This window comes from Allobosea sp. 05T439 (assembly GCF_056396005.1).
The window spans coordinates 57,139-107,614 of the sequence record NZ_JBFTKP010000021.1; the positions used below are offsets into that span (position 1 = coordinate 57,139).

Annotated in this window: 35 protein-coding genes, 1 tRNA gene, 1 pseudogene and 3 riboswitches (1 of these 40 cut by a window edge); of the genes and pseudogenes, 12 read left to right on the plus strand and 25 right to left on the minus strand. The window is 64.5% G+C overall.

All coding sequences use genetic code 11. The annotated features are described in order from the left end of the window. From AC1DIO_RS22345 to AC1DIO_RS22360, 4 genes are all read right to left on the minus strand, one after another. A protein-coding gene (locus AC1DIO_RS22345; RefSeq protein WP_441507812.1) for a FecCD family ABC transporter permease crosses the window boundary here: on the minus strand, positions 1–863 show its 5' portion. Its footprint begins 163 nt before the window's first position; only the first 863 of its 1,026 coding nucleotides appear in the window; its start codon is at positions 861–863; its stop codon lies off the left edge, out of view. An 8-nt stretch (positions 864–871) separates the two neighbouring features. Continuing rightward, the gene (locus AC1DIO_RS22350; protein ID WP_476776538.1) at positions 872–1,900 is read right to left on the minus strand and encodes an ABC transporter substrate-binding protein; all 1,029 of its coding nucleotides are present in this window, start codon (positions 1,898–1,900) and stop codon (positions 872–874) included. Positions 1,901–2,176: 276 nt separating this feature from the next. Next, positions 2,177–2,386: riboswitch (cobalamin riboswitch) on the minus strand. A gap of 90 nt (positions 2,387–2,476) precedes the next feature. Further along, positions 2,477–3,604 (minus strand): ribonucleotide-diphosphate reductase subunit beta, encoded by a 1,128-nt coding sequence (locus tag AC1DIO_RS22355; protein WP_441491619.1) that lies wholly within the window; start codon positions 3,602–3,604, stop codon positions 2,477–2,479. A gap of 125 nt (positions 3,605–3,729) precedes the next feature. Further along, positions 3,730–6,636, minus strand: a complete 2,907-nt coding sequence (locus AC1DIO_RS22360) for a ribonucleoside-diphosphate reductase subunit alpha (RefSeq protein ID WP_476854092.1) — start codon at positions 6,634–6,636, stop codon at positions 3,730–3,732. Between the two features lie 118 nt (positions 6,637–6,754). Beyond that, positions 6,755–6,956, minus strand: a riboswitch (cobalamin riboswitch). A gap of 183 nt (positions 6,957–7,139) precedes the next feature. Between AC1DIO_RS22360 and cobF the strand changes: the two genes are divergently transcribed. The 4 genes from cobF (at position 7,140) to AC1DIO_RS22380 (ending at position 12,983) form a co-directional block, all read left to right on the plus strand. Beyond that, positions 7,140–7,901, plus strand: a complete 762-nt coding sequence (gene cobF, locus AC1DIO_RS22365; protein ID WP_476776536.1) for a precorrin-6A synthase (deacetylating) — start codon at positions 7,140–7,142, stop codon at positions 7,899–7,901. A gap of 420 nt (positions 7,902–8,321) precedes the next feature. Continuing rightward, the gene (locus AC1DIO_RS22370; RefSeq protein ID WP_476854093.1) at positions 8,322–9,830 is read left to right on the plus strand and encodes an efflux transporter outer membrane subunit; all 1,509 of its coding nucleotides are present in this window, start codon (positions 8,322–8,324) and stop codon (positions 9,828–9,830) included. Continuing rightward, positions 9,827–11,023: an efflux RND transporter periplasmic adaptor subunit gene (locus AC1DIO_RS22375; RefSeq protein ID WP_441507807.1), complete on the plus strand. Its 1,197-nt coding sequence runs from the start codon at positions 9,827–9,829 to the stop codon at positions 11,021–11,023. The genes AC1DIO_RS22370 and AC1DIO_RS22375 overlap by 4 nt, the downstream gene beginning before the upstream one ends. Positions 11,024–11,027: 4 nt before the next feature. After that, complete coding sequence (locus AC1DIO_RS22380) at positions 11,028–12,983, plus strand: MacB family efflux pump subunit (RefSeq protein ID WP_476776533.1); 1,956 nt, start codon at positions 11,028–11,030, stop codon at positions 12,981–12,983. A gap of 5 nt (positions 12,984–12,988) precedes the next feature. Here AC1DIO_RS22380 and AC1DIO_RS22385 read toward each other — a convergent pair whose 3' ends face one another. The 5 genes from AC1DIO_RS22385 to AC1DIO_RS22405 form a co-directional block, all read right to left on the minus strand. Further along, positions 12,989–14,845: an ABC transporter ATP-binding protein gene (locus tag AC1DIO_RS22385; protein WP_476776532.1), complete on the minus strand. Its 1,857-nt coding sequence runs from the start codon at positions 14,843–14,845 to the stop codon at positions 12,989–12,991. 66 nt (positions 14,846–14,911) lie between these two features. Continuing rightward, on the minus strand, positions 14,912–16,648 hold the full coding sequence (locus AC1DIO_RS22390; RefSeq protein WP_476854094.1) for an ABC transporter ATP-binding protein/permease: 1,737 nt from the start codon (positions 16,646–16,648) through the stop codon (positions 14,912–14,914). After that, the gene (locus AC1DIO_RS22395; protein WP_476776530.1) at positions 16,645–17,538 is read right to left on the minus strand and encodes a ChaN family lipoprotein; all 894 of its coding nucleotides are present in this window, start codon (positions 17,536–17,538) and stop codon (positions 16,645–16,647) included. Before AC1DIO_RS22395 ends, AC1DIO_RS22390 begins: the two co-directional genes overlap by 4 nt. Next, positions 17,531–18,280 carry a hypothetical protein gene (locus AC1DIO_RS22400; RefSeq protein WP_441507802.1) on the minus strand — a complete coding sequence of 250 codons (750 nt, stop codon included), beginning with the start codon at positions 18,278–18,280 and terminating at the stop codon, positions 17,531–17,533. Before AC1DIO_RS22400 ends, AC1DIO_RS22395 begins: the two co-directional genes overlap by 8 nt. A 117-nt stretch (positions 18,281–18,397) precedes the next feature. Then, positions 18,398–20,668, minus strand: a complete 2,271-nt coding sequence (locus AC1DIO_RS22405) for a TonB-dependent hemoglobin/transferrin/lactoferrin family receptor (RefSeq protein WP_476854095.1) — start codon at positions 20,666–20,668, stop codon at positions 18,398–18,400. 277 nt (positions 20,669–20,945) lie between these two features. After that, positions 20,946–21,170, plus strand: a riboswitch (cobalamin riboswitch). A gap of 109 nt (positions 21,171–21,279) precedes the next feature. On the opposite strand from AC1DIO_RS22405, the gene metE reads away from it, so the two are divergent. The 4 genes from metE (at position 21,280) to AC1DIO_RS22425 (ending at position 27,556) form a co-directional block, all read left to right on the plus strand. Continuing rightward, on the plus strand, positions 21,280–23,628 hold the full coding sequence (gene metE, locus AC1DIO_RS22410) for a 5-methyltetrahydropteroyltriglutamate--homocysteine S-methyltransferase (RefSeq protein WP_476854096.1): 2,349 nt from the start codon (positions 21,280–21,282) through the stop codon (positions 23,626–23,628). A gap of 977 nt (positions 23,629–24,605) precedes the next feature. Beyond that, entirely contained in the window at positions 24,606–25,124 is a 519-nt protein-coding gene (locus tag AC1DIO_RS22415; protein WP_476854097.1) for a YcnI family copper-binding membrane protein, read from the plus strand. Between the two features lie 45 nt (positions 25,125–25,169). After that, on the plus strand, positions 25,170–26,759 hold the full coding sequence (locus AC1DIO_RS22420) for a copper resistance CopC/CopD family protein (protein WP_476776525.1): 1,590 nt from the start codon (positions 25,170–25,172) through the stop codon (positions 26,757–26,759). Beyond that, positions 26,756–27,556, plus strand: a complete 801-nt coding sequence (locus AC1DIO_RS22425; RefSeq protein ID WP_476776524.1) for a DJ-1/PfpI family protein — start codon at positions 26,756–26,758, stop codon at positions 27,554–27,556. Before AC1DIO_RS22420 ends, AC1DIO_RS22425 begins: the two co-directional genes overlap by 4 nt. A 164-nt stretch (positions 27,557–27,720) precedes the next feature. Here the strand turns inward: AC1DIO_RS22425 and fdhD are convergent, their stop codons facing one another. After that, positions 27,721–28,518: a formate dehydrogenase accessory sulfurtransferase FdhD gene (gene fdhD / locus AC1DIO_RS22430; protein WP_476776523.1), complete on the minus strand. Its 798-nt coding sequence runs from the start codon at positions 28,516–28,518 to the stop codon at positions 27,721–27,723. A gap of 304 nt (positions 28,519–28,822) precedes the next feature. Between fdhD and AC1DIO_RS22435 the strand changes: the two genes are divergently transcribed. The 3 genes from AC1DIO_RS22435 to selD are packed head-to-tail and all read left to right on the plus strand — an operon-like array spanning position 28,823 to position 31,650. Beyond that, positions 28,823–29,443 (plus strand): TlpA family protein disulfide reductase, encoded by a 621-nt coding sequence (locus AC1DIO_RS22435; protein WP_476776522.1) that lies wholly within the window; start codon positions 28,823–28,825, stop codon positions 29,441–29,443. Beyond that, entirely contained in the window at positions 29,440–30,540 is a 1,101-nt protein-coding gene (locus AC1DIO_RS22440) for a transglutaminase-like domain-containing protein (protein ID WP_476854098.1), read from the plus strand. The genes AC1DIO_RS22435 and AC1DIO_RS22440 overlap by 4 nt, the downstream gene beginning before the upstream one ends. A 42-nt stretch (positions 30,541–30,582) precedes the next feature. Continuing rightward, the gene (gene selD / locus AC1DIO_RS22445; RefSeq protein WP_441491601.1) at positions 30,583–31,650 is read left to right on the plus strand and encodes a selenide, water dikinase SelD; all 1,068 of its coding nucleotides are present in this window, start codon (positions 30,583–30,585) and stop codon (positions 31,648–31,650) included. 90 nt (positions 31,651–31,740) lie between these two features. Here selD and AC1DIO_RS22450 read toward each other — a convergent pair whose 3' ends face one another. The 15 genes and pseudogenes from AC1DIO_RS22450 to AC1DIO_RS22520 form a co-directional block, all read right to left on the minus strand. Beyond that, a complete protein-coding gene (locus tag AC1DIO_RS22450; RefSeq protein WP_476776520.1) occupies positions 31,741–32,121 on the minus strand; it encodes a hypothetical protein in 381 nt (126 codons plus the stop codon). Further along, positions 32,108–32,578: a hypothetical protein gene (locus AC1DIO_RS22455; protein WP_476776519.1), complete on the minus strand. Its 471-nt coding sequence runs from the start codon at positions 32,576–32,578 to the stop codon at positions 32,108–32,110. The genes AC1DIO_RS22450 and AC1DIO_RS22455 overlap by 14 nt, the downstream gene beginning before the upstream one ends. Positions 32,579–32,593: 15 nt before the next feature. After that, positions 32,594–32,689, minus strand: a tRNA-Sec gene (locus AC1DIO_RS22460). Between the two features lie 111 nt (positions 32,690–32,800). Continuing rightward, a pseudogene (gene selB / locus AC1DIO_RS22465) lies at positions 32,801–34,615 on the minus strand (selenocysteine-specific translation elongation factor); the annotation flags it as partial. After that, complete coding sequence (locus tag AC1DIO_RS22470) at positions 34,612–35,361, minus strand: tetratricopeptide repeat protein (RefSeq protein WP_441507790.1); 750 nt, start codon at positions 35,359–35,361, stop codon at positions 34,612–34,614. The gene AC1DIO_RS22470 and the pseudogene selB, both read right to left, overlap by 4 nt. After that, positions 35,348–36,754 (minus strand): L-seryl-tRNA(Sec) selenium transferase, encoded by a 1,407-nt coding sequence (selA, locus tag AC1DIO_RS22475; protein WP_476854099.1) that lies wholly within the window; start codon positions 36,752–36,754, stop codon positions 35,348–35,350. Before selA ends, AC1DIO_RS22470 begins: the two co-directional genes overlap by 14 nt. 25 nt (positions 36,755–36,779) lie before the next feature. Further along, entirely contained in the window at positions 36,780–37,700 is a 921-nt protein-coding gene (gene fdhE / locus AC1DIO_RS22480; RefSeq protein ID WP_476776517.1) for a formate dehydrogenase accessory protein FdhE, read from the minus strand. 68 nt (positions 37,701–37,768) lie between these two features. Then, positions 37,769–38,464, minus strand: a complete 696-nt coding sequence (locus tag AC1DIO_RS22485; RefSeq protein ID WP_441491595.1) for a formate dehydrogenase subunit gamma — start codon at positions 38,462–38,464, stop codon at positions 37,769–37,771. Then, a complete protein-coding gene (gene fdxH, locus AC1DIO_RS22490) occupies positions 38,448–39,368 on the minus strand; it encodes a formate dehydrogenase subunit beta (RefSeq protein WP_476776516.1) in 921 nt (306 codons plus the stop codon). The genes AC1DIO_RS22485 and fdxH overlap by 17 nt, the downstream gene beginning before the upstream one ends. A 10-nt stretch (positions 39,369–39,378) precedes the next feature. Further along, entirely contained in the window at positions 39,379–42,462 is a 3,084-nt protein-coding gene (gene fdnG / locus AC1DIO_RS22495) for a formate dehydrogenase-N subunit alpha (protein WP_476854100.1), read from the minus strand. 611 nt (positions 42,463–43,073) lie between these two features. After that, entirely contained in the window at positions 43,074–43,895 is an 822-nt protein-coding gene (locus tag AC1DIO_RS22500) for a hypothetical protein (RefSeq protein WP_476776515.1), read from the minus strand. A 51-nt stretch (positions 43,896–43,946) separates the two neighbouring features. Further along, positions 43,947–44,792 (minus strand): hypothetical protein, encoded by an 846-nt coding sequence (locus AC1DIO_RS22505; RefSeq protein WP_476776514.1) that lies wholly within the window; start codon positions 44,790–44,792, stop codon positions 43,947–43,949. 139 nt (positions 44,793–44,931) lie between these two features. Beyond that, a complete protein-coding gene (gene lon, locus AC1DIO_RS22510; RefSeq protein ID WP_476776513.1) occupies positions 44,932–47,343 on the minus strand; it encodes an endopeptidase La in 2,412 nt (803 codons plus the stop codon). A 40-nt stretch (positions 47,344–47,383) separates the two neighbouring features. Beyond that, positions 47,384–47,788 (minus strand): Hsp20/alpha crystallin family protein, encoded by a 405-nt coding sequence (locus AC1DIO_RS22515; protein ID WP_441507783.1) that lies wholly within the window; start codon positions 47,786–47,788, stop codon positions 47,384–47,386. Between the two features lie 277 nt (positions 47,789–48,065). After that, entirely contained in the window at positions 48,066–48,500 is a 435-nt protein-coding gene (locus tag AC1DIO_RS22520) for a hypothetical protein (RefSeq protein ID WP_441507782.1), read from the minus strand. Positions 48,501–48,925: 425 nt separating this feature from the next. Here AC1DIO_RS22520 and AC1DIO_RS22525 point away from each other — a divergent pair, with 425 nt between their 5' ends. Next, the gene (locus AC1DIO_RS22525) at positions 48,926–50,272 is read left to right on the plus strand and encodes an amidase (protein ID WP_476854101.1); all 1,347 of its coding nucleotides are present in this window, start codon (positions 48,926–48,928) and stop codon (positions 50,270–50,272) included. The last annotated feature ends 204 nt before the right edge of the window (positions 50,273–50,476 follow it).

Genomic DNA, 50,476 nt, shown 5'->3' on the forward strand with positions numbered 1-50,476 from the left:
AGCCGGGCATGGGCTGGGCCCGTCAGGAAGCGCGCGGCGTGGGGTATGACGAGACCGACGAACCCGATCGTGCCGACGATACTGACCATGGTCGCTGTCATGACGGCCGTCGTCACGAACAGCACGATGCGCACGCGGGTCACCGCCACGCCCAACGCGGCCGCGGCATCCGCGCCGAAGGCGAACGCATCGAGCGCCTTCGTATGAAAGATGCAGACAGCGAAGCCCGCGAAGGCCACTGGCGTAGCGAGCCAGACATCGGGCCAGCGCACCCCCCCGAAATTACCGAGAAGCCAGAACATCACGCCGCGGGCCTGTTCGGCACTGGCCAGCGTGGTGACGATCGTCGCGGTCGCCGCATTGAACAGCTGCGATCCGGCGACGCCTGCGAGGATCACGCGGTCGGTCGCGCCACCGGCCCCTGCGGCGAGCAAGGCAACGATGACGAGCGCAGCAATGGCGCCGAGGAAGGCACCGCCAGATATGCTGAGCGCAGCACCGCCGAAGCCCAGGATCATCACCGCGACCGCACCCGTCGAGGCTCCGGCCGAGATACCGAGGATATAGGGCTCTGCGAGCGGATTGCGCAGCAGCGCCTGCAGGATTGCCCCCGAAAGCGCGAGCGCTCCTCCGCAGAGGGCCGCCACCACAGCCCGGCTCAACCGGTAGTCGAAGATGACGCCCTGCTGGATCGCGCTCACGGGGTAGTCGAGATCGAACAACCCGTTGCCCAGGGCCCTGAAGACCGTGGCAAGCGGGATCGACATTTCGCCGATCGTCACGGCGAGCGCGATCGCGAGTATCAGCAGGACGAAGGCGAGGATCGCTACTGCGCCCCTCGCCAACCAGTTGGGCCGAACCACTCCATGGCTCACTTGGTGAGGCCGAAGCTCTTGATGCCGTTGGCCAGCGCCTCGATGCCGTCGATCGTATCAAGCCCGGCCCTGGTCGCGCCGACATCCATGATCACGATCCGCTGCTGCCGACTGGCGTCGAGCTTGCTCGCAACCGCGTCGGTCTTGAGGAAGTCGAGCTTGAGATTGATGTCATCTGCTGGGAAACGCCGGCGATCCATCTTGACCACGACGATGACGGCAGGGTTGGCGGAAGCGACGGTCTCCCAACCGACCAGCGGCCATTCCTCGTTGGTGGTGATGACGTTCCGGGCGCCGAGCTTCGACAGGATATAGGCAGGCACGCCATTCTTGCCGGCCAGGAAGGCGTCGCCCTTGATGTCCTTGCTGGAGAACCAGACCACGACGGGGACATCCTGCGGCTTGATACCGGCCACAGAAGCGACCGCCTTGTCCTCGCGGGCCTTCAATTCGGCGACCAGCGCCTCGGCGCGATCGGAGACGTCGAAGATCTGCCCGAACTCGCGAATATTGCGGTAGACGAGATCCATCGTGAACATCTGCGTGCGGACGCCGTCGCCCGGCCCGGAATTGTCCTTTCCGACGCAGTCGGTGGGCGAGACATAGGTCGGCACCTTCAGCCTCGCAAACTGGTCGCGCTTGCCGACGATGCCGTTGGGGCCGATATGCCATTCGAACATCGCAGTCACGAGGTCGGGTTCCTGGGCGACGACGGCCTCGAAACTCGGATCGTTGTCGGCAAGCCGCTTCACCTTGGCGTTGACCGCCTCATAGGGCTTCGCGACAGGGCTGAACCACACGGCTGTGCCCACGACCTTGTCGCCGAGCCCGAGCGCGTAGAGGATCTCGGTCTGCGTCTGTCCGACCGCCACGACGCGCTTTGGCGCCTGGTTGAACGTTATCGTCTCCCGGCAATTCTCCAGCGTCAGCGGATACTGCGTCGGCGCGGCCAAGGCCGCTCCGGACATCGACATGCCGATGGCTGCGACGAACGAAAGGCAAGAATGGCGTGCGGCGCTGCGCATTGAAGTCTCCGATAGCGTCGAGCGACGGCATGCGTCGCGAGGCTCGAGGGCCTCGCACGGCCGATCCTGTAATGCAACAATATTACAATTTCGATAGACTGCTCGACGAGTCTGCGTCAAGCGCTCTGCCGCGGCTGCGACCGCGTGGTTCGGCATCATGGACATGGAATTCATCGCTCCCCGAGATGACGAGCCGGGAGCTTGAGCGGATCGGTTCGGGGGTGCGGGTCTACGACCTGCCGCCGACGCAAATCCCCCCGGACACCCCGCCCGAAAGACGCTTCTGCGATCAGGGCAGGTCTCCTGGCTCGCGGGTCAGCGCTGGCTTCGCCCGGCCTTCCCGGCGTGAGAGCGCCAGTGGACGTTGGGAGAAGAGCTCGCCGCTTACAGTTGCGGGGGCAGCCTCGGATTCGGCGCAGGGCGCCTCACCGAATTCCCTCTTAGCTTCGGGCCTGGACCCGAGGAACCTTGATCGCGGCCGACCATAGAGGGGCCCAAGGCGGCGTCAAGCCGCAGGCACCGACCACACCGCCTGCTGATGGAGCCCTGCAGCGAGACGGCTCCATCCTTCTCAGCTCACTCCCAGCTCAGAGCGCCGCCGTTCTGGTATTCGATGACGCGGGTCTCGAAGAAGTTCTTCTCCTTCTTCAGGTCCATCGCCTCGCTCATCCAGGGGAACGGGTTTTCCGTTTCCGCGAAGACCGGCGCGAGGCCGAGCTGCGCGCAACGGCGGTTGGCGATGAAATGCATGTACTGCTCGCAGAGCGCAGCATTCAGGCCGAGGAAGCCGCGCGGCATGGTGTCCCGGCCATAGGCGGCCTCGAGTTCGGCAGCGTCGCGGATCATGCCGCGCAGCTCGTCCTGGAAGGCCTTGGTCCAGAGATGCGGGTTTTCGATCTTGATCTGGTTGATCACGTCGATGCCAAAATTCAGGTGAATGCTCTCGTCGCGCAGGATGTACTGGTACTGCTCGGCGATGCCGACCATCTTGTTGCGTCGGCCGAGCGACAGGATCTGGGCGAAGCCGGTATAGAACCACATGCCCTCGAAGATCACGTAGAAGGCGACGAGGTCGCGCAGGAAGGCCTGATCGGCCTCGGGCGTGCCGGTCTCGAAATCGGGATCGTCGAGATGCTGGGTGTGCTTCAGGGCCCAGGCCGCTTTGTCGGTGATCGAAGGCACCTCGCGATACATGTTGAAGAGTTCGCCCTCGTCGAGGCCGAGACTCTCGACGATGTACTGGAAGGTGTGGGTGTGCACCGCCTCCTCGAAAGCCTGGCGCAGCAGGTACTGCCGGCATTCCGGATTGGTGAGATGACGGTAGATCGCGAGCACGATGTTGTTGGCGACGAGGCTTTCCGAGGCCGCGAAGAAGCCGAGATTGCGCTTGATCGTGCGGCGCTCGTCCTCGGTCAGCCCGTCCTTCGACTTCCACAGAGCGATATCGGCCTGCATCGAGACCTCTGTCGGCATCCAGTGATTGTTGCAGCCGGCGAGGTATTTCTCCCAGGCCCATTTGTACTTGAGCGGCAGGAGCTGGTTCACATCGGCGCGGCAGTTGATCATCCGCTTCTCGTCGACGCTGACGCGGCCGCCGGAGCGATCGATCTCGCCGAGGCCGGTGGCATCGGCAGAGGTTCCGCCGGGCGCGGCCGGATTGAGATCGAGGGCGGTGGCAGGCTTGCTGTCTGACCAGTCGAGCATGATGAATATCCAATCGGGTCTGAATGTCATGGCCGGGTCTGCCCCGGCCGTCCGTATCGTTCGCTATCGGGCAGGGCCGGGCATCCATGCGCGCCGCGAAGGCGAGCGTGGATGCCGCCGCTGCCTCACTGGCAGGCTTCGCAGGTCGGATCGTCGATCGAGCAGGCGTTCGGCACGGCCATGCCATTGTCGAGCGGGATGTCGACGAGGATCGGCTTGGACGCGACGGGGACCGTTGCCKACACCGCGTTGAGCTTGCCGTCAGTGCCCTTCAGCGTCGACTTCTCGACATGGGTCGCCGAGAGCGCGCGCAGGTAATAGGTCGTCTTCAGGCCGAGCCGCCAGGCGAGGCGATAGGCCTCGTCGAGCTTCCTGCCGGAAGGCTGCGCCATGTAGAGATTGAGCGACTGGCCCTGGTCGATCCATTTCTGACGGCGTGCGGCGGCGCGGATCAGCCAGCTTGTCTCGATCTCGAAGGAGGTTGCGTAGAGCGCCTTGAGATCGTCGGGGACGCGGTCGATCTGACTGACCTTTCCGTCGTAGTATTTCAGGTCCGAGACCATGACCTCGTCCCAGAGATCGCGCGCCTTGAGATCGCGGACGAGGTCGGCATTCACGACCGTGAAGTCGCCCGACATGTTCGCCTTGACGTAGAGCTGGCTATAGGACGGCTCGATCGACTGCGAGACACCGACGATGTTGGAGATCGTTGCGGTAGGGGCGATCGCCATGCAGTTCGAGTTGCGCATGCCGGTGGTCTTCACCCGCTCGCGCAGGCTGTCCCAGTCCAGCGTCGTCGAACGATCGAGCTCGACATCGCCGTCGCGGGCCTCCGAGAGGATGTCGAGCGAGTCGATCGGCAGGATGCCCTTCGACCAGAGCGAGCCTTCGAAGCTCGGGTAGCGACCGCGCTCGGCGGCAAGATCGACCGAGGCCGAGATCGCAAACCAGCTGATCGCCTCCATCGAGGTGTCGGCGAAGGCTACGGCACCCTCGGACGCCGCGGGCAGGCGCAAGGTCTGCAGCGCATCCTGGAAGCCCATGATGCCGAGGCCGACCGGGCGGTGGCGCAGGTTCGAGCGGCGTGCCTCGGGGATCGTGTAGAAATTGATGTCGATGACGTTGTCGAGCATCCGCATCGCGGTCGCGACCGTCTTGCCGAGCCTGGCCCGGTCGAGCCCGCCCGCCGTCACATGGGCTGCGAGGTTGATCGAGCCCAGATTGCAGACGGCGACCTCGTCGGCCGAGGTGTTCAGCGTGATCTCGGTGCACAGGTTCGAGGAATGCACCACGCCGGCATGCTGCTGCGGCGAGCGCAGGTTGCAGGCATCCTTGAAGGTCATCCAGGGATGGCCGGTTTCGAACAGCATGGTCAGCATCTTGCGCCAGAGATCGAGCGCGTTGAGGCGCTTGAACACCTTGATCTCACCGCGCTCGGCCTTGGCTTCATAGGCCTCATAGGCCGCCTTGAACGGCTTGCCGTAGAGATCGTGAAGGTCGGGCGTCTCGTCGGGCGAGAACAGCGTCCACTGGCCTCCGGCGGCGACGCGCTGCATGAACAGGTCGGGGATCCAGTTCGCCGTGTTCATGTCATGGGTACGGCGGCGGTCGTCGCCGGTGTTCTTACGCAGATCGAGGAACTCCTCGATGTCGACATGCCAGGTTTCGAGATAGGCGCAGACCGCGCCCTTGCGCTTGCCACCCTGGTTGACGGCGATCGCGGTGTCGTTGGCGACCTTGAGGAACGGCACGATGCCCTGGCTCTCGCCATTGGTGCCCTTGATATGAGCGCCAAGGCCACGCACAGGCGTCCAGTCATTGCCCAGCCCGCCGGAATATTTGGCCAGCAGGGCGTTGTCCTTCACCGCTTTGAAGATGCCGTCGAGATCGTCCGGCACCGTGGTCAGGAAGCAGGAGGAGAGCTGCGGCCTGAGGGTTCCTGCGTTGAACAGGGTCGGCGTCGAGGCCATGAAGTCGAAGGAGGAGAGCAGGTCGTAGAAGGCGATCGCCCGGGCCTCGCGGTCGATCTCGCGGATCGCCAAACCCATCGCGACACGCATGAAGAAGGCCTGCGGCAGCTCGAAGCGATTGCCTCGGACATGCAGGAAATAGCGGTCATAGAGCGTCTGGAAGCCGAGATAATCGAACTGGAGGTCGCGCTCCGGCTTGAGCGCAGCCGCAAGGCGGGCGAGATCGAAGCGTCCAAGCTCGGGATCGAGCAGCTCGTTGGCGATGCCGGTCTTCACATAGACGTGGAGATAGTCGCCGTAACGTACTGACATTTCTGCCTGAGTCGCCTGTTCCGGACGACCGGAGACGAAGCTCAGCGCCTCGCGGCGGAGCTTGTCGAGCAGGAGGCGAGCCGAGACCTTGGAATAGTTCGGTTCGGTCTCGACCAGGGTGCGCGCAGCCAGGATCGGCGCCTGCGCCAGCTCATCCTGACTGATGCCGTCATAGAGGTTGCGCTGCGCTTCGCTCAGCACGGCTTCAGCCGAGACGCCGTCGAGCCCGGCGCAGGCTTCGCGAATGACCGTGGCGAGGCGAGCCCCATCGAGCGGCACGAGCGCGCCGTCGGCTGCCTTCATGCGCAGCACCGGCGCGGAGGCGACCACAGGCTTCGCTTCCGCCTTGGCGCGGGCCCGTTCCTGGGCTCGTTCCTCGCGGTAGAGCACATAGGCGCGGGCGACCTTGTGGTGTTCGCTGCGCATCAGCGCGAGTTCGACCTGATCCTGCACATCCTCGATATGGAAGGTACGGCCGGCATCGGCGCGCCGCGTCAGCCCGGCGACGATCTGCTGGGTCAACTCCGCGACGATGTCGTGGATTCGGCGCGAGGCAGCGGCGCTGCTGCCCTCGACCGCCAGAAAGGCCTTGGTCAGAGCGACGCTGATCTTGGAGGCGTCGAACGGGGTGACGCTGCCGTTGCGGCGGATCACCTGGTAGCCCGGTTCCGCGGTCGATCGCGCATCGCTGCCTTGCGACGCGATCGGGCTGAACGTCTCAGGGCGGATGGTATCGGTCGCGAGGGACATCGGCTTTCAAACCCCAATCTGTAGGGGGCAAAGGCCAGGCGGAGTCGCAACGGAGAATGTCGCAGCGACGAGCGCCCGCAGACATGACCAAGCGATCCACCGGGACACCCCGCCCGAGGACGATTCTGCTGTCGCGGCAGGTCTCCTGGCTCGCGGGTCATCGCTCTTGTCCCGTCTTCCCAAGGCCTGGCGGCCTCAGTGACTGATAGTCTGGACAAGTACTCGCCGCTGACAGTTGCGGGGGCAGCGCCGGTTTCGCACCGGCTTCCCTCTTAGCTCTCGATCTTGCGACTCGAGAGACCGTGACCACCATATCTAGTGGCTATCGCGACAATTCTGTCAACAGCTTGCCACGGCCTATTCGTTGGCCTGTGAAGAGCGGGGAGTGGTCGAACTATGCGGCGATCGGCCTCGAGGGCGTCATGGCGCAGCTGCTCGCGCTGTCGCCCCACGTGCTATGGCTGCCGAACGGTGGGCCATCTGAGCCCCGACTTGGAGGCCGAATGCGCAAGATCCTGATCATCGGAATTGGTGCCGGCAATCCCGACTATGTCACGGTCCAGGCGATCAACGCCCTCAACCAGGCCGACGTCTTCTTCATTCCCGACAAGGGGACAGAAAAGGCCGCGCTCGGACGGCTGCGGAAGGACATCTGCGAGCGCTTCATCGAACGATCGGATTATCGCCTGGTTCCGGTGCCGATCCCGGAGCGTGCYCCCGCCGGAACGAATTACCGTGGCAGCGTCGACGAGTGGCATGCGCGTATTGCCCATGACTACGAGGGCCTGTTCACGGAAGAACTCGGGGACGGTGAATGCGGAGCCTTCCTCGTCTGGGGTGATCCGACGCTCTATGACAGCACGCTGCGGATCGTCGAGCATATTCGCGCCAGGGGCTTCGCTCTCGAATACGATGTGATCCCGGGCATCAGCAGCGTGCAGGCCCTTGCGGCGCGACACCGGGTCGCCCTCAACCGGATTGGCGAGCCCGTGCTGATCACCACGGGACGCAAACTGGCGGAAGGCTTTCCCAATAACCTCGATAGTGTGGTCGTCATGCTCGACGGGGACCAGGCCTTCAAGAGTGTCGCGGGTGAAGATCTCGATATCTATTGGGGCGCCTATCTCGGCACCAAGGACGAGATTCTGATCGCCGGAAAGCTCTCGGAGGTGATGGGCGATATCGAGCGCATCCGGCGCGAAGCGCGAGAGGAAAAGGGCTGGATCATGGATACCTATCTGCTTCGGAGACGCGACGAGGACTGAACGGCGCAATCCGCGCATGACGACAAAAGGGTCCTTATGTCTTCGATTGGCCCCGTCGGGTGGATTGCTCCATCGTGTCACTGTCGCGGTTCGCCGGGTTGTTTGCCCGGAGCGAAGAAGGAGAGCCATTGCGCCGGACCACCCGATGGCCGATCTCAGCCGTCGAGAGCGCGGCGGATGGTATCGCGGTCGCGCTGGCTGCCGGATCAGCCCGAGTTGGTCCTGGCTCAGACGTCGATGAACCGCTTTCGCGGGGCTGGCGCCTTGCAATTCGCGAGGCCGCTTTGTAGGCGTTCAAGATAGCCAGAGATCGGCACTCCGCGGGATCTTCGTCTTTGGAATCATTCTGAAATACGGCGCCTATGACCGCCGATCTGCGCTCTTTCCGCCTGGAATGGAAAGGTCGCCAATGCGGCGGACATGGACGGGATGCACTCTCGCGACAGGCTGATATCGGATTGGACGAGGCTGCTCGCGCTGCCTGTTCTGCTCTGCCTTGGCGCCTGCTCGGTCGGCCCCGACTACGTCGCGCCGACGCAGGATCTGCCCACCCAATGGAATGGCGCCGCTTCGGCTGCGCGGCCTCCCGCTCGGTCGGAGTGGTGGCGGCAATTCAAGGATCCTGTGCTGGATGGGCTCGTGACCGAAGCGGTTGCAGGCAATCTCGATGTCGCCCAGGCGAAGGCGCGGATTCGCGAAGCGCGAGCGAGCCGGGTCCAGGCGATCGCGCCGCTGTTTCCTCAGGTCAATGGTTCAGCATCGGCAACGCGTTCGCGTTACGCCACAAGCTCCGATTCAGGGGGCGGCAGCGGCATGAGCAACAGCTTGCGCGCGGGCTTCGACACCTCCTGGGAGCTCGACATCTTCGGCGGGCGCGACCGCGCCGTCGAAGCCGCGACCTATGGCGTCGATGCCGCCGACGATGATCTCGACGGAGTACTGCTGACGCTCATTGGGGATGTCGCTTCGGCTGTCATCGAGGCGCGCGGCTACCAGGCGCGCATTGTGCTTGCCAAGCGGACGGTCGAAACCCAGCGGGTGACCGAGGCACTGACGCGGGTCCGCTTCCAGGCCGGCGATGTCTCGGCGGTCGATACGGCGAGGGCGGTGGCGCAGGTCGCGAGCACCGAGGCGCAGATTCCGGCCCTTGAAACCGCGCTGTCGCAGACCCAGCACCGTATCGCGGTGCTGGTTGGCCGCCCGCCATCCGCTATGGGCTCGCGCTTGACCGGCGCTGCGAAGGTGCCGGCGACGCCCGCGCCACCGCAAGCCGGCGTCCCGGCGGACGTGCTGCGCAACCGGCCGGATGTCCGGCGGGCCGAGCGCAGTCTCGCCCAGGCAACGGCACGGATCGGCCAGGCCGAGGCGGTTCGCTACCCTTCCGTGAGCCTGACCGGCAATATCTCGACCTCGGCGCTGAAGCTCGGCGACCTCGCGAAGAACAGCGCGATCGGCTGGTCGATCGGCCCATCGCTGAGCGTGCCGATCTTCAATGGGGGCGAACTCGCGGCCGCGGTCGATGTGGCGCGCGCCCGGCGCGACCAGTCGGATGCGGCGCTTCGGCTCGCTGTGCTGAGCGCCCTGCAGGATGTCGAGGACGCACTGGTTGGATTGCGGCAGGAGCGACTGCGGCTGGCCAGCCTGTCGACGGCGGCTGCGGCTTCCGGTCAGGCGGCGCAGCTGTCCCAGGCGCTCTACCAGTCGGGCGGCGCCAGCTTCCTCGACGTGCTTGATGCGCAGCGCTCGCAGTATAGCTCCGAGGATTCGCGGATTCAGAGCCAGATCGCGCTGGCGACCCGGTTCATCGCCCTCAACAAGGCGCTTGGCGGTGGCTGGCTCCGGCCGGTCGAGGTCTCCCGCCCGCGCGTCGAGGATCCGCCGCAGGGGCCCCGCCTGCGTGCTGTCTCCCTGGAGGTCCCGAGCCCATGACGTCGCGCCGTGCCTTCATGCTGCTGCTTGTCCTGGGCATGCTGGGGGCGGGTGGCTATGCCCTGCGCTCGCAGCAGGCGCCGCAGCCGGCCGCGATTCAACTGCCGACGGTCGCCGCCACGATGGGCGATGTCGAAGAGGTCGTGCTGGCCAGCGGCGCGCTGGAGCCGATCCGGCAGGTGAGCGTCGGCGCGCAGGTCTCCGGCCGGCTGATCTCGCTTAAGGTGGCCCTGGGCCAGAACGTGAGCGAGGGCGACCTGATCGCCGAGATCGATGGCGTCACCCAGCAGAATGAACTGCGCTCGGCCGAGGCCGAGCTCGCCGTGCTGCAGGCGCAGCGCGAGGAGCGCCTGGCCAGCCTCGCCTATGCCGAATCCGTGCTTGCCCGTCAGAAGCAGATGCTCGGCCAGAACGCGGTCTCCCGCGACAATTACGAATCGGCCGAGATGACGGTGCGCACGACCCGCGCCCAGATCGCGGCGCTCGACGCCCAGATCATTTCCGGCGGCGTCAAGGTCGAGACTGCCCGCGCCAAGCTCGGCTATACCCGCATCACAGCTCCGGCGGCGGGCACCGCACTGGCCATCGTGACGCAGGAAGGCCAGACGGTGAACGCGGCGCAATCCGCGCCGACCATCATCGTGCTTGGCGACGTTTCGACCATGACGGTCAAGGCCAAGATCTCGGAAGCAGACGTGCTCAGGGTCAAGGCCGGCCAAGAGGCCCTGTTCAGCGTTCTCGGCGCGCCCGATCGGCGCTTCCCTGGCAGGATCGCCTTTGTCGAACCGGCGCCTGATACGCTGAAGACGCAGAATACGAGCAGCGCCTCGGCCTCTTCGAGCACGAACGCCTCCTCGACTTCCTCGGCGATCTACTACAACGCGCTGTTCGAGGTGCCCAACTCCGACGGAAGGCTGCTGACCTCGATGACGGTCCAGGTAACGGTGGTCGTCGGGCGGATGCGGGGCGTCGTCACCGTGCCGTCCACGGCGATCAGGCGCCGGGGCGGAGAGCCCTGGCTCGATGTCGTCGGGGACGATGGCAAGCCCGCGCCGCGCAAGGTCACGGTTGGGCTAGACAACAAGATCGTCGCGGAAATCTCTTCCGGGCTGAAGGCGGGCGAGCGTGTCGTCATCGCGCACACGGGCTCCCCCGCAGCGGCCCGCCGCATGCGTGGCCCGCTCGGGTTCTGACCGCATGGGCGTGCCGCTGATCAGGCTGAGTGGGGTCCGGCGCGATTTTGGCGCAGGCGAAGCGGCGATTGCGGCGCTTGACGGGGCCGAGTTGACCATCGAGGCCGGCGAGATGGTTGCGATCGTCGGACCGTCGGGCTCGGGCAAATCCACCCTGATGAATATCATCGGCTGCCTCGACCGGCCGACCGGCGGTGTCTACGCGATTGACGGCCGCCCGACGCGCGATCTCGGGCCGGACGAGCTGGCACGGCTGCGGCGTGAATATTTCGGCTTCGTCTTTCAGCGCTATCATCTGCTGTCGGAACTGACCGCGCTCGCCAATGTCGAGGTGCCGGCGATCTACGCAGGGGTTGCCGCCGAGCCGCGGCGCAATCGGGCAGCCGCCTTGCTCGACCGGCTCGGCCTCGGGGCCCGGAAGACGCATCGCCCGGCCGAGATGTCGGGCGGCCAGCAGCAGCGGGTTTCGATCGCGCGGGCCCTGATGAACGGGGCCCGGGTCATCCTTGCAGACGAGCCGACCGGCGCACTCGACCGCAAGAGCGGCGAGGAGATGCTGACCCTGCTCGAGGAACTCGGCCGCGAGGGCCACACGATCATTCTTGTCACTCATGACATGAACGTCGCGGCCCGAGCCGACCGCATTATCGAGCTTAGCGACGGCCGGATCATCTCCGATCGGAGGACCCGCCCGACGCTCGTTTCCAAGGCGAACCCGGTGCTGGACGTGCCGCGGGGTGGCTCGTGGCGGGCCGCGTTCGGCCGGCTGCGCGAGGCCTTCGGCATGGCCCTCCTGTCGATGCGCGCCCATAAGCTGCGCTCCGCGCTGACCATGCTCGGCATCGTCATCGGCATCGCCTCTGTCGTCAGCGTGGTGGCGCTGGGGGAGGGCTCGCGCCAGCAGGTTCTCGCCAATATCGCCGGGCTCGGCACCAACACTCTCGAGATCTACCCCGGAGCCACGATCGGCGACCGCCGCTCGGGCCAGATCAAGACCCTGACAGTCGCCGATGCCCATATCCTCGCAAGTCAGCCCTATGCCGAAGGCGTCACACCGACCGTGTCGACGAATGCCACGCTGCGTTTCGGCTCCGCCGAGGCATCGGGATTGGTCATGGGCGTCGGCGAGCAGTATTTCGCGGTCACGGGCGGCGTCCTGGCCCAGGGCCGGCTCTTCGACGCGGACGACGTCCGGCGGCTCTCGCAGGATGTGGTCATCGACCAGAACACTGTCAGTGCCCTGTTCGCGCGGACCGGCCAGGACCCGATCGGCAGCGTCATCCTGATCGGCTCGGTCCCTGCCCGCGTGATCGGAGTGATGCGGCCCCAGCAGAGCGGCTTCGGCGCCAGCCTGAACCCGCAGGTCTACCTGCCTTACACCACCGTCCAGGGCCGTTTCCTCGGGGATCTCTCGCTGCGCAGCATCATCCTGCGCGTCAATGACGACACACCGATGGAGTCGGCGCAGAGCGCCGTCACCGAGTTGTTGACGCATCGCCACCGCGCCGAGGATTTCTTTATCCGGAACAATGACGCAATCCGTCAGGCGATCACCAGCAACAACGCGACCTTCGCGCTGCTGATCGCCTCGATCGCCGTGATCTCCCTGCTCGTCGGCGGTATCGGCGTGATGAATATCATGCTGGTCTCGGTGATCGAGCGCACCGGCGAGATCGGCCTGCGCATGGCCGTGGGCGCGCGCCGCGGCGACATCCTCCAGCAGTTCCTGATCGAGGCCTCTCTGGTCTGCTTCATCGGGGGCGTGCTCGGTATCGCTCTGGCGCTCTCCATCGGCTGGGGATTCGCGCTCTCCGGCTCGCCGGTTCGCTTCATCTACTCGGCCGAGGCCTTCGCGGCAGCGATTGCCTGCTCGACGCTGATCGGTGTCGGCTTCGGATTCCTGCCGGCGCGCAATGCCGCGGGTCTCGACCCGGTCGAGGCCCTGGCCCGAGGCGCCTGAGGCTCTTACTGGAAGCCTGCGGCCTGCAACGCGAACAGCTCGGCGTAGCGCCCGTGCAGCGCGATGAGCTCCTCATGGCTGCCGCTTTCGAGGATGGCGCCATTCTCCAGCACCAGGATGCGGTCGGCCATCCGGACGGTCGCGAAGCGGTGCGAGATCAGCAATGCGGTCTTCGCCTCGCTCAGATTGCGGAAGCGTTCGAAGATCTCCGCTTCAGCGCGGGCATCCAGCGCTGCGGTCGGCTCGTCGAGAACCAGGATCGCTGCGTCGCGGAAATAGGCTCTGGCAATCGCGATCTTCTGCCATTCGCCCCCCGAGAGATCGAGCCCCCGCGCAAAGACGCGGCCCAGCATCTGCTCGTAGCCCTCCGGCAGCGTCTCGATCAGCGGATGGGCGAGGCTCTTCTGCGCGGCGTCGATGACCCGCGGACGATCGCTGAGGCAGCCGACCCGCCCAATGCCGATATTCTCTGCGGCGGTCATGTGATAGCGCACGAAATCCTGGAAGATGGCGCCGATCTGGTGCTGCAGGTCGGCGATGCCGATATCGCGGATGTCGATGCCGTCGACGAGGATGCGGCCCTCGTCCGGCTCGTAGAGCCTGGTCAGCAGCTTGACGATCGTGGTCTTACCGGCCCCGTTTTCACCGACGAGAGCAAGTGTCTCGCCGACGGTAATGGAGAAACTGAGATCGCGCAGCGCCCAGGCATCCTTGCCGGGATAACGGAATCCGACCTTGTCGAAGACGATACCCTGCCGCATCGGCACCGGAAATGGTCTTGGATTCGGTGGGGCGACCATCGTCGAGCGGAGATCCATGAACGAGAAGAAATCATCGAGATACTGGGTCAGCGACGTGATCTGGGTCAGGCCGAGGATCAGCCGCTCGAACAGGCCGTTCAGCCGCAGCAACGAGCCGGCGAGAAAGGTGAGATCGCCGATGCCGAGTTCACCCTTCAGGGCGCGCCAGGCGATGACGGCATAGGCAGCGTAATAGGCCAACGAGGCGATTGCCCCAAACAGACTGCCCCAGAGCGTACGCCGAGCCGCGAGATCGCGATTGCCACGATGGACCTTGTCGGCGAGTTCGGCAAAGCGGCCCGCCAGGTAGGCGCCGAGCCCGAACAGCTTCATCTCCTTGGCGGATTCGGCCGCTGAACCGACGATCTGGATGTAATCCATTTGCCGGCGCTCGGACGTGACCGAGACGTTCAGCCCATAACCCTTTGCATTGAAATGCGCTTCACCGGCGAGCGTTGGCAGGAGTGCGAGCAACAGCAGAATGATCAGCAGGGGCGCATAGGAGAACAGGCCGATGACAAACAGGATGAGCGAGACGAAATCCTGAGCCTGGCTCAGCAGGGAGGTCAGCAGCTGGTTACCCATGAAGCGCTGGGTGCGGGCCCGCTGCAGCCTGTCCTGCGCAGAGCTGGCCTCGATGTCGCGCAGATCCAGGCTCGCCACCTGCTTGATGAGCGCGACACCGAGCGCATTATCATGGCGCTCGGTCAGGACCCTTTCCACGAAGGCTCCGATGCGCGCGAGCGCATTTGCCGCCGCGACGAGCAGAAACTCGAGCAAGAGCCAGCCGGCGACCGCGCTCAGGCGCCCGCTGTCCACCCAGTCCGCCAGCGTCGGTCCAGGAGCTGGTGAGGCGGTCTGGAGGATGATCTCGTCGACGATCAGCTTGCCGATGAAGAGCACGAGCGGCGGCTGAGCGGCGCGCAGCAGGCGCAAGACGATGATCGTGGCCGACAGCGCGGGACTCGTCTGCCAGAACGAGTGCAGCAGCCGGGGCAGCAGGGCCAAGGTCCGGAAACGCTGGCGTAGCGCTGGCCCAGCGGAGAACGAGGCGGCGGTCATCTGACGAACTCTGATGGAGCCGCAACGATCGGACCGCAGCAGCAAGGATGGCAGCTTCGGGACATTCTAAGCCTCTGCAAGCTCGCCGCGGCGCTCGTCAGAGGCTCCGGCACAAGAGCCGTCGCGTCTCGACAGGTGGATTGCGCGATGGTCGTCCAGGCCCAAGGGCGGCCGGTGCGCGATCAGGATGAACGTCGCCAGCGGCAAGTCCTGGCGCAAGGTCGCGAGCAGATCGCGTTCGGCTGCCGGGTCGAGCGCACTGGTCGCCTCGTCGAGCACGATCCAGTCCGGCTTCTGGAGATGGATACGGGCAAGCGCCAGCCGCTGGCGCTCGCCGCCGGACAGGCCGCGGCGCGCGTCGTTCCAGGTMGGCTCGTCGATTTCCCACAACTGGACCATGCCGACGGCCTCCAGGGCTCGCTCATAGTCCTCGGCCCGATGGGTCTCAGGGGAGGCGGGATAGGCCAATGCTCCCCGCAGCCCGCCGAGGGGCAGGTAGGGCTGCTGCGGCAGKAAGACCATTTTGGCATCCGGCCGTTCGATTTGCCCCGTGCCATGCCGCCACAACCCGGCAAGGGCCTTCACCAGGGCGCTCTTGCCATGCCCGGAGGGCGCTGAAATCCAATACGTCCCGCCTGCTTCAAGCCTGATCTCGGGGAGGGGCTCGAGGGCGCGGCCGTCGGGGACGCGGAGGGCGACATCCTGCAGCAGGATCCGGTTCTCCTGTCCCGTGACGAGCGCTGGCCGCGGCGCGTCCACGTTGTCCTCGGCTGCTCCGAGGAAATAACTCAGGCGGCTGGCCGATGCCGCGAGCTCGGCAAGATCGCGATAGGAGAAGATGAACCAGGAAAGCGTGGTCACGACGTTCTGGAAGGCCGAGCCGATCTGCATCAAACCGCCGAAGGTGACGCGCCCGGCCAGGAAGGCCGGCAACGCCAGGAAGAGCGGGATGCGCAGGACCGTCTGCATATAGGGCCTGGTGAAGCAGCCGAGGATCAACTCGCGATTGGCGAGGCCGCGCCAGTTCTGGATGATCGCGCCGAAGCGCTCCGAGAGCAGGCGCCGTTCGGCCGCCTCGCCATTCGCCAGAGCGACGGCCTCGACATGCTCGCGCAGCCGCGTCAATGCGAAGCGGAAATCGGCCTCGCGGCGCTGCTGCTCGAAGGCGAGGGATTTCAACGGCTTGCCGAGCCAATGCGTCAGGCCGCTCGAGATCGCGACGTAGAGCGGCGCAGCCCAGACCATGTAGCGCGGGATCTCGATCGCGATGCCTCCAACCGTGAAGGCGAGGGCAAAGGTCGAGAGCGACCACAGGATCGCGAAGAAGGAGACCAGCGCGACGATGTTGGTGATGAGCTCGATCGCCTCTCCGGTGAGCTTGTCGACAAAGATGCGGCAGTCTTCGGCGATGCGCTGGTCCGGGTTGTCGAGGCCGTTATCCGTGCGGTCGCGCAGATGCCAATAGGCCTTGTTGGAGAGCCAGCGGTCGAGCGCGGCTTCGGTCAGCGAGCGGCGCCAGCGGATCTGCAGCATCTTGCGCAGGTAGCTGCCACTCAGGAACAGGCTCACGCTGATGGCGATCAGCCCGAAGAACACCGCGATCTGGCGCAGTGTCGCATCGACATCGAGCTTCTGCAGCGCGTTGTAGAAATCCGCCGTCCAGGCGATCAGGCGGACAGAAACCTGAACCCCGGCCAAGCCGAGCCCGAGCACGAGCGCGAAATAGACCAATCCGGCCCGCCCGCCCGGCCCGCTGATGCAGAGCCGGGTCAACAGCGTGATCTGCGAGATGATCCTGGTCACGAAGAGGCCCTGGGCGAACTGCGTCGCGGCGAGGGCGGTTCCGGCGTGTCGAGCCTGAAGATCGCGTCGCCAATGCCTTTCAGGCTTTCCTGGTCATGGCTGGCACAGTCGGTCGGCAACAGCACAGCCAGATCATCGATGCCGAGATCGCGGAGCTGATAGGGCGTGCCATGGCCGTATTCGAGATGGCCGCGCCCGATGATACCGATGACGAGCGGGTTGTCTTGTGCCTTTGCCAGATGATCGGCGATGCCGCAGGCGAAGGCGCGATCCCAGGTCTGCTGGGCTCGAATGAAGCGATCGAAGCGGTCCGGCTCCATGGCGCGTGGGCGATCTGGCCCGGCGAAACCGCTCATGATTCCGGCGAGATAGCGCCGGTACCCCTCCGTCGCGGGGGCAGGCGGCGTCACGCCATCGCGCTCTTCGATGGGAATCGCATCCCAACCGACCTGGCCGACACGCGTGACCAGCGGCCGATGGCAGTTGAGTGCGAGCATCGGCACGCGCTGCTGTCGGCAGAAATGGAAGAGCGGCAGGTAGAGCTCGGGATCGAAACCCCAGACCTGTGCCCATTCCGACCGCTCCAGGAAGGTCGCGGTGTCCATCTCGCCCTCGACCCAGGCGTCGAGCACCGGCTGGAGCCGACGTGGGAACATCTCGAAACCGACCGCCATCTGCGGCCGCAGCGTATGCAGGAACGCCGTGACATGGAGCTGCCAGCGATGGATCTCGGCGATGTCATGGCTCTCGCCGAGCAGCACGACGCGCTTCTGCGCCATCGTCCGCATCAGGTCGTACTGGGCAATGGCCTCGCCGGTCTCGGGCAAGAGCCAGGTCGCGCGCCGATGAGCCAGGGTCACGGATCCGGCGGTGGGGGAGGGTTCAGCCATGGGGATTGCCGAGCGGAACGCCGTCGAAGGCCGCGGCCGGGCCGCGCAGCACGAGGCCGAACGGCTGGCCGTCGGAATCATGCGCTGCAAGCTCGACCTCCGATCCGGCGACCTGCCGCAGCCAGCTTGCGACCGCACCAGCGCGCAAGTGAAGGTGGAAGTCGCCCTGCATGATGTTGACGAAGCCCATGGCCGGCTTCGGCTCTGGCAGCGCACCTCCCCAATGCTGGGCCAGGCCCGGTTTCGTGAAATCGATCGAGATCGGCACGCCATTGCGCAGGATCGCGGCGAAGGTCGCGGCACCGAGATCATCCTCGGGCACATCAGGCGATCCGCCGCCGGCAGCGCTCTCGCGCTCGACCGGCTCCAGGGCCTCACCGGCGCCGAATGGGGCAAGCGCCTTGTCGAAGAGCTCCAACCCGTCGAGCCCGATCAGGCTGAACAACACCTCGCCGGCGGCGTCCTGGCACTCGAGCCTGGGCAGCACCCGGTCGCGCATCTTGCTGGTGCGGTCCGCGACCAGCCGGGTCACGACCGCAAGATCGAGCGTGCTGTCGTGGAACTCGCCTGCGAGGCGCGCCCTGGTCCCGTCGATCGAGACGGTGCCGACCACGCCCATGCGCTCATGCGTCGCGCCGCCGGAGCGTGCGCTCAGCATGACGCGGCCCATGGCGGGCAGGCTTGCCAGGATTTCGGCCGAGGGTTGCTTCAGCAGTTCGCGGGGATGTGTGGTGCTTGTCATAAGGGGGCTCCAAGGAAWGGATGCGACGCTCCGGGGTCTCGCTCGGAGCGTCGCGTGACCAACCGCGCTTGTCACAGCGGCGGCCCGTCAATCGGGTGGCGCTAGGTCCGCTGCGTCTCAGAACTCAACCGAGGCTGCGAGCTTGAAGGTACGGCCCGCCGCGGTCTGCAGTTCGAGCGGGTTGGTCGCGGCGACTGCGGCCGAAGCCGGAACCTTGTCGAAATTATAGACGTTCGAGAAATAGCGGCGGTCGAAGATGTTCTGCACGCCGCCGCGGACCGTGATGTACGAGGTCGGCTTCCAGTTCAGGAAGGCATCGAACACGGTGTAGCCCGCCGGCTTGAAGATGGTCGGCGCGCTGGCGCGGGTGACGCCCGCCCCCAAGGTTCCGATGACCTCGGCCTCCAGCCCATATTCGGGCATCAGGTATTTCAGCCCGGCGACAGCGGTAAACGGGGTGATCGAGTTATACGGCGTGGTCAATGCGCCAGCATCCGCTTTTTGCGTGCCGTATTGGTAGCTCAACGCGACATTGGCGAGCCAGCGCTCGTGGAATTTCCACTCGGCCGATGCCTCGATACCGGAAATCTTGACGCTCGAGAGGTTGCGATAGGTCAGATCGGTCGAACCGAGGATCGGCGCGAAGTTCTGAATGAAGTCCTTGTAATCGGCATGGAAGACGCCGACCGAGAACCAGCCATTGTCGAAGCGGCCGCGGATGCCGGCTTCGTAGGACGTGACGCTCTCGGGCTTGAGATCCGGGTTCGGGATCAGGTTCTGGGTGCCCATCGGCAGCGACGTATAGAGCTGCTGCGCGGTCGGCATCTTGAAGCCCTGGGCGTAGCGGGCATAGAGTGAATAGGTCTCGTCGAGCTTGAAGATCGTGCCGACCTGCGGGATCAGCTTATGCGAGTCGATCTCGCGCGGAGCCTTGCCCGGCACGATGACGTAGCCTGGCCCAATGCTCGGGTCGATCTTGTAATTGGCGTAACGGACGCCCGGCGTGATCGTCCAGCGACCGTTTAGCAATTCGATTTCGTCCTGCAGATAGAAATCGTAGCGCGTCGTCGTCGCGTTGGCGAAGTTGAAGCCGCCTGCAATCGTCGTGGTGGTGACGCCGGTCGACATGTTCCGGACGTCGTCGCGACGCTCATAATCGGTCTTGGTGACGTCGCCCTGGAACCCGTAGGTCAGCCTGTGGAAGCTCGAGCCKAGCGCGAAGCTCGACTTGGCCTGGATGTCGAGCTGGGAGAATTGTTCGGAATAGTCGAGGAAGCCGCGGGTGAAACGCTGCTGGCTGTTGGTCTGCGTCTGGTAGCGATTATTGGTGACCTCACGCTTCTGTGGCGAGAACGATGCCTGCCAGCGGATCGAGTCGAGGAAGCTCGTGCCGACATCCCATTGATGCTCGAAGGCGATGCGCTGGCGTGACTTCACTTCATCTCGGATATAGGGTCCGTTGCGGAGACCAGACGCCAAGACATTGTAGTCCCAGAGCTGATTTACCTTTGAGCTGTTGTCGAAATACTCTCCGGTCAGCTTGAACGTATGGTCTGTCGTCGGCGAGAAGACGATCTTGCCGAAGGCGTTCCAAACCGTGCTGTCGAGCGGGTTCAGCGTGTCGCAGCCGAGATAGCGCAGGCTCGGCACGGGGCAGCCCCAGCGGCCGCCATCGGCCCGGGCACGGCTGAGTTTGGCCTCCTCCGCCGTCTTCTGGCTCAGGCCGACAATGGCCTCGAGGGCAGGGGTGAGCCTGAAGGCCGCAATGCCGGTCTTGGTGAAGGAGCGGTCGAAACTGTCATACCCGGCATCGAGACGTACGGCATACGGCTTGTCCTTGCCTTTCAGCAGGTCCTGGGGATCGAGCGTACGATAGGCGACGATGCCGCCCAGAGCATCGGCGCCCCAGAGCACGGAGCCCGGGCCACGCACGATCTCGACGCTCTTCAGGAAGGGCATCTCGACAAAGTTGCGATTGCCATCAGTGATGCGCTCGATCACACGCGATCCATCGACCTGCATCTGGACGCGGTTGCCGCCGACCCCCCGGATCGTGAAGCCATCGAGGTTGCCGAACGGGTCGGTGCCGCTGGTGAGGCGGTTGACGCTGACGCCCGGCTGGTAGCGGACGAGGTCCTGCATGTCGCGCGTCATGCGCTCGTCGAGTTCCTGCCGTGAGATAACGTTCACGACGCCGGGAACATCGAGAACCTGCTTTTCACCGCGTGTCGCCGTGACCGTAATCTGGTCGAGCGTGAACGCCGGTGACGCACTGCCGCCATCTGCGATCGCTTGAGAGTAACAAATCGTGCTTTGAAGGATTGTAAAAAGGAAAGTGGCTGAAAAATATAGTTTTGATTTGTTCTTCATTGGAAGATCCCAGTCCATTTGCGGGTGGATGTAGTCCGCTGGTACTAGGATTCGCAATTGTAAATTTGACACAGTGTTTTCTGATGTACTTTTGTAGTGAAGTACATGCAATCTATAATAGATATAGATTCTAATTATTCTACTTTAGCAATTGCGCGGGGAACTGCTTGCGCCGCATCGCCTGCGCGCGACCAGGGTACACCCCGCCGTCGGGGGCAGCGTCAGTCGGCGCAGATAGCGACATGGAGACATAAAGATGTCTTTATATTCCCATTGACTGCGGCGAGCATTTGGACCTAGGTTGGGGTGTCGTGGTTCTCTGGGTCTGTTTGCCCGGAGCTAAGAGGGAAGCCGGTGCGTCGAGGTCGCTATTGACCTGGGCAAGGCCGGCGCTGCCCCCGCAACTGTAAGCGGTGAGCCGCTGTCCAAGATGTGTCACTGAGGCCGGCAAGGTCTCGGGAAGGCCGGACAGCAGCGATGACCCGTGAGCCAGGAGACCTGCCTCGACGAACTGAACGTCCTCGGGCGGGGTGTCCCGGTGGAGCGCTTTGCGATTGCGCAGGCTCTTCGCCGGCGGAATCCTGGACGCGTCCGCTTTGGCCTTTGCTCCCAACTTCTGGGGTAAGCCTATGTCATCTTCACTTCCTGTCGCGACCCTTGGGACGCCGCGCATTGGTCCGCGCCGCGAACTCAAACTCGCTCTCGAAAGCTATTGGTCGGGCAAGTCGACCGAAAGGGACCTGCTCGACACCGCCGCCGCATTGCGCGCCGCCAACTGGGCCCGCCAGAAGGCACGCGGCGTCACCGTCATCCCGTCGAACGACTTTTCGTTCTACGATCAGGTGCTGGACATCAGCGTGATGGTCGGCGCGATTCCCGAGATCTATGGCTGGAAGGGTGGTCCGGTCGGGCTGGCGACCTATTTCGCCATGGCGCGAGGTGCGCAAAGCGAGACCGAGCCGCACACCTCCTGCGGCCATGCCCACCACGACCACGAGCATTCCCACGGCGCCCCGGCGCAGGAAATGACCAAGTGGTTCGACACCAACTACCACTACATGGTGCCCGAATTCGCGACCGGACAGCGCTTCGCACTGTCCTCGCTCAAGGCGGTCGACGAGTATCGTGAGGCCAAGTCACTCGGCTACGACACCCGCCCCGTTCTGCTTGGGCCGGTCACCTATCTGAAACTCGGCAAGAGCAAGGACGCCAGCCTCGATCCGCTCTCGCTGCTCGGCGAGTTGCTGCCGGTCTATATCGATGTGCTGCGCCGCCTTTCCGCCAATGGTGCCGAATGGGTCCAGATCGACGAGCCTTGTCTGGTGCTCGATCTCGACGAGGCCGCCCGCGACGCCCTGCGCCGGACCTATGCCATCATCGCCCATGCCTTGCCGCAGCTGAAGGTCATGCTGACGACCTATTTCGGTGGTCTCGGCGACAATCTCGACACGGCGGTCACGCTGCCTGTCGCAGGCCTTCATCTCGACCTCGTGCGCGCTCCCGCGCAGCTCGAGGAGGTGCTGGCCAAGGCACCGCGCGGGCTCGTGCTGTCGCTCGGCATGATCGATGGCCGCAACATCTGGCGGGCCAACCTGCCGGCGCTGCTCGGCCGGCTCGAGCCGGTGGTCGCCAGGCGCGGCACCGACCATGTCCAGATCGCGCCCTCCTGCTCGCTGCTGCACACGCCGATAGATCTCGATCTCGAAACCGATCTCGACTCCGACCTGAAGAGCTGGCTCGCCTTCTCCGTACAGAAGATGGGCGAACTCTCGGTGCTGGGCAAAGCCCTCGCGGGTGGCCGCGACAGCGTCAGGGATGCCCTGGACGCTTCGGCGGCCGCAGCGGCGGCCCGAAAGGCTTCGCCGAAAGTCCACGATGCCGCAGTGGCTGCGCGTGTCGCGGCGGTGACGCCCAGCATGACGGACCGCAAGAGCCCCTTCGCAGCCCGAGCGAAATTGCAGCGCGAACGCTTCAACCTGCCAGCCTTCCCGACGACAACGATCGGCTCCTTTCCGCAGACCGCCGAGGTCCGCAAGGCCCGCTCGGCTCATGCCAAGGGCCTGATCAGCGATGCCGACTATGAGCAATTCCTGCGTGAGGAGACGGAGCGCACGGTGCGCTGGCAGGAGGAGATTGGCCTCGACGTGCTCGTCCATGGCGAGTTCGAGCGCAACGACATGGTGCAGTATTTTGGCGAGCAGCTCGCCGGCTTCGCCTTCACCAAACATGGCTGGGTCCAGAGCTACGGCTCGCGCTGTGTGCGGCCGCCGATCCTGTTCGGCGACGTCTCGCGGCCGCAGCCGATGACGGTCGGCTGGTGGACCTATTCGCAGTCGCTGACGGTGAGGCCGATGAAGGGCATGCTGACCGGGCCCGTGACGATCCTGAACTGGTCTTTCGTCCGCGACGACATCCCGCGCAGTGCCTCCTGCCGCCAGATCGCGCTGGCGATCCGCGACGAGGTCATCGATTTGGAGAAGGCCGGTGCCGCGATGATCCAAATCGACGAGGCGGCGCTGCGCGAGGGGCTGCCGCTGCGCAAGAGCGAGTGGAAGGGCTATCTGGACTGGGCGGTGGGCAGCTTCAGGCTCTGTGCCTCGGGCGTCACCGACGCAACCCAGGTGCACACCCATATGTGCTACTCGGAGTTCAACGACATCATCGACGCGATCGCCGCGATGGACGCCGATGTGATCTCGATCGAGACCTCGCGGTCGAAGATGGAATTGCTCGACGCCTTCAAGACCTATCGCTACCCCAACGAGATCGGTCCCGGCGTCTATGACATCCACTCGCCGCGGGTGCCCGAGGTGGGCGAGATGACGAGCCTGATGAAGCTCGCTCGCCTCCAGCTCGCAGACGAACAGCTCTGGATCAACCCCGATTGCGGCCTGAAGACCCGCAAATGGGAGGAGGTCAGGCCTGCTCTCGTCAATATGGTCGAAGCCGCGCGGCACGTCCGGGCAGCCGCTCGCTGAGCGCCTGAGGCTCGTCGCGGCGGCGCAGGACACCGCCGCGACGTCGCCGTCAAGCCGGCATCGCCTCTCGAAGCTTCTTGGCGGGTCGGGGATCTCTGCACGGGGGGACCGAGGGGACTGCGCATGCAGCTCCATGCCGTACTGTCTTGCGTGAGGTGCCCGACGCTCGTTTGCGCCTTGGCAATTGACGCAGCCAACAGCGGTGCTATCCAAACGTCAGGAGGGCAGCCCTTGTCCGCGTGGCGCCAGAGAGCAGAATCGAGCCGTTGGGTCGCGGTCGCCGTGGCCTATCTGCTCGTGCTCCAGGTGGTTCTGACAGGGCTCGCGTCGGGTGCCAATGCTGCGAGTATCGCTCTCGATCGCACTCTGGCCATAACGCTTTGCTCGCCGGGGGCTTCTTCACCGAGTGACACGACCGACCGCGGCACGGCGCAGCATGATCTGATGAGCGGCTGCGCGCTCGGTTGCTCTCATCCAGCCCAAGCGAATGTGCCGTCAGCAATCGGCTTTCTGCCAGTTGTCTATCGGATCGTCGACCTGAACGCCTTGATCCGGCATCTCGACGCGCCTCATGGCTTTGTCGCCGGCCGATCGCCCGCCAATCCCCGCGCACCGCCGGTCTGAGCCCTGAGCAAGCCGCCATGCGTTCGCGCATGGATGGCCGCTCTGTTGCGCGACCTCGGCTTCAAGGCCGATTTGCCCGCCATCCCCAGCAGATGCGCACCAGATTCGCTGATCCTAGCATTCGGCGCGATGTCTGCCCGGCACGCAAATGAAGCGCGGGGGCTCGCGCCTGTGATGCCTCGGCTCACCATGCCAACGGTTCCTTTGCCGATCGCAATCCGACCGGGGCCGCATGTCGGGATCGCCATCACCGGCCGGCACTCACCGTCCGGTGACCACACTCAACGGCATCGAGCGTCATGGGCTCTCACGAGCCCGTCGCCGAACTGCCCTCACAGACCAAGGATTACGCCATGAAGACCCATCTCCTTGCAGCGATGTTCGTCACTCTGGGAACAACCGGTGCGCTCGCTCATATCACCCTCGAAACGCAGCAGGCTCCGGTCGGCTCGACCTACAAGGCCGTGTTGCGCGTGCCCCATGGTTGCAAGGGCGCGTCAACAACGAAGGTCCGCGTCCGGATTCCCGAGGGCGTGATCGCGGTCAAGCCGATGCMCAAGCCCGGCTGGACACTGGAAACGGTGAAGGGCCCCTATGGCAAGGCTTTCGACTACTACGGCACACCGACTTCGGAAGGCGTGAAGGAAGTGGTCTGGAGCGGCGGCAGGCTGCTTGACGAGCACTATGACGAGTTCGTGCTGCGCGGTTATCTGACCYCCGACCTCAAGGCCGACACCGTCCTCTACGTACCGGTCGTCCAGGAGTGCGAGGGCGGCGCAGTCGAACGCTGGATCGAGATCCCGACTGAGGACAAGAGCGCGGACGACTACAAGTATCCGGCTCCCGGTCTGAAGCTCACCCCGAAAAAGTAAACCGAGCAAGTGGCCGGGCTTCGCGCCCGGCTGCTGGGAGTTGCCATGCGCTGGCCCCTTCGCCTCGCCTTCGTCCTGACCTGCGCCTTGGCTGTCGCCACGGCAATAACCGGACGCGCCTTCGCTCATGCCGCGCTGATCGCCGCCTCGCCGGCGGACGGCGCGGTCGTGACCAACGCCCCTGCGGTGTTGACACTGAGCTTCAGTGAACCGGTGTCGCCGCTCATCCTGAAGCTAATCGGACCAGACAGCACGTCCCGCACACTCGATCGGTTCGTGCTGAAGGACAGGACGCTGATGATCGAAGCGCCCGCCGAACTGTCAGCCGGAACGCATGTTCTGAGCTGGCGCGTCATTTCCGAGGATGGGCACCCAGTTGGTGGGGCAGTGGTCTTCTCAGTCGGTGCGCCCAGCGGCCAGTCGCCAACTCCTGAGACACGGACTGATCCTGCTGTGCGGGCTACCCTATGGCTGGGAAAGGTAGGGCTCTATCTGGGCTTGCTCATGGGGCTCGGCGGGGCAGCCTTTGCGACCTGGGTTGGTCCMTTGCCTCGCGATGCCCGGCGACCGCTCGGATTGTTCATCCTGCTCGGATCTGCCGCCTTGCCGCTGGCACTCGCMGCGCAAGGGCTCGATATCCTGGATCGCTCCCTCGGCAGCCTGGGCGAAGCGGACGTCTGGAGCGCCGCGGCCGCCAGCAGCTTTGGCCGCACGGCGCTGGCTGCAGCCGTCGCATTTCTGCTCGGAATGGCCTCCCGGGCGGTACGCGGCCGCATGGGGCCGGTCTTCGCTGGAGCAGCCCTCCTGACTGTAGGGGTGGCGCTCGCCGCGAGCGGCCATGCCAGCGCGGCCAGCCCGCAGTGGTTGATGCGGAGTGCAGTCTTTGTTCACGCCGTCAGCGTCTCCGCCTGGGCAGGAGCCTTGGTGCCGCTGTTCTTCGCTCTGCGGGAGGCCGACGCAATTACCGTGCTGCGCCAGTTCTCGCGTTGGATACCTGTCGTTGTTGGCTTGACCCTGCTCAGCGGTGGCATCCTGGCGGTGGTTCAGCTCGAACAGCCAGGCGCACTGATCTCGACCGGCTATGGCTGGGTTCTGCTGATCAAGCTCGCCTGGGTTGCAATCCTGCTGGGCCTGGCCGCCATCAACCGCTACCGCCTCACGCCCCTTGTCCTGTCTCGAACGGGCATCGCCGCCAAGACGATGCGGCGCATGATCGCGGCCGAAACCTTGCTGGTGTTCCTTGTCCTTGGCACCGTTGCGACCTGGCGCTTCACGCCGCCGCCGCGGGCACTTCTCGATGCGGCCGCGCCGCCTGCATCGGTCCACATTCACACGGCCAAGGCGATGGCGGACATCCGCATCTCGCCTGGACGTGCGGGGCCAGCCTCCATTTCGATTTCACTGCTCGACGGGGAGTTTGGACCGCTCACGGTCAAGGAAGTTCGCTGCGTGATGTCGAACCCGTCGGCCGGGGTCGAACCGATCGAGCGTCAGGCCGTCCGGTCGAGCGACGGCGCCTGGCATGTCGACAGCCTCGTCATTCCCATCGGTGGTCGGTGGACCATCGAACTCGAAATCCTGGTCTCCGATTTCGAGATGATCCGCCTCGGTGAGACCGTGGAGATCAAGCCATGACGACTGACATGACGCGCCGGGACCTGACAGCACTGGCCGCGACAGGGGCGCTCTCGGGCTTGTTCGGACATGTGCGCGCGGCCGAGGCACAACCTGCGGCAACGGGTTCCGCGCCGATGCGCGTCGCGATGCTTGTCCACCCGGATATGGTCCTGCTCGATCTCGTCGGTCCGCTGACGGTGTTCTCGCTTCTGCAGGCTGAAACTCATCTGGTCTGGAAGGGCAGGGCAGCCGTCACCAGCGATGTGAAACTGCCGGTCACGCCAACAACGACATTCTCCGAATGCCCCCGCGATCTCGACGCCCTGTTCGTCCCCGGCGGGTTGAAGGGCAGTGTCACCCTGATGGGGGATAGCGAGGTGCTGGGTTTCCTCGCCGAACGCGGCGCGCAAGCTCGTTATGTCACAAGCGTCTGCACCGGCTCTCTGCTGCTCGGAGCCGCGGGACTGTTGAAGGGCTATCGAGCGACCTCGCACTGGTATGTCCGGGATCTACTGCCTTTGATGGGCGCAAAGCTCCAGACTGATCGCGTCGTGATCGATCGCAACCGGATGACTGGCGGAGGTGTGACGGCCGGACTGGATTTCGGATTGACGCTCGCTGCTGCGCTCGTGGGTGAGGAAACCGCACGCCGCATCCAGCTCGTCCTTGAATACGACCCGCAACCGCCCTTCGATTCAGGCGCGCCTGAGCGTGCGGACAAGACGAATGTCCAAGATGTCCTCGCGCGCCGGTCACCGCTGATTGCAATGGCGAAGGCACAGGCCGAACAGGCGAGGTCACGCCTCGCGCTCTGAAGCACCGGCGCGAATTCCATGATCGAGGACGAACCGCTTGCGTCACGTCCCCGGCAACAAGCGCACCACATCATCGGACCGGACATCGTGTCTGGTCCGATGATCTAACCTTGTGTTTGCATCGCCTTTCCCGAAAGCCGCAATCTACATTTCGGGCCAATGCTTTAGGTCCGCGATATGCGAGCGGGATGGGTGAATATCTCGAAGCCGTCGCCGCGTGCGATCCCGATCAGCGTCATTCCGGCATCGGCTGCCGTCCGTATGGCCAGCGCCGAGGGAGCGGAGACGGCAGCGAGAATTGGTAGTCGAGTTATGGCAGCTTTCTGAACCATCTCGACCGAGATGCGGCTGGTGAGGACACCGATGCCCGTCTCGGCCTCGCACTTCTGGCGGGCGAGTGCCCCGACCAGCTTGTCGAGGGCATTGTGCCTGCCCACGTCTTCGCGCAGGACAGCAAGGCCTTGGTGGCGCTCCCAGAGAGCGGCAGCATGCACTGCGTGCGTCTGACGATTCAGCGTTTGCTGGCCCGAGATCGATTGAACCGCCATCATGATCTCCTCAGGAGAGAAATTCAGGCCGAGCGGAACCGAATCCAGAGGCCGTATCGCCTCGGAGAGCTGCTCGATGCCGCACAAGCCGCAGCCGGTCGGTCCTGCCAGATAGCGACGGCGATGCTGGAGCTTCTCCGCAGGCGCATCAGCGAGCCAGATTTGCAACTCGATGCCGATCTCCTGCTCGATGATCGCAAGCGAGTGGATTTCATCCAGCGAGGTGATGATACCTTCGGTCAGGCTGAACCCGATCGCGAAATCCTCGAGATCATCGGGTGTCGCCATCATCACGGCGTAAGATGATCCGTTATAGGTGATCGCGATCGCAGATTCTTCCGGCACGGCGCGGCTGCTCGGAGCAAGGCCGCCATTTCGCCAGACCGTCGATTCTACCCGGAGGTGGCTCTCCATATCGATCGTCCTGCTGCGCCGACCGGAGATCGGACCGTCGCCTGCGAAAAATGGCACAGACCCACTGTCGTTGCGAGCGCCGCTGAGGAGGCATGGCGCGCTTCGTCCGAACAAGACGGAGAAGCGCGGGTGGGCTTGGCGCCCCAATGAAGCGCAGCGAGCGCTGGTCTGTATGTGACAGCGAAGCCGGAGCTCTCGTGGCACGGGCGCCTTCCAATCCGGACAGACCCTGGGTGCGCACTCATCATGTGCCGCGGCGAAAGTCGAAATTGACCTTGCTGGAGCATCTGGGACAAGATGAGGCGTGGTTACGGTCACGGCTCCCGAGTTTCGGGGCGCTCATCGACTGAATGCCGGACAAGGGCGCTCCTGGCGGGTGCTGTTGATCGCCTCGTCGCTGGTGCTCGCCAGCACGTCGAGCTTGGCCGAAGAGCTCAAGCCTTGGTTTGCCGAAACCACCCCAACACTCGTTCTCGACCGCCTCGACGGCGCTCGTATCGATCTGGCGGAGCTGCCCGGCGGTCCCGTGATCGTCCATTTCTTCGCGACATGGTGCGCCCCCTGCATCGAGGAGATGGCCTCGCTGAACGCACTCGCGGCTCAGCAGCCGGTCCAGCTCACGATCCTCGCCGTCGATGTCGGCGAGGTCGACGCCCGGGTCAGGACCTTCTTCCGCGAGCGCCCGGTTTCATTCCCCATCCTGCTGGACCGCGACCGCAGCGCGATGAAGGCCTGGCATGTTGAGGGATTGCCGACGAGCTTCGTGCTCGATCGCGACCTGAGCCCGGCCTTCAAGGCCGAAGAGCCGCTCGATTGGACGGGCCCGGCCGTCATCCGCGTGCTGACGCGACTGTCGCAGCGCAAGAACGGGACGCCGGCGGAACAGACGATCGATGGAAGCCAGAGCAGGGAGGAGATCCGATGATTACGCGTCGTGACATGCTGAAAACCGGTGCCGTGGTCGCAGCTGCGGGGTTTGTGGCTCCGCACCACGTCCTCGCCCAGGACGCCGTCTTTGCGCCTTCGCCCGGTGCCTGGCGCAATTTCGAGGTGCTGACCCGGCTCGAATTGCCGGCGAAGGGCGGGGCACAGGCCTGGATTCCGCTGCCATCAGTGCAGGAGGGCGAATGGATCAGGTTGGGTAAAAACGCCTGGCAGAGTAACGCTGCCTCGGCGGAGGTCGTCAGTGATCCCAAATATGGCGCGCAGTTGCTGCATGTTGTCTTCAAGGACGGTGAGGCAGCGCCCGCTATCGAGGTTCGCAGCAGTTTTTCGCTGCGCGACCGGGCCGAAGATCTCGGCGCAAGATCCCAGGCGCCAATTCTGAGCGCGGCCGAGCGCAGGCTTTATCTCGAGGCGACCGAGCTGATGCCCACCGACGGCATCGTCAAGGAGACTGCCGATAAGGCGATTGCCGGTAAGGCGAGCGACCTCGACAAGGCGCGAGCGATCTACGAATGGGTTGTCGTGAACACGTTCCGTGACGCCAGGACACGCGGTTGCGGTACCGGCGACGTCGCCTCGATGCTGCGCACCGGCAATCTTGGCGGCAAATGCGCCGATCTGAACGCACTCTATGTCGCGCTGGTACGTGCCGCGGGCATCCCGGCCCGCGACATCTACGGTATTCGCGTCGCGCCTTCGAAGCTCGGCTATGCCAGCCTCGGTGCCGGTTCCGCGACCATCACCAAGGCGCAGCATTGCCGAGCCGAGGTCTGGCTCGATGGCTATGGTTGGGTCGCAACCGATCCCGCCGATGTGCGCAAGGTCGTCCTGGAGGAGCCGCCAGGGAACAATGCAATCGACACGCCCAAGGTGGTGGCCGCGCAAAAGACGCTGTTCGGCGCCTGGGAGGGCAACTGGCTCGGCTACAACATGGCTCATGACCTGGAATTGCCGGGCTCGCGCCACAAGGTGGCATTCCTGATGTATCCGCAGGCCGAAATCGCTGGCGCGTTGCTCGACTGTCTCGATGCCGACACGTTCAAGTACACGATCAAGTCGGCCGAGATCACGGCTTAGTCGGCGAGGCGGATGGGGCGCTGCTCTTCTGGAGACTGGACCATGAGCGACACGATCGACCTTGACACTCCCGCTCCCCCCCGCCTGACCAGCCTGGCACATGGCGGCGGCTGTGGCTGCAAGCTGGCGCCGTCGGTCCTGCAGCAACTGCTTGCGGACCACCCTGCGGCAGGGCCTTACCGTCAGCTTCTCGTCGGCACGGAGACTGGCGACGATGCGGCGGTCTGGCAGATCGACGATGAGACCTGCGTCGTCGCGACGACGGATTTCTTCATGCCGATGGTCGACGATCCGCATGATTTCGGCCGGATCGCGGCGACCAATGCGATCTCGGATGTCTATGCCATGGGCGGCAAGCCGATCATGGCCTTGGCAATCCTCGGCATGCCCCTCGACAAGCTGCCGATCGAGACGACGCGCGAGATCCTGAAGGGCGGCGCCTCGATCTGCGCCCAGGCCGGCATTCCGGTCGCGGGCGGGCACTCCATCGATGCACCCGAGCCGATCTACGGACTTGCAGTGATCGGCCTGTTGAAGCTGCCGAACCTGCGCAGGAACAGCGGTGCGCGGCCGGGCGATGCGCTGATCCTGACCAAGGCATTGGGCGTGGGGATCTATTCGGCGGCCTTCAAGAAGGAGTTGCTGCCAAAGGCCGCCTATGACGAGATGATCGCCTCGACCACCCTGCTCAACCGCGTCGGCGCCGAACTAGCAGGGGATGGCGACGTCCATGCGATCACCGACGTCACCGGCTTCGGCATTCTCGGGCACGGGCTGGAGATGGCGCGCGGCTCGGGCGCGACCTTGCGGCTCCGCTTGGCTGAATTGCCCTTCCTCTCGCAGGCCGAGCAACTGGCACGCGACGGGCGCGTGACCGGTGCTTCGCACCGCAACTGGGCGAGCTATGGCGAGGGCGTCGCGCTACCGGCCGGACTGCCGGACTGGCAGCGCCATTTGCTCACCGATCCGCAGACCTCGGGCGGCCTCCTGGTCTCCTGTGCAGCAGGGAGGGCAGACGAGATTCTGTCCATGGTGAAGGCGGCTGGATATCCCTCCGCCCGCATCGTCGGAACAGTCGAGGCCGGCCCTGCGCGGGTGATCGTCAGCTAGATCATCGGACCGGATCTCGCATCCGCTCCGATGATCTGACCTTCCGCGTTTGCATCGGCCTTCCCGCAAACCGCAATTCGGGCCGTTTCCCTAGGTTTCATCGACCCGCATCCGGCGCCCCCAAACGTCGAAAAGCTCGCCGTGGTTCAGGACCAGCCGGTCGCGCTCCAATCCGTCTTCCAGCGAGCGCAAACGCGTGCGGGCGAGCGCGTCGTCGAGTGGGCCGCCCTTCTCTGCGCGGGTCGGAAAAAACGCGACGGCATCCCAGCTCACGCCGGCGCTGCGAAACATCAGGATGATGTCGCCCCAGTCGATCTCGTCGCCGATGACATGGACATAGGTGGAGCGCAGAGGCTCGACCTTCGGCTCGGCAATGCGGACCAGCACGATCAACGCCGTGAACGGACCCTTTCGGAACGCTTTGGCGAGCCAGGCGTCGAAATCGGTACTCAGCCCTTTAGAAGTCGACACGCGGGGTCTCCGGCATATAGCGCTCGAACAGAGCATAGAACTCAGTTCCGGTTTCCTCCCGGTACCAGTCCTCGAAGGCGAGCAGGGCGGCCTGCGAACCCCGACCGGGCGGCCCCTCGCTTGCGCTCATCTCGTCCTGTATCGCCTCGAAGACCGGCATCAGCCTGTCGAGGACGAGCGCCTGCCGCGGACCGATCTCGTCCCAGCCGAGCCCACTGGCGACGATGAACCTGGCGCGCGCAGTCGCCTTGTCGGGATCCTCTGCCTCGGCGATGGCTTTGGTCGAGCGGCGCATCAGGTTGAGCCTGCGGAAGGCGTTGGCGCGTTCCCGGGCGAGCACCTCGATCCGCGTGGCCGCCTCGCGACGATACGCGTCCTCGGCCCGCCGGGCAGCTTCAGCCGCTTCCTCGAAGACCGCGATCAGGTTGAGGTCCGGCGCGTCTGTGTCTTCGGTCATGGCGCCTCAGTGAGCTGGCGGAAGAGAATGGGAGTCGAACCCACCAGAGACCGTCTGACGGCCCCTCCCGGATTTGAAGTCCGGACGCCCCACCGGGGACGCTTCTCCTCCATTCGACGCATCAACCGTCAGCGGACCGAACAGGTCGAGCCGCTGACGGTTGATGCGCCTGAGATCGCCGCGGCGGATGGTGACGCCATGGCGATCGAAGAATTCAAGAATCTGGATCGCGACCTTGCGGCCGTTATCGAGCCTGTCGCGAAACTGTGCGGCGTTGAACCCGGCCGGGTCGCGTGCCGCGAGGTCTGCCGCGACGCCGACCATTTCGGAGACCGTATCGCGCAGGAAGAAGTGGTCAAGTGCGAGCTCATGGACGTCGCCGCGACGCCCGGCAAGGCGGAACAGGCGGCGGATATCCTCCTCATGGCAACCCAGGATCTGGGCGACGTCGCGTACGCGGGGCGGGCGGAAGCGCTCGCCGCTGCCAATCAACGGCGCGACGCGTGCCCAGAGCGCCTCATCCTGCGGCGTCAGCCTGACTTCGTGCTCGGGCCGCCTGATCCAGGAACCGATGACGACGAGTTCACCGGCATGCGCCAGCCGGGTCAGCGCCGTGCGGAAGACGGCGGCAGGCAAGCGCGGCGTCACGGCCAATCGCAGCCTTTCCAGCCCCATTCCCGGCTGGTCGGGGTGGTCGGCGTGATAGGCTTTCAATATCTCGATCACCGAGCCGGAGAGGTTCTTCCAGCTCTGCGGGAGCATGACCGAAGCACCGATTGGCACAAGGCCGAGCCTGACCGCCAGTGCCTCGGACTGCCCGGGCCCGAGCGCGCGGTCACGCGCGAAGGCCTCCAGCTCGGCATGATAGGGTGGCTCGTCGAGCAGCCTTGCCAGCGCCTCCGCATCGTCGGTCTCGGCTAGGGCGAACAGCTGGGCCTGCCTCTCCGGGCTTCGGCGCCGACGCTCCGGCGCGCGCAAGTCGAGGAAGCGGCCACCGCCGATCGTCCGTGAGGCGCTGGTGTCGCGCAGCACGAAGCGATCAAGCGTGGCGGCCGCAATCGGGCTGTCGAGCACGAGCTGTACCAGCGCCGTCGCGCCGGGCGCGATCTCGCCGCCAAGCAGGACGATGCGGGCGCCCACCTCGGTCGCCGCATGGTGCAGCCGCACCGGTTGCCACATCGCCAGCGGCCTCTTCTCGGATGCGACGATTGTGAGTTCGGCGTCGATCCGCGTGGCCGGAGCATGCAGATGCGAAGCGACAATCATATCGCCACGATGGATCGCGTCCTTTGATATCTCCGACCCCGCGAGATTGAGAGCACAGCGATCGCCGGCCGTACCTCGCTCAGTGGGGAGGTTCTGGGCGTGGATCGAGCGCACGCGTGCCGGGATGCCTGAAGGGGAGACAATGATGCTGTCGCCGACCGCGACTGCTCCCGAGAGGACCGTACCGGTAACGACCGTGCCGGCGCCGGAGAGTGTGAAGCAGCGATCCACGGCCAGGCGGAAGGCGCCATCGCCACGGCGCATATGCGAGGATTGGGCTCGTTCGCTCAGCCGCGCGGCAAGCTCGGCGATACCCGACCCGGTCACGGTCGAGACCGGCAGGATCGGTGCGTCAGGGAATGGCGTATCAGCAAGCAGCATACCGATCTCGCTGTGCAACGCGGCGAGGCGCGCCGCTTCGACGAGGTCGGATTTGGTGATCGCGACGACGGCTTGGCCAATGCCGAGCAAGCGGGCGATGTCGACATGCTCGCGCGTCTGCGGCATCACCCCGTCATCGGCCGCCACGACGAGCAGCAGCAGATCGATGCCGGAGGCGCCGGCCAGCATCGTGTGCACGAATTTCTCGTGACCAGGCACATCGATGAACCCGACGATCCGGCCATCCCGCTGCGGCCAAAAGGCAAAGCCGAGCGTGATGGTGATGCCACGCTCCTTCTCCTCCTTGAGACGATCGGTATCGACGCCGGTGAGGCGTTTCACCAGCGAGGTCTTGCCATGATCGATATGGCCCGCCGTGCCGATGATCACGGCGCGGCCTCTTCGGGCGCGACGGCCGCGCGCGCTGCCTTGATGAAGGGGGCKGCGAGCAGGCTGCCGCAGCGCTCGGCGTCCAGCAGGAGGCAGAGAGCGCGGGCAGCATCTTTCGTGACGCCTTGGCCGAGCAGTGTCGCGGCGCCGAGCATGGCCTTCGCGTCGGCGTCGCCGGCTTCGGCGCCGCGCTGCCACCACTGCGCCGCCAGCACCGGATTCCGCTCTACGCCGAGCGCCTCGTGATGCATCATCCCGAGCCGGGTCATGCTGGCAGCGATCCCGGCCCCGGCCGCGGCTTCCGCCCAGCGCAGGGCGTCGGGCAGGTCGGCCGCACTGCCGCTCTCAAGGAGCATCCAGGAGAGCATGTCCTGCGCCGGCGCATCACCCTGTTCGGCCGCGAGCCGGTAGAGCCGGGACGCCTCGGCGTCGCTTTGCGCGACGCCGTCGCCCTTGAAATGCAGAGCAGCGAGATTGCGCTGGCCGACCGCATCGCCGCTTTCGGCCGAGAGCGAGAGCCAGCGCAGCGCGAGCGCCGGATCGGGCTCGACGCCCAGTCCCTCGGCGAAGCAGGCGCCGATATTGTTCTGGGCGCGCGCCAGGCCGGCATGAGCGAGCGGACCCCAGATGGCCAGCGCCGCACCGTAATCTCCACGCTCGACCGCCGCCGCGGCGGCAGCCATCGCCGTAGTGGTGTCGGCCGGCGGCGACCGGTCGCGACGGAGGAGGCGGTCAAGCAAGGGCATCGCCGGCCTCGGGATTCAACAAGCGCAATTGGCCGATGAAGGCGTCCTCGTCCTCCAGGCAGCGCAGGTCGAAGACCAGCGCGCCTTGAGCGATGCGCCCGATCACGGGCAGGGGCAGGGCGCGAAAGGCGGCGGCGAGTTTGTCCAGCGCCGCGCCGGAGGCCTTGCCGGATGGCTTCATCGTGATCCCGGCGCTCGGCAGCGTTTCGAGCGGCAGCGCGCCTGAGCCGATCTGGCTGGAGCAATCGGCGATTTCGACGATCCAGCCGGAGCCAAGAACGTCGGCGACGTGCGGCTGCACGCGCTCGGCCAGGATGCGCAGTGCGGCTACAGGGCGCGTGAACAAGCGCAGCGTCGGCAGCCTGTCGGCCAACCGGTCGGGGTTGCGGTAGAGCTTCAACGTGGCTTCAAGCGCAGCAAGGCGCAGCTTGTCGAGGCGCAGGGCGCGCTTGAGCGGGTTCTTCGCGAGCTGGGCCACCAGTTCCTTGCGACCAGCGATGAAGCCGGCCTGCGGCCCGCCGAGCAGCTTGTCGCCCGAGAAGGTGACGAGGTCCGCGCCGCCCTTCAGTGCATCCTGCACCGTCTTCTCATGGCGCAGCCCCCAGCGCGCGAGGTCGATCAGGGTGCCGGAGCCGAGATCATCGAAAAAGGGGAGGTCATGCTGATGCGCCAGCGCCGCAAGCTCTGCGGGCTCAACGGCAGCGGTGAAACCCTGCACCATGTAATTCGATGTATGGACCTTCATGATCAGCCCCGTCGCGGAGCCGATTGCCTCGGCATAATCGCGCAGATGCGTCCGGTTGGTCGTGCCGACCTCGCGCAGGATCGCGCCGGCACGCGCCATGATGTCGGGCATGCGGAAGGMGCCGCCGATCTCGATCAGTTCGCCGCGCGAGACGATGGCCTCGCGGTCCCGGGCGAAGGTGTTGAGCACGAGCAGCACGGCCGAGGCGTTGTTGTTGACGAGCAGCGCGTCCTCGGCCCCCGTCAGTTCGCGGACGAGGTCGCGGACATGCGCGTCGCGCTCGCCGCGCTTGCCGGCCTCGATGTCGTATTCGAGGTTGGTCGGGGAGCGCATCGCCGTGATGACGGCGTCGATCGCCTCCTCCGCCAGCAGGGCGCGGCCGAGATTGGTGTGCAGCACCGTGCCGGTGAGGTTGATGACCGGTCGTTGCGACGGCCGCTCCTGATCCTCCAGGCAAGCCAACGCGCGCTCGGCGATCGCCTTGACGGGGGCAGGGTGGGGCGGTTCAGTTTGCCGCATCCGCTCCAGAACCTGACGGACAGCCTGTGTGGTCGCCGGTCGGCCGTGGCGTGCAAGGGCGAGCTCGCAATGCKGACTGCGTAGCACCTCATCCACCGATGGCGGGCGGAAGCGTTCGGGTCGGTTCATCAGGCTCCCTCCGGGAGACGCATGATCAGTAGCCGAGCAGGAAAGGGTTTACGCCAGCACGGCGCCATCCTGCTTCCGAGACCAGAAGGTCGAGGCCGAGGCTCGCGACATCGTCGGCCACTGGCTCCAACTCCGCATCCTTCCGTTGGTTCAGGATCTTCAGGTAGGTCCGGCACTCGTCGCAGGTCTCTGCCTTGATCGTGTCAGCGATCCCTTCGATGGCCTGATAGGCGATGCCCTTGGTCGAGCCGCAGGAGACGCATTTCACCCGGACATGGTTCCACTGCGTTGCGCAAAGCGAGCACTGGACATAGCGAACACCTTCGATGTTCGCCGTGGCCATGACCGCGCTGGCGACAGGCGGGCCGCCGCAGCACGGGCAGACGCCGTCGGCGACGGGCTGGGGCAGGGTGGCGTCGAGCAGCGCAGCGCGTAGAGCCCCAACGACTTGCAGGGCCGCAGCCGCGAAGATGTGTTCGGCGGCAGTCTCTGCAGGCACGGCGTCGTCGAGCACGGCTGCGAACATGGTACCGCGGGCGGCGCTGTCCGCTTCCTTCGCCCGGTTCAACGCGGCGCGAGCAAGCTCCGGCATGATGACGTCTTCGAGCAGAACGAGAAGCCCTCCGAAACAAGTGGACGTCGCCTCGTCCAAGGCCAACTCCGTACGCGGCAGCAGAGGCATCGCGTTGGCCGCTCGGCTCCGTTGTTCGGCGAGGGAGGGCATCGAGGGCGGAGCGATCACGCCCGCCAACTGCTCCTGGGCGGTTGAGAGCGCCGCAAGGAAGGTCAGATAGGGCTGGAGTTGGTGCCCCGGTCCCAGGGCTGCGAAGCGCATGGCGCGCAGCCCGAACATCAAGCGTGGGTCTGGAAGCCGGACGAAGGGGGGCTTGTCGCGTTCGGCGATGCCGACATCTTCAAAGGTCGCAAAATCCTGGCTGTCACTCATCAAGTATCAACCTCACGAACCCCACGGGCCACGTCGAGGCGGAGCAGCCGAAGCTGCCCCGCGAAATTCTATTCCGCCGGACCTATGCCATGACGGCGCGGGGGCACCTGCCGCTCGTCGATGACGCCCTTGCGGGCCTCGCGCCGGAGCCAGAGCCGATGATGCCGGAAGGCCCAGCCACCCGTCACCTTGCCCTCCGTCATCGCGTTGATCGTGCCGCGCACATAGAATCCGGCATAGATATGGACGATGACGACCAGCAGCATCGCGATTGCCGCGAGTGCATGCACGATATGGGCGAAGCGCTGCTGTTCGATGGTGAAGCTGGTTCCGAAATACTCGTACCAGATCATCAGACCTGTCCCGAACAGGACGAGGATCATCAGCGTCATCAGCCAGAAGACGAGCTTTTGCGCTCCGTTATACTTGCCGATTTCGGGGAGATTCTCCTCGCGACCGGCCATCACATCGCCGATATGGCGCATCCATTCTGTATCGACACGGGTCCAGAAATTGTAGCGGACCATCTGGACGAACAGGATGGCAAAGCTCAGCAGCAGCACCACGCCGATCCAGGGATGCAGCATCCGTGTATTCGAGCCTCCACCGAAGAAGCTCGACAGGAAGAACAGCGACGGGTGAAACAGGGCGGCCCCGCTGAGCGCAAGCAGGATCAGGGAGATCGCCGTCACCCAGTGATTGACGCGCACGCGGCCGGGGTAGCGGTCGACGGTCGTGCGCTCCTCCTCACGCCTCACGGCCACGGGCTGCCTCCTCGTCGATCAGATGCTCGGCCTCGCGATCTTCCGCACGGCTGACATCGTTGCGTCTTGCGACGGTCGCATGGACGAAGGCGAACATGGCGGCGAAACCCACAACAGCCATGCCGGTATATTTGGTCAGTCCCTTCCAGAGCTCAACGACCTGGCTGATCCTGGGGTTCTGCGGAAGGTTGGCATAGAGCTGCGGCCTGTCGGCATGGTGCAGCACGTACATCACATGCGTGCCGCCGACGCCCGGCGGATCGTAGATGCCGGCATTCTTGAAGCCGCGCGACTTCAGGTCGGTGATCCGCCCCTCGGCATAGTTCAGCATCGCGGCCTTGGTGCCGAAGACGATCGCGCCGGTCGGGCAGGCCTTGGCGCAGGCCGGCGCCTGGCCAACCGAGACCCGGTCGGAACAGAGCGTGCACTTATAGGCCTTGTGATCGGTCTGGCTGATGCGCGGGATGTTGAAGGGGCAACCCTTCACGCAATAGCCGCAGCCAATGCAGTTCTCCGAGACGAAGTCGACGATACCGTTATTGTACTGAACGATGGCGCCGGGGGCGGGGCAGGCCTTKAGGCAGCCCGGATCGGCGCAATGCATGCAACCATCCTTGCGGATCAGCCATTCCAGATTGCCGCTCTCCGCATTTTCCCATTCCGTGAAACGCATCAGCGTCCAGGTATTCGGCGTCAGATCGTGCGGGTTGTCATAGACGCCGATGTTGAAGCCGACCTCCTCGCGCAGGTTGTTCCATTCAAGGCATGCCGCCTGGCATGCCTTGCAGCCGATGCATTTCGAGACGTCGATAAGCTTCGCGACCTCGAAATCATGCCGAACATCCGGCGGCCTGAAGGTCGTGGCCGAGATGCGGGAGAAGTCCTGACTCTGCAATCCTGCCATCGCCGCCTCCTCAGCTCGTGACCGGCCCGTTGCTCGGCTCGACATTCACCAGGAACGCCTTGAACTCGGGCGTCTCGATGTTGGCGTCGCCGACGAACGGAGTGAGGCTGTTGGGGCCGAAACCCTTCCTTGCCGCACCGGTGAAGCCCCAATGGAGCGGGATGCCGACGATATGGACCGTCTTGCCGTCGCAAATCATCGGCTTGATGCGCTTGGTCACAACGGCCTTCGCATGCACGGAACCACGGTTGGACGAGACCTTCACCCAGCTGCCAGGCTGGATGTTCTTCTCCGCGGCCAGTTGTTCGCTGATCTCGACGAAGAACTCCGGCTGCAGCACCGCATTGACCCAGACATGCTTGGTCCAGAAGTGGAAGTGCTCGGTCAGGCGGTAGGATGTTGCCGCATAAGGGAACTTGTCCGAAGTGCCGAGCGCCGCCAGATCGTCCTTGAAGATGCGAGCGGCGGGGTTGCCGCGGATCTTGGGCGCCATGACATTGGTGACCGGGCTTTCGAACGGCTCGTAATGGGCCGGGAAGGGGCCGTCTTTCATCATGCCCCGCGAGAACAGCCGCGCGGTGCCCTCAGGGTTCATGATGAAGGGGCCGACATCCCGCGGCTTGGCGGCCGGCGCGATGTCCGGCACGTCGAACCCGGTCCAAGTGCTGCCATTCCACTCGATCAGCCTGCGCTTGGGATCCCACGGCTTTCCGTCGATATCGGCGGAGGCGCGGTTGTAGAGGATGCGCCTGTTGGCCGGCCAGGCGAACGCCCAGTTGGCATAGGCGCCGGTATTGCCGGGGTCGCTCGTATCCCGGCGGGCCATCATGTTGCCCCGCTCGGTCCAGGAGCCCGAATAGATCCAGCAGCCGCAGGCCGTCGATCCGTCATCGCGCAGCTGCCCGAACGTATCGACCAACTTGCCCTTCTCCAGCACGATCTTGCTCGGATCGACCGGGTCGGTGACGGTCGAGACGACGTAGCCGTTCATCTCCTTCGCCAGCTCGTCCGGCATCGGATCGTCCGGTATCCGATAGGGCCAGTGCAGGTTGAGGATCGGATCAGGGAAGGCGCCGCCTTCCTTCTGGTAGAGCGCCCGCAAGCGGAGATGGAGCTGCCCCATGATCCAGGTGTCGCTCTTGGCCTCGCCGGGAGGTTCGGCTCCCGGCCAGTGCCATTGCAGCCAGCGGCCGGAGTTGACGAGCGAGCCCTCATCTTCTGCGAAGCAGGTCGTCGGCAGCTCGAACACCTCGGTCTGGATGGCCTCGGGCTTGACGTCGTTGAAGACGCCCTCGTCCTTCCAGAAACGCGATGTCTCCGTCTGCAACGGGTCCATCACGACGAGGAATTTCAGCTTGGAGAGCGAAGCCGTGACCTTGCCCCGATTAGGGAAGGACAGCAGCGGATTGAAGCCCTGGCAGAAATAACCGTTCACCTTCCCCTGGTTCATCAGTTCGAAGGTGCGCAGCACGTCGTAGCCCGGCACGTCGAGCTTCGGCAGCCATTGATAGGCGAAATCGTTCTCCGGCGTCGCCGCATTGCCCCACATCGACTTCAGGAAGCTCACCATGAACTTCTTGTAGTTCTGCCAGTAGCTCATCTGGTTGGGGCGCAGCGGCTTGAAGCCGCGCGTGCTCATATAGGTCGTGAAATCGACCTCCTTGTCCGTCGGCAGGGTCAGATAGCCGGGGATCAGGTTCGACATCAGGCCGATATCGGTCAGGCCCTGGATGTTGGAATGGCCGCGCAGCGCATTCATGCCGCCGCCACGCATGCCGATATTGCCGAGCAGCAGCTGCAGCATCGCCATCGAGCGGATGTTCTGCGAGCCCTTGGAGTGCTGGGTCCAGCCGAKCGCATACATCGACGTCATGACCTTGTCGCGCGCCGACGTCTCCGAGATCATCTTGCAGATCGTCAGGAACTTGTCCTTCGGCGTGCCGCAGATGCGTTCAACCATCTCCGGCGTGTAGGCCGCGATGTGGGTCTTCAGGAGCTGGTAGACGCTTCGCGGATGCTGCAGCGTCTCGTCGATCTGCACGTAGCCGTCCGGACCGAGCTCGTATTCCCAGCTTGAGCGGTCGTAATCGCGCTTGGCTTCGTCGTAACCGGTGAACAGACCCTCCTGATAACCAAAGCCTTCCTTCACGAGGTACGGCGCGTTGGTGAAGGCGCGCACATAGTCGTGCTGGATCTTGTCGTTATCGATGCAGTACTTCATCACCCCCAGGAGGAAGGCGATATCCGTGCCCTGCCGGATCGGCGCATAGAAATCAGCGACGGACGCCGAGCGCGTGAAACGTGGATCGACGACGATCAGCTTCGCACCCCGCTGGGCTTTCGCTTCAGTGACCCATTTGAAGCCGCAAGGATGCGCCTCGGCGGCATTGCCGCCCATGATGACGACGAGATCGGTATTCTTGATGTCCGTCCAGGAGTTCGTCATCGCACCGCGACCGAATGTTGGGGCCAGACTGGCCACCGTCGGTCCGTGTCAAACGCGCGCCTGGTTGTCGAACGCCAGCATCCCGGTGCTTCGCACCACCTTGTAGGTCATGAAGGCGGTTTCGTTGGTCGTCGCCGAGGCCGCCAGGAACCCGGTGGACAGCCAGCGATTGACCGTCACACCATCCTGATTGGTGGCGATGAAATTCTTGTCGCGGTCGTCCTTCATCAGCCGCGCTATGCGGTCGAGCGCCTCCGCCCAGCTGATGCGCTTGAAGTCACGTTGGCCGGGGCCGCGATATTGCGGGAATTTCGTGCGCGTCTCGGCATGGACGAAATCGAGCAGGGCCGAGCCCTTGGGACAGAGGGTACCGCGGTTCGTCGGATGATCCGGATCGCCCTCGATATGGATGATCGCCGAATGGGCATTTTTCGATCTATCGCCCAGGCCGTACATGATGACGCCGCAGGCGACAGAGCAATAGGGACAGGTATTTCGCGTCTCGGTGGTTTGCGCCAGCTTGAAGAGGCGCACGGCCTGAGCCAGCGCCTGCTCCGACTCCCCGAACCCCAGCGCAGCTATGGCTGTTCCAGCCAGTCCCGTTCCTGCGCCTCTCAAAAACTGGCGGCGCGATAGCTCTTGAAGCATCCGGACCTCCCAGAAGGCGACATATTCGCCCTTGTTCTCTTTGGAATAGTGAAACTCTGGACCGACGGCGTCAAGATGACTTTCCGGAAACTGGCGGCCGGGCGCGTATGCCGCCGCGGCACCATTTCGTCGTCTTGTAGATTATATCCATCGCATATTTGGAGTATCGACCGATATTTTGCACCGACCCCGATCGAATGATATCAACCATATGCAGATATATTAACAAATCGATTGATGACGCTACGTATGACAGCGAGTAACGACTGATAATATCTACAACCTGGAGCACTAAGAACGAAGTCCTGCCTAAATATTGGTCGCATTGCTCGATTATCGTCCGATTCCTACAAATGTTCGGATAGCCTCGCGGTCGCGTTGTCGGGCGACTGCGTCAATCTGCCGGTCCGGGAACCGCGCCTCCATTTGCGACACGGATCGTCGGCTGTCCTACGTAAGGGACCGGGTTGCCGCAAAACGAATCATGTCGAGGAGAAATCTGCCGCGTGGAAGCATGGCGTTGGGGCCTGGGACATCGCTGCGGTGCTCCAACCAGCCTGCAAGAGCGTTGCCATCGCCCTGAGATGTCGCGCCGTGCCTGCGGGTTCGGGCTACCCGCAAGGCGCTTTACCGTCGGATTGGAGATAGGATTTCAATTCAGCCGGGGTGGAGTTGAACAGGCCAGTGAAATCCTTCTGAGTGACGAACCCGGCTCGCGACAAGAGGCGGATCTGTTCGGCGAGCGGCTCCGGCACGAAGGCAGACGGTTGATAGCCCGAGGTAACGTCATTGCCGCGGCCTCTGTCGGCACTATCGACAGCGACGATCATTCGACCCATCTCGCTTTCGCGGACATTCTTTACCATGGAAATGTGTTCCCGCCGCGCGCGAACGAATTCGCTTAGCCGTGCGACCAAGCGGTTGCGGTATTGGTCGTCGCAAAATCGGTTCTTGTAGATGCGCATCGTGCACGCCAGGAACTCCGCTCCTTTCTCTGGTCCCAGGAATGTCTGCCCGCGTTTTTCCGCGTAGGCTGCGGCATCTCTGCTCGTGGGCTTCATGCAGCGTTCGTGCAGTTCGCTGTCGATCGCACTGAAGCCATCGGCAGTTTGCTGCATCTCAAACGTCATCATCCAGGACTGGCCGACGATGAACGGCACCGGTCCTTGCTTGTTGTAGGACCGCGCAACCGCAACGGGATCGGAACCGAAGCCCGCAACAACGGCCGGAGCAGTCGGGGGTGGGGGGCTGGAGCTGCGCCCCAGCAAGAAATAGGCGCCAGAAAAGCTCACGAGAATGGCGACCACGCCGATTGCAATGTCGGCCACGCCTATGCCAGGACCGCCGCTCCCGCCCTGGGGACCGCGAGAACTTGCCTCAGCGCCACCGCCTTTTGCATCGGTGGTCGGAGGCTTCCTCTTACCGAACGACATGGTCTCGATCCCGCTACACTCGTGTTGTCTTATCGGGCAGATGCCGGCGTCCTATCGTGGGCAGACGCTGGTTGCGCCGTACCCGTCCGGATCAATGCGAGTATCCGCCTTCACGCTTCGTTGGCCGATCTCGATCCGGCGTGCGTTCGTGGTCGACCAGACGCGCAAATTCTCTCTGGGGATGCCGAAATAGCGCTGCCATCTGTCCAGCGCCGCGCAGACCAGTCGCTGCCGGGGTCTATCCGTTGGGAAACGGGAATAGTCTCCCGGGCTTGCCACGTCCCCGGCCCCAAAGGCACCGACGCGAAACCCTGCGAGCAGTCCATCCCTGGCTCCGGCGAGATCAAACGCAAACGGTCCTTCGACGCCAATCTTCGCCCGCTGGCTCGGGAGTGCCCCGCTGATCTGCAATAGAGCCGGCCTGTCGGCGATGAGGACGACGGCAGACGCGCCAATGTTGGACAGGTCCAGGGCAATGGCCTGCGGGTCCGATTTGCCGGGGAGCTTGGCCTGCGCCTCAGAGGTCACTGCGGTCGTTTCGGCCGCACTGACGGCGTGGAAGACGACATGCACCATGTCCGTATTCCTGGCCTCGGCAGATTGCGCGGTCATGCCCTCGAGGCGCTGGAAGAGCCGTTTCAGCGCCTCGGCATCGTCACCGGAGACGACGCCGCTCGCGCGTTGCGCCGATTCGATTTTTGTCAGCAGGGGATCGAATGACGGGGTCGCGCGCCAGAGATGAAAATTCACGGATACGAAGATGCTCGCTGCGGTCACAATCGGCAGCACCAGGACAAGAATGAGCAAGGCATTGGCGACGCGCCCAGCCCGCGTCGCAACCGCGCTGCCGGCCTCCTGCACAGCGGGGTCTTGTTGCTGCTTCCTTCCGAATGACATCGTCCGTGCCTCAGCCGTCCAATCGGGCGGGAGGATACTGCCTGCCGCGATCCTTACGCTGGGTTAAGCGACCCAGGGTAGAACAGGAAATGGCGCCACGAAATTGAGGGGAGGGCCGTGGCGTGGCCCGATGACGTCCTCACTCAGCCGCAGCAGCCTGATCCGCCGGCTTGTCCTCGAGCGCGGCCGTCATCGCGTCATCGACCTTTTCCAGCCAGATGAATTCGAGCCTCTTGCGGGCATCCTCCGGGATGTCCTCGAAATCGCGGCGGTTGCGGGCTGGCAGCATGACGCGGGTGAGCCCGGCTGCTGCTGCCGCGACGACCTTCTCCTTGATGCCGCCAACCGGCAGAACCAGCCCGCGCAAGCTGATCTCTCCCGTCATGGCAGTGTCGCTTCGCACAGTACGGCGGGTCAGGAGCGAAACCAGCGCGGTGAACATGGCAACCCCGGCGCTTGGCCCATCCTTGGGCGTAGCGCCGGCGGGGACGTGAATATGGATATCGCTCTCGGCGAACATGGCGGGGTCGATGCCTAGTGATGAAGCACGGTTCTTGACCACACTGAGGGCGGCCTGGGCGCTTTCGCGCATCACGTCGCCAAGCTGGCCGGTCAGGATCAGGTTGCCCCTTCCGGGAATGCGGGTCGCCTCGATGAAGAGGATGTCGCCACCAACCGGCGTCCAGGCCAGCCCGGTGGCAACGCCGGGTACGCTTGTGCGCATGGCGACCTCGTTCTCGAAACGGGGCGGACCGAGGATCATCGCCAGATCATCGGCCCCGATGCGAACCTGCGTGGCGCTGCCTTCGGCGATCTGTACCGCCGCGTGGCGCAGTGCGCGGCCGATCTCGCGTTCGAGGCCGCGCACTCCGGCTTCGCGGGTATAGTCATGGATGATCCGCCGCAGCGATACGTCGTCGATCTCGACCTGCCCAGGCGCGAGACCGTTGGCCTCGAACTGTCGGCGCAGAAGATAACGCCGCGCGATCTGAAGCTTTTCGCTTTCGGTGTATCCGGAGAGGCTGATGATCTCCATGCGATCGAGCAGCGGCCCGGGGATCGTGTCGAGCATGTTGGCGGTGGTGAGGAACACGACGCGGGAGAGATCGAACGGGACGCCGAGATAGTTATCACGGAAGGTCGCGTTCTGCTCCGGGTCCAGCACTTCCAGCATGGCGGCGGAGGGATCGCCCTGGATGCCCCGGCCCATCTTGTCGATCTCGTCGAGCATCATCACGCAATTGCGCGCCTTGGCCTTGCGGATCGCCTGGATGATGTTGCCGGGCAGGGCGCCGATATAGGTTCGGCGATGGCCCCGGATTTCGGCCTCGTCATGGACGCCGCCCAGGCTCACACGCGAAAAGGGGCGCCCCATGGCTCGCGCGATCGACTGACCGAGCGAGGTCTTGCCGACACCGGGCGGGCCGACGAAACACAGGATCGGCGCCTTGCCTCCCGGCGCGAGCTTCCGCACTGCGAGGTATTCGATGATGCGGCGCTTGATCTTGTCGAGCCCGAAATGATCCTCGTCGAGAATCTGGCGGGCGGCAGCCAGGTCGATCGGTTTCTCCTCGGGGAGGGCCCAGGGCAGCTCGATCAGCCAGTCGAGATAGGTGCGAACCATGCCCGCCTCGGCCGCGGCCTCCGGCATGCGCTCGTAGCGGCGCAATTCCTTGCGCGCGACCTCTTCCGCTTCCGGCGTCATCCCGCCCCTCGCGATCGCTTCGGTGAGCTCGGCGACCTCCGGCCCTCTGCCGTCCGTCTCACCCAGTTGGCGCTGGATCGCTGCCATCTGCTCGCGCAGGATCGCTTCGCGTTGGCGCGCATCGAGCGATTCCTTGGTCTGGCGGCCGATTTCCTGGGTCAGCCGCAAAACTTCGATCCGCCGGGCCAGGAAATGCGAGATCCTGTCCATGCGCTTGGTGATGTCGATGGTCTCGAGGAGCTCCTGCTTCTCGTCGACCGTGATATCCAGATAGGCGGCGACGAGATCGGCCAGGGCCGTGGGCGAAACGGCCGATTGAACGGCCGCAAGCAGTTCCTGCGGCACCTGCGGGAGGAGTTGCAGCGCCTCGAGCGCCTGTTGACGCAGATGGAGTGTATGAGCCTCGATCTTCGGTGTGAGGAGATCGGGCTGCTCGATCCGCAACACACGCGCCGCGAAGAAGGGGTTCTCGACCACAAACTCGACCAGGCTGAAGCGTTGCTCCCCTTGCAGGACAAGGTGATGGCTGCCGTCCGGCGCGTTGATATAGCGAAGGACATTGGCGACCGTTCCCACCCGGTGCAGGTCCGCAGGCGCCGGATTCTCGATCTCGGAGTCGCGCTGCATCAGAATGCCGACCGGTCGCTCTTCGCGAAGCGCCTGCTGGGCCGCAAGGACCGAACGCTCTCGTCCGATCGTGATCGGGAATACCGTTCCGGGGAAGAGAACCATGTCGCGGACCGGAACGATGATCAGGGCATCGGAAGGCACGGTCGAAGGCGCCGCGGGATGAGCGACCGATGCCGCCGGCTGTTCGGTTTCCTGCTCTCGATCCTCGCTCGGCATGAATCCCTCCCAGGCACCTGTTCGCGAACGGCTCTCGACCTCAAATCGATTTCTGCAGGCTGAGCACCAGGCAGCCATTCGCGTCGCTGCGCGTCACGGCCGCGTAGCGTCCTTGGGGCAGGCGGACGCGGCGCTCGAAATGGCCCTGGGGAATCTCAAGCCGATGGATAGTCGCGGTGCGGAGTTCCGAGGGCAGGGTGCGGCGCCCCACCACGACGAGTTCGCCGTCTTCGATGGCGATTTCGACCTGGTCGGTGCACACTCCCGGCAAGGCGACCAGGATCAGGACCTCAGTCTCGAGCTCGAGTACGTCGACCGGTGGGACCCAGGACACCTGTTGGGCCGCCTGGCGTGGCTGGAAGAACTGTCGGTGCAGATGCTCGGCCCGCGTCAGCATCGCGATCGCTTCCGACCACATCCAGCTCTGATGATCGTCACGCCTCATGTCCGCAGCTCCACTTAAGGTGCTTCCAGCATTCTAGAGCCTAGCCACGCATCATGGCCAGATTGGGCATGAGCTTGCGTCCTGAGCAACAGATAGGGCGCGGCAGAACAGGGCGCCACGGCGTGACGGAATATAGCGCGCAGGCTGAACCTTGCGACCGCAGGAGCGATCCTCGCTGCAAGAATCCTTCGGTCACTCGTATGAAATCGAAAGAGCGCTCGCCCAAGCTCACCCGACACAGCCGAGCGCGCTTCGCTAAGATAAAAAGCAAACCAAACTAGGTCTTTACGGGAATAATCTCACCACTGACTTTCAAGTTGTGAGCGGCTGCATCTCGCGCAGTCACGGCATCGCGGTCCTGCCTTCGAGCCACTAGAACGCGCAGCCCGCGCGCAATGAGTTCGCCCGCCTGTCGAAGTTCCAGGCGTTTCTCGAGGCGCTGCAAACCTGGAAATACCATCCGAGGCGCGGCCTTCGCTGAAGCAGCCCACAATGATGGTTCAGGGAGACCGATCGGGCTTTCGGATTCCCGAGCATCCATGCGCATGAGGCGGATGGTGGCCGGATCCACCACTCGTTCCTGCACCACACTGGTGCTGTCAGGACCGGCCGGGCCACGAGAACATCTCTCGGCAGCGCATCGGGGTTGCAGCGGCCAATCGTCCGTCCATGCCAGCAGCAGGGCAGTGTACACCGCGATGTGACGGCTCAAGCGTTTGTCGCCGTCAGCATGAGCTCCGTCAGTCTCGGATCCGAAGGAGGGCTCGATCGGTGCTCCAAAGAGCGCCGCCTTGATTCGCATAAGACATATTATGGAACCAAACTATATGATCCTCGATCCCCTGATCCGGGCGCGGCCTTGCTTGCCGAATGGCCAGCCGATCAGGAAATCAGTCGATCGATAAATCAAATAGGTCATTCACGACAGCCTCTTATGGCAACGTGCCAAAGTAGATTAGCGACCTCTCCGCTTGCCGATATTCCAACCGTTCGGGACACTGGCTCATTGTCTTGGAGCAGGCTTGATTGATGCGGGACCGCGCGCCTCGAAATGCATGGCAGAGCCATGGTCGCCAGGAATGGATTTCGACCGTCAGCCCGGATACAGCCTGACATGATGGCTGCTTCGGGGAATCGATGACCATGCGCACGTTGCAGGATTGTGCTGAAGCTCTGGCCGGTGGAACGATCACCGCCCGTGCGCTGGTGGAGGAATGCCTCGAACGGATTTCAGATCCGGCGGGCGAAGGTCGACGCGCCTTCATCTCGGTCTCGGCAGTCAGCGCCCGGGCGTCGGCTGATGCCCATGACGGCTTGCGGCGGGTCGGCCGTGCGGCCGGCCCATTCGCCGGCATTCCCTTCGCCGTGAAGGACCTCTTCGACGTTGCCGGCGAACGGAGCATGGCTGGCTCACGTGCACTGGCCGATTGCGCGCCGGCGAAGGCTCATGCGCCGACGATCGCACGCATGATTTCGGCCGGGTTCATCCCGATCGGCCGGACCAACATGACCGAATTCGCCTATTCGGGAATCGGTGCCAATCCACATTATGGAACGCCGCTCAGTCCCTGGGATCGCGCCTCACGCCGCATTCCGGGTGGCAGCTCGTCGGGCTCCGGCGTGGCGGTTGCCGATGGCATGGCACCGGTTGCACTCGGCAGTGACACGGGCGGCTCATGCCGGATTCCGGCCGCGCTCTGCGGCATTGTCGGCTACAAGCCGACAGCGCGACGGGTGCCGCTMGATGGCGTCGTCCCGTTGTCGAGCAGCCTTGATTCATTGGGGCCGCTCGGCGCCAGCGTGGCCTGTTGCGCCATTGTTGACGGCGTCCTGGCGGCCGACTCTCTTGCGCCGCCGCTGCCACGCCCTATTGCGGGTCTGCGCCTTGCCATCCCGACCCAGATCGTCAGGGATGGCATGGATGCAACCGTGTCCGCCGCTTTCGACCGCGCAGTCAGCCGCCTGAGCGCGCTTGGCGCGCTGATCAGCGATGTTGATTTCGCGCCGCTCGGGGCAATTGGCAAGGCCAACAGCAAGTTCGGCTTCGCGGCGCCCGAGGCTTTCGCCTGGCACCGCGCGCTGCTCGAAACGAAGGGCGAGCTTTACGACCCCCGCGTCAGCAGCCGGATCGCGACCGGCGCACAGGCGCTGGCCGCCGATTATCTCGATCTCGTCCTGGCCCGGCGCGAGATCATCGCGGCAATGGATGCGCTTACCGCAGGCTACGACGCGCTGCTGATGCCGACCTGCCCGATCATGGCGCCGCGCCTGGACGATCTGACGGAGGATCCCGAGTATTTCCGGCTGAACGGGCAGCTGTTGCGCAACCCGAGCCTCGGCAACTTCCTTGATCGCTGCGCGATCAGCCTGCCCTGCCATAAGCTTGGCGAGGCTCCGGTCGGATTGATGCTGACCGGCGAGACCGGCGGCGATCGCACCCTGTTTGCCATTGCCGCCGGGATCGAGGCGGCCTTGCGGCAATGAGTGCTCCAAGAGGGGCGGGCACAGCCCCTCCCCCCGTAGGGCTCTGTTTCAGCGTTCCTTGAAGATCCTGTTGGCGTGGTCTGCGAAGGGTTTCGTCAGGAACGAGAGCGCGGTGCGTTCCTCGGTGGTGATGAAGACCTCGACCGGCATTCCGGGCTGGAGCTTGCGGTCGCCGAGGGCGGCGACGAGATCGCCGTCGATCTG

Bases quoted from the DNA above. Each gene is read 5' to 3' on its own strand.
- AC1DIO_RS22380 (WP_476776533.1), top strand. From the start codon at position 11,028: ATGGGCGTGCCGCTGATCAGGCTGAGTGGGGTCCGGCGCGATTTTGGC.
- fdhE (WP_476776517.1), bottom strand. From the start codon at position 37,700: ATGAGTGACAGCCAGGATTTTGCGACCTTTGAAGATGTCGGCATCGCC.
- AC1DIO_RS22385 (WP_476776532.1), bottom strand. From the start codon at position 14,845: ATGACCGCCGCCTCGTTCTCCGCTGGGCCAGCGCTACGCCAGCGTTTC.
- AC1DIO_RS22505 (WP_476776514.1), bottom strand. From the start codon at position 44,792: ATGTCATTCGGAAGGAAGCAGCAACAAGACCCCGCTGTGCAGGAGGCC.
- AC1DIO_RS22375 (WP_441507807.1), top strand. From the start codon at position 9,827: ATGACGTCGCGCCGTGCCTTCATGCTGCTGCTTGTCCTGGGCATGCTG.
- AC1DIO_RS22350 (WP_476776538.1), bottom strand. From the start codon at position 1,900: ATGCGCAGCGCCGCACGCCATTCTTGCCTTTCGTTCGTCGCAGCCATC.
- AC1DIO_RS22370 (WP_476854093.1), top strand. From the start codon at position 8,322: ATGGACGGGATGCACTCTCGCGACAGGCTGATATCGGATTGGACGAGG.
- AC1DIO_RS22395 (WP_476776530.1), bottom strand. From the start codon at position 17,538: ATGGCTGAACCCTCCCCCACCGCCGGATCCGTGACCCTGGCTCATCGG.
- lon (WP_476776513.1), bottom strand. From the start codon at position 47,343: ATGCCGAGCGAGGATCGAGAGCAGGAAACCGAACAGCCGGCGGCATCG.
- AC1DIO_RS22425 (WP_476776524.1), top strand. From the start codon at position 26,756: ATGACGACTGACATGACGCGCCGGGACCTGACAGCACTGGCCGCGACA.
- metE (WP_476854096.1), top strand. From the start codon at position 21,280: ATGTCATCTTCACTTCCTGTCGCGACCCTTGGGACGCCGCGCATTGGT.
- AC1DIO_RS22355 (WP_441491619.1), bottom strand. From the start codon at position 3,604: ATGCTCGACTGGTCAGACAGCAAGCCTGCCACCGCCCTCGATCTCAAT.
- AC1DIO_RS22515 (WP_441507783.1), bottom strand. From the start codon at position 47,788: ATGAGGCGTGACGATCATCAGAGCTGGATGTGGTCGGAAGCGATCGCG.
- selD (WP_441491601.1), top strand. From the start codon at position 30,583: ATGAGCGACACGATCGACCTTGACACTCCCGCTCCCCCCCGCCTGACC.
- AC1DIO_RS22455 (WP_476776519.1), bottom strand. From the start codon at position 32,578: ATGACCGAAGACACAGACGCGCCGGACCTCAACCTGATCGCGGTCTTC.
- fdhD (WP_476776523.1), bottom strand. From the start codon at position 28,518: ATGGAGAGCCACCTCCGGGTAGAATCGACGGTCTGGCGAAATGGCGGC.
- AC1DIO_RS22500 (WP_476776515.1), bottom strand. From the start codon at position 43,895: ATGTCGTTCGGTAAGAGGAAGCCTCCGACCACCGATGCAAAAGGCGGT.
- AC1DIO_RS22440 (WP_476854098.1), top strand. From the start codon at position 29,440: ATGATTACGCGTCGTGACATGCTGAAAACCGGTGCCGTGGTCGCAGCT.
- AC1DIO_RS22400 (WP_441507802.1), bottom strand. From the start codon at position 18,280: ATGACAAGCACCACACATCCCCGCGAACTGCTGAAGCAACCCTCGGCC.